This is a genomic window from Peribacillus sp. P4_C12, assembly GCF_056402095.1.
Map to the genome: position 1 here is coordinate 57,672 of NZ_JBFUIB010000002.1, position 57,671 is coordinate 115,342.

Below are 57,671 nucleotides of genomic sequence, written 5' to 3' on the forward strand. Positions count from 1 at the left end.
CAAAGTTTTTGCATATACTTTTAGAACATGTAAGCTATAAGCTTCAAACTTGTACAACAGCTTCTCGTGTAAATTTATTAGCATCTGTGGAAAACAAATTTGCGAGTTACCTTATGTCCACAATATCACCTGAACCTGATAATAACTTTGGAATAGAGCTAAAGACTTCCAATATTAAAGAGGTTGCTGATTTACTTGGCACTACATATCGCCATCTAAATCGAGTTATTCATTCTCTTTCCCAAAAGAAAATTATTGAAAGAGACAAAAATTCTATTCGTATATTAAATTGGACTAATTTAGAAGAAATGTCCAATGGAATCCGATATAAGTAAATTTCTCAGTGACGATGTAATGTATGTATCCAGTAGACGATCTTGCATTTTTCCCACCACTTATTTCTACATTAGAATACTCATTTAAACCAATCATAAAAATCTCTCGTTTTTTCACTTCAAGTTTCATTCGATAATCGCCTCTCTAGTATTCGAATACGGTGAAAAGTCGTGGAGTATGGGTGAAGTATTTCTTCTGTTGAATGTATTCTTTGAGTTAAAAGGTTTGCTAAAATTTGTTGAAGAAACTGCACGGTTGAAGCATTAAATCGTTGGTTAAGCCCTTCAGGACTCATAAGGACACCTGTAGATGCTTCGAGACGGCTACACAATTGTGTGAGTGGCGTACTTGCTACTTGTTGACTAAGCCATACACATAAGGCAACCAATTCTTGTGCTTGGTATTTGCTCGATCGTTTTACAAATCCAATTTTTTTGGCTAACTGTTGGAGAACGATTGGAGACAAGTAGTTTTGTAGTTCTTGAGAAAAGAGATTCATTTCTTCTGAAATAGAAAAAGCCATAGAAAACGCCATCCTTTCTGTATATTCTACAAAAAGAATAGCGTTTTTTTCCATTATGGTGATAACAATTCAACTTAGCTTGATGGGGATGTGGCGGTACCCCAGTTAAAACAAAATGCATTTTTATTATCTATTAATACAAAAGTGAATCATTTTCCTTTATTTTTGATTTATTTTTTGATTATGTTCACTTTTGTGTTTCAACTTTTATTTACTAAAGGCACATTTTCATAATCCTCTTGGTCTGAAGATTCCACATCTTTCTTTCCGCGTTTTTGCAAAAATAAAATATAGATTAAATGAAATGCAATGGCTACTGGCACACCGATATAAATAGTCAATTTAGTTCCTTCGTCAAACACCAAGCTAATTAATACAACCAGATTAAAGACAAATGCCAAGATAGGAACTAAAGGGTATAGTGGTGTGCGGAATTTTAAATCACTAACTTTTCCACCTTCAGCAACATATCGTCTACGGAAGAAATACTGGGATGCCGCAATACTCATCCAAGCTAACATGGACGCCATTCCTGCTACAGAAAGAATCCAGGTATAAATAGTTTCAGCTGCTACTTTTGAAGCAAGAATAGAAACACAGGAGACCCCCATACTGGCCGTTAAAGCAAGTAAAGGTACACCTTTTTTAGTTAATTTCTGAAAGGATTTTGGTGCCATCTTAGAACTAGAAAGCGAGTATAACATCCTAGTTGTGGTATAGAGACCAGAGTTAGCAACAGATAGTAATGAGGTAATAATTACAAAGTTCATAATATCAGCTGCATATGGTATACCAATGTTATCTAGAGCAGTAACAAATGGGCTAGAATCTGGCTGGATTTGTTGCCAAGGAACTATAGAAACAACAATAATTATTGATAAAACAAAGAATAGAATAATTCGGTATGCAGTTTGGTTTATAGCTTTTGGGATCGTCTTCTCTGGATTTTCACATTCACCAGAAGCGATTCCTACGAGTTCTGTACCACCTAACGAATAATTAACAGCCATCATAGCAATAACTACTGCCAATAATCCATTAGGGAAGTAGCCAAATTCTGTTAAGTGCGTAAAATAAGGAGCTGCCGTTTCACCCTCAATTGGTACAAGGCCAAAAATAACAGCTAATCCAATTAAAATAAACGAAATTATAGCGACTACCTTAATACTCGCGAACCAGAATTCTGTTTCTGCAAAACTACGTGCAGAGAGGGCATTAACAGAGAATAGTACAATTCCTGCAATTAATGACCAGATCCATGGAGAGATATCCGGGAACCATCTTTGCATCAGCGAACCTATAATGATAATCTCATAAGCTACGGTTGAGGACCATCCGATCCAATAAATCCACCCAACTGTAAAGCCTGTTGACGGATGAATATATTTAGTCGCATAAGTTTGGAATGATCCAGATACTGGCATTGCTACAGTCAATTCCCCTAAGCACAGCATTACTAAATACATAATAAGTCCGCCCATCATATAGGCTAATACAGCACCTATAGGGCCTGACTGACTAATCGTAAAACCTGAAGCGTTGAAAAATCCTGCACCGATTACGCCACCTAAAGCAATCATAAATAAATGGCGACTTTTCATTACCCTCTGCAGACCTTGTTCCTTATCTAATTCAGCCATAACACCCTCCTAATATAAATCAGCCGTTTTGTGAATATAAACTAATTATGGACATTTCCTTTAATTCAGATATTTCACTCGATACTACACCACTGAATCATCGTTAATGCAATAATTTCTGCAGATTTAAAAACTTTATCCAATTCAATATACTCATCTGGAAAATGCGCCATTTCTGTTGTCCCTGGTCCAAATACAACGGTTGGTATTTTCCCAACCTCTGTAAGTAATCCTCCATCAGTCCCCCAAGGAGAAGCCTCTATCATAGGTTCTCCACCAGTAGTTTCCCTATATTGATGAACTAACGTATTCATCAAATCATGTTCAAGATCTATTTCCCCTGGCAGCCATCGAGCACCAAACCATTCCAAGACAGGAGGGTTATCCTTAAACCACGGGTCTATCATTGATAGTTGCTGCAGATATTCCTCCATTTCACGTTGTGCATCATCTACCTTCTCATTAGGTGCTACACCCATTCTCCCCTCTATTTTTAGCAAGTCAGGTACTGAAGATGGCCAGTTTCCACCTGAAACAACTCCGATATTAATAGGAATTGGGATAGGGGTTTGCTCATATAGAGGATCATTAATACGTTGATTCCGGTTAGACTCTAAAGCCCTGATTTGCTCCACTAGAATCATTGCTTTATCAAGAGCACTAACACCTTCATATCGTGTTCCCCCGTGGGCTGATCGTCCTTTAACAAAAATCCGAAACCACATAGATCCTTGCTGTTTAGGGAAAATTCTCATATTAGTAGGTTCCGTGATTAGTGCAGCATCAGCTTTATAGCCTTTTAAAATAGTAGATAAAGTCCCTGTTCCACCACTCTCTTCTTCTATAACACTTTGAAAAATAACGTCACCTTTCAGCTTAATATTAAGTTGCTGGATGGCTTGTATGGCTAAAAGAAATGAGACTAGCCCACCTTTCATATCCGTAACGCCACGGCCATACATTTTCCCTTCCTTAATCGCTCCACTATAGGGATCATCTGTCCATTGTTCACGGTCACCTTCAGGCACAACATCAATATGACCGTTTAAGATTATAGATCGGCCTCCACCTGTTCCGGGCAGAACACCTACAACATTGGGACTTCCTGTAAAATCATCCCTTGAGGAGCAAAAGTAAGGGCTCTCTGTTAATTCTTTTCCATTCGGTTCCCAGGTATCCACCTTTAATCCCATTTCGGACAATACTTCACTGATTATTGATTGCGCTTCTAACTCATTTTTAGAAATACTCGGGGCTTGTACAAGTCGCTGTAATAGTTGTGTACCCTCACCATTATGCTCACTTAACCATGTTTGAATTTGCTCTTTGATTAAATTCACTAAAGTCCACCTCGCTTTAAATCTGGTTACAATGTTAAATTCTCATATATGACAGTAAGCCCCATGCCCCCGGCCATACATAGCGTCACCATTCCATACTTTGTTTTGGTACGTAACATTTCATTTATTAAGCTAACGGTTAGCTTAGCACCAGTTGCTCCAACAGGATGCCCTAATGCAATAGCTCCACCATTAACATTTACTTTTGCATAGTCTAACTCTAATTCTTTAATAACAGCTAATGCTTGGGCAGCAAAAGCTTCATTAAGCTCAATCAAACCAATATCATCTATAGTTAACCCTGCTAATTCTAGTGCCTTTTTTGTTGCTGGAACAGGGCCAATCCCCATAATACTTGGCTCTACCCCAGCACTAGAGAACGCTTTCACTTTTAGCAAAGGCTTTATACCTTTTTCTAAAGCTTTCTTCTTTGACATCATTAATACAGCTGCTGCACCATCGTTCATAGGGCAGGCATTACCAGCAGAGATTGATCCATCTGCTTTAAAAGCTGGTGGAAGATTTACTAACTTTTCTAGCTGAATATCCGTTCGTACAGACTCATCTGTTCTGAAATAGTAGGATTCCTTCCTACCCTGAACCTGAACAGGTAAGATTTCCTCTTCAAAATAATGATTCTCAAATGCCCGAGCTGCCTTTTTATGGCTATCGTAAGCAAATTTATCTTGTTCCTCGCGAGAAATATTATAAATTAGCGATAAACGCTCCGCAGTCATACCCATATGTTCATTTTCAAATGAGCAGATTAAGCCATCAGTTAATAGGGCATCTTCCATTTCAACGCTACCAAACTTTTTCCCCCATCTATTTTTAACTAAATAAGGGACCTGACTCATGTTCTCAACCCCGCCTGCAATTACCACCTCTTCTTGACCTACCTTAATCGTTAAGGCTGCGCTAGTAATTGCTTTTAAACTTGAACCACATGCCTTGATTACAACATGCCCTGGAACACTCTTTGGGAAGCCAGCTAATTGAGATGATATTCTGGCTGAATTTAGTCCTCCCCCATGTACATAACCATGACCAAATATTACTTCATTTACGTCCTCTTTTGTAAGAGTGGTCTTATTCATTAACCCTTCCAATATTTGTCTTCCCATTTCGGTGGCAGAAACACTTTTAAGGGACTTTCCAAATGCACCTACTCCAGTACGAACTCCTGCTACGATGACGGCATCTTCCATTTTATTCACTCCTAAACTTTTTCCGCAGTCTTAAGTATTTTCAATTGTGCATCCGTATGTTTAATTACATCTTCCACTGTATAAGGATCCATAACCTCTTTTAACTCTAATCCTTGTGGCGTTACCTTAATCACAGCCATTTCCGTAATGATCAAATTAACACACCCACTGGCAGTAAGGGGTAATGTACATTCCTTTAGGATTTTTGATTCACCTTGTTTATTTGTATGGTTCATCAGTACAATTACTTTTTTAGACTTTTGAGCCAACTCCATCGCTCCACCCATGCCCGGGACAAGTTTTCCAGGAACAATCCAATTGGCTAGGTCGCCTTTTTCACTTACTTCGAGGGCTCCTAAAATGGTTACATCTAATCGTCCTCGTCTGATTATGCCAAAGGCAGTCGCACTATCAAAAAAGGAAGCTCCTTGAACTACAGAACACGGATATCCACCGGCATTACATAAATTAGGATTAACCTTACTTCTTTGTGGTGTTGGACCAGTACCTAATATTCCATTCTCAGCATGGAATTGAACAGAAATATCTGATGAGATATAGTCAGCAACTAATGTAGGAATCCCTATTCCAAGATTAACAATCATTCCATTTTCTATTTCTTTGGCAGCGCGTTTAGCGATGCGGTAGCGATCTACTCCCAGACCCATTTCCAATTCACTCCTTCACTTGGAATTACCAAATCAACAAAGATACCAGGGGTTATAATCGATTCTGGATCAAGTTCACCCACTGGAACAATCTCATCTGCTTCAACTATTGTAAAATTCCCCGCCATAGCAACTAATGGGTTAAAATTACGTGCACTTTTATCAAATACGAGATTTCCAAGATGATCGGCCTTTGAAGCATAAACTATAGACACTTCAGCAGTTAAAGCTGTTTCGACCATATATTTCCGTCCATTTACAGTAATATGTGTCTTTTCTTCCTCTGCAATCGTGCCTAAACCCACATCGGATAAAATACCACCTAACCCCATACCACCAGCTCGAATACGCTCAATCAACGTTCCTTGTGGGGAAAATGTTACTTCCATTTCCCCCTTATTCATTAATTGACCAGCTACTGGGTTCGATCCAATATGAGAAGCAATTAGCTTCTTAACCCTTCCAGAACTAACCAATTTCCCAATCCCAACGTCTGGAAAGCCCGCATCATTACCTATTAAACTTAAACCTTTACATCCTTTATTTAATATCCCTTCTACAATAGTGGGAGGAGTACCGATACCACCAAATCCCCCGTACATCAAGGAGCAGCCGTCAGAAATTCTTTGAAGAGCTTCTTCTAAAGTACTTACTTTTCCTTGTTTAGACTTGGACAGCAGCATTATTTTTCCCCTCCATATTGAGTTCACATTGTACTTCAGAAATTGCCTCTTCTAAAATATCTACTAAACCATCAATTTCAGCTGTTGTGATAACTAACGGTGGCGAAATGATAATAGCATCCCCTGTGCCATTAATAGCTCCCGAAGCTGGGTAAACAAGTAATCCTTTTTCAAAAGCTTGTTTAATTACCCTATTCGTTACATTTAATTCAGTGGAATAAGGGGTTTTCTTTTCCCGGTCGGCTACAAATTCCATTCCAATTAAAAGACCTTTTCCACGTACGTCTCCAATCATTTCGTAAGAATCTAAAAGCGCTTTCAATTTGCTCATTAGATAATTACCCTGTTCTTCGGCTCTTTCTACCAACTGATGATTCTCAACGTATTCTATAACCTTTAGTGCAACTGCTGCAGATTGCGGATTAGCACTGTAAGTATGGCCTCCCATAATAGACTTAGATCCATTTAATATAGGCTCCATAACTTTATCACTGACTAGAGTAGCTGCCATTGGGGTATACCCTGAACTCATTCCTTTTCCTAGAGTAATAAGGTCCGGAGTAACATTCCAATGTTCTATTGCAAACATCTTCCCAGTACGGCCAATGCCGGTCATTACCTCATCTGCAATAAATAGGACGTTACAACGCTCACAAATCTCCTTGATTTTTTGATAGTAATTAGCTGGTGGAGTGATAGCCCCCCCAGAAGCACCTATAATTGGCTCGGCAATAAATGCAGCAACACGCTCTTCCCCAATACGCCTAATCTCCGTTTCAAGTTCTTGAGCACAAAGAAGACCCCATTCTTCTTCAGTTAAATTATCAGGTCGACGATAAGTGTATGGGGCAGACACTGAAGGATAATCAGCTAACATCGCTGCAAACCTCTGTCTTCTTAATACATGTCCTGACATGGATAATGCTCCCATTGTAATGCCATGATAACTAGTCCACCTAGATATAATGCGATCTTTTTGTGGTTGTCCTTTTTCTTGCCAATATTGTATAGCAATCTTCATCGCTGTCTCGGTCGCTTCTGAACCACTATTTACAAAGAATGACCAATTAAGATCTCCAGGAGCCAATTGACTCAATTTTTCTGCTAGCTTTTCAGCTGGTTCATTGGTAAATTGTGATCTATAAGAAAATGAAATTTTTTCTGCCTGTGCAAGGGTTTCGTTGATAACCTCCTGTACACCGTGTCCAATGCTTACCGTTACAGCTCCAGACGACCCATCAATATATTTCTTACCATCCTGATCATATATATATATACCTTTTGCAGATGCAGCTATTGGATATTGCTGTCCTAATACCGGTTTAATTAAATAATCTCGTTCCTTCATCCATTACATCTCCCTCGGAATTATAAGAGTATATTAAAACTTTATTAAAATTTCTGACAAATAACAATTTGACAAACGTATGAAAAAATAGATGTTCCATTATACACCGCGTATAATGGAGGATAGGATAATCTAAGTTTAATCACTAGGGGGCTATCTATGGCTATTCGGATTTATGAAGCTTTGCAACTACCTATTATGAAACAAACAAAATTAAAGGCTGGAAAAAAGGGGTTACAAAATTGGATCAAATGGGTAACTATTGTGGAGGTAATTGAAGATATCTATCGTTTACAAGATGGAGAGTTTTTGATCACAACAGGATTCGGATTAGGAGAAAATACGAAGGAACGTAAGGAATTTGAAAAGCTTTTATCCATCGGAAAACTATCTGGAGTAGCTATATATACAGGATTTTATTTAAAGGAAATTCCAAAATCATTTATTACCATCGCAGACGAATTTGCCTTACCTTTAATTGAAATTCCTGCAAACATAAACTTTTCTATGATTACAAAAGAACTACTGGTACAAATTGTTAACAAACAAAGCCAAACATTTGAATATTCACTACGAATCCATCAGGATTTTACACGGCTTGTATTAGAACAACACGGATTTGATCCTATTACAAAAACCCTTCATGAAATAATTGATGCAAGTGTAATCCTTATAGCAAAAGATGAAATAATAAGTTCCTACATAAAACATGACTTTATTGATATTAACAATTTAAAAAATCTATATGAAAAACAAATGGATAACTACAAAATTAATAGTCAACCTATTATAGCTAATAAAAATACCTACGGAAGTCTACTCATTATAAAGGAAAAAAGGTTATCGGAAGAATTGGATTCAATTGCAATTGAGCATGCCACTACTATATATGCGATTGAATTTTTGCGGAGGAAAGCAGTAGAGGAGACACAATTGAGGCTCACTAGTGACTTCCTAGAAGAAGTATTAAATCCTATAATCCCAAATAATAAAGATATGATCGAGAGAGGACGTAAACTAGGAGTAGACCTTTCAAATCCACAAAGTATCATATACATTTATTTTCCATTATTGAAAGAGGAGAAAATCAAGGAAAAATACAATGAGTTAACGGAAATTATTCAATACACCATGGGAAAGTCAAAAATCCCCTACATCATGAGGACAAAATCCGATAGTGTCATTATTTTGGTGGAAGCAAAACCTGGATTAAATATTTTAGAGTTAGCTGAGAACCTCTTAAATAGTTGGAATTCGACATTATCAAATGAACAAATAGCTATAGGTATTGGTAAAACAACTGCCGACATTTATCAATTACACAAAAGTGCTGCTGAATCTGAGCAAGCAGCACGATTTTCCCAAATTCTATTTAAACCAAAATCCATAGTCCATTATAACGATTTTGGCTTATATCAATTACTCATTGAAATGAAAGAATCAGGGGTAGATTTAGAAGAGTTTTACCAAAAATACCTTGGAAATCTACTTGATTCAAAAGGTATAGACCTCATTACTACACTTGAAGCTTATCTTTTTTTCAATCAAAGTATTAAAGAAACAGCAAGCGAGCTATATATTCATCGCCATACACTGAAATACAGGTTAGAACAGATACAGAAAAAAACTGGATTAGACCTAAACAATTATGATAATGGCATAAAGTTATACTTAGCTATTTTGGCATATAAATTATTAAAATACATTCAAATTCAGTAAGGTGAAACGGATTTAATAAACCTTTCACCTTTCTTTTCCCTTTTTCCCCACAAACCTTAATATCTTTCAAATATATAACCCTTCATAAACCCACTAGCCCCTGGACATAAAATAAAATTATTTTATTCCCACTAATGTAGTAAATAAATTTTAATCCTTTTTATTAAGCTCCCAGTAAAAACATAAACATTTAAAAGACAGGATACTATAGATATTTAATGAATAAATTTCTTCTTAAAGTACCCTTCTTCTTTAGTAAAAAAGCATCTCCATTTATTGTAGAAATCGCCCGTTTCTTGAATAAGAAAAGCATTTCTCACTATGGGGTAGCGTCACATATCCATTAAGCTAAAGCAAATCATTACCCCATGTCCATCAAGCCAAGAAAATAGGTCACCCCCAAAACGATAAAAACGAGTAAGATGCACAAAATTTTCGTTCTGGGGGTATTATGGTATCTTACCTTGATGGGCATGTGGCGGTACCCCTAATAGCTGAAATTGTGGAATAAGAAAAGCACATTTTTTTGTCTATCTCTTTCACATAATCGACATTATAGGAATACACAAAAAGTGAAATCCCTTGCAACCATAAGGAATTTCACCATCTCAAAATTTATCATTATTATTTTATATCTTAAACTGCACTATTAAGTTTGGGCGAATAAATTTACGCTTTTTCTAAACTTCTTTCTTTTTTGGGAGAATAACTGATTCCCACAAACACTAGAAATATTCCGAGAAGCTGGTAGACATCAGGACGATAGTTCAAAATAGTTACATCCAGTAAGATTGCGATCACCGGATCAACAAAGACTAAAATAGCAATGGTTTGTGCCTCTAACTCACGCAAACTACTGAAAAATAAATAAAAGACAAATCCTGTGTGAATAAATCCTGTAACAAGGATATAGAACCAGTTTTCCATGGTAAGATGCGTAAAGTTTGACCAATCCACTAATGGTATCAATAATAAAACACCCAGACTTGTTTGAATAACGGTTGTTAACAAAGGACTAAGCATTTGAATTCCTTTTCCCGTAATAGAAGTTAGAGCGTAGAAGAATGCTGCTGCAAACGCCCATAAAACACCCGTGGATAAAAATCCGGTCATCGTAGTATGTTGATGAATTCCCCCAACTAACAATGTTCCTAAAAAGCAAATAAAGAAAAAGACTAATCCCATTTTTGTTATTTTTTCTTTAAAAATAACAAAGCCTAAGAGAAGTACAATAACGGGTGCTAAATGATAAATGGATACCGCCACAGTGATAGGCATTACTTCTAAAGAACGGAAGAAAAACACCCAATTTACGATAAGGAATACACCGCATAATAAGGCAAGTAAATACTCCTTACGAGGAATAGAAACTTTCTTCGGTTGTTGTGTTTTTAATGTACTAACGCCCCATATTGTACCTAAAAGAATACTTGCACTGAGGCAACGCACAAAAACTAGTTCAATCGAGTGTAGACCTGTTTTTTCTGAAAATAGACCGACTGAACCAAATATGGCCATCGAGATGGCAAACTTTAATTTGGCATACATTCAACACCCTCCTAAGTCGTTATTATTATAACTACTATCAATTTGGTGGTAAAAAAACAGCTTTATGCAAAGCTGTTTTTTCCTGTCATTACATGAATTAAATCTTCTCGCGCTTTCCATAGCTCATCTAGCCTTTCAGGACCGAATGCATTTGTAATTTCTTCTACCATAATGTCGTGCCTAATGTATTCAGTAGCAATAAGAACGAGAGCAGGATCTGTTGACTTCACAGCCCACTCAGAACCTCTATCACTAAACTTAGCAATAAGGGCTTCTTCTTCATCTCGAACAAGAATAGTCAAATATCCGCCCATTCGTTTACTCACAATGTCTGGGGCCATGTAGTTGTGATGATAGGTATGTCCCAATGTCTCATTTTCAGCTCCAAATAAAACCGTGAAAATCGGTATAGAACCTTCTTTCTCCCGCACAGCCTTTTCAATATCTTTTACCGCAGGAGCCCAGATTGATAACCAAATCTCTTTTTCTGCGGATCGAATCATCGAAAGCATTTCTTGAACAATATGCTCGTACTGGACAATTCTCGTCACGACGTCAACTTTTTGATCACTTTCTAATACTGTAAGAGATGACTCTAACAATTCAAATGACGTATTCATCTCTTCTTTAAGACGAGAAAGTAACTGTTTTGGATCAACAGGTTTATAGACAATAGGATCAGAGGGGACCGTTTGAATGGCTCCTTTATCAAGTAATTTGCCCAATACCTCATAAATCATTGACCTTGGGACGCCAGAACGCTTACTTAATTCATAGCCAGTAATCGCAGGTGATTTCAATAAACCTATATAGGCCTTACACTCGTATTTTGAAAATCCATGCTTTTGCAATTCAATAATGGCCTTGTCTTCCATAAATTCACCTTCTTAGTAGTTAATATACTAACTACTATAAATCATTCATACTAAAAAATCTACAATCTCAGCCAAATACTTAATGTTTTCCAAAACGGTACAACCTCTTTATAAACATTTCCACTTTATTTGTCACTTTAGGAGGTAATTTGCGCTTATTTTAAGTGCTATTTTGCACATCCAACTTTTGTAGCTTTGGAATAATGATTGATCAAATCAATTCTAATAACCTTGATAAACGAACAAAAAGAAAGAGCGTGTTCTGAAAAAAAGATTGATCAAAACATGCTCTTAATATATTCAATTGAATTATTCTATTATAAAAATTTTGATCATTTTCTATCTGTGTTGCTCAACAATTGCGCCCTTTAGCAGAATAACAAAATAATCCTCAATTCAGGTTTGTTTGAGTAAATATTTACTTAATTCCCATTTGTTAAGATTGCAAGCTCATCTATTGCGTATTTTATTTCATCTTTAATGTTATAGAAATGAGGGGCAATTCTTATTACATCTTTTCTTGCAGAAACAATGATTTTTTTGTCTCTTAACATCCCTTCTACTTTTGATGCATTTTCAACATGAAAAGACATTAGACTTGTTCTATTATCAGTAGATAATGGTCCAATGAGATGCAATCCTTTTTCTTTTCCATAATGTATGGTGAATTGGGTTAGATCTTTTAAATAGAATTCAATATTACCTATCCCAACCTCAAGTAGTAATTTTAGTGCATCATAAGCTGCATAAATACTTATAAAAGAAGGCGTACCCGTTTCAAATCGACGCGCCCCCATTGCAAAAACAGGATTATAAATGTCAAATGAAGATACTTGGTCTTGTCCCAGCCATCCCGTAACTCTTGGTTTTAATTGCTCTGCCAGTTCTTTTTTTATATACAAAAATGCTACACCGGGAATTCCTAACATGTATTTACGAGTTCCCGTTGCTAATATATCAATCTTCATCTCCTTCACATCAATCGGAATATGTCCTGCTGATTGATAAGCATCGACGAATAAAAGCGATCCTTTTCTATGCACAATATCAGCAATCTCTCTAACGTTTTGCTTATATCCGTTGTAATAATTCACATGGGGAATACATGTAATAAGCGTATCAGTTGTTATTTCTTTTTCATATTGTTCCAGAGGTATTTCCCCATTGGAAGAACGAATTACGGAAATATTATCCTTAAACGGTTCTTGTGCAAACCATATATGACCTACAGTTGGAAAATCTATATCCGTAAACACGACTTTATTTTTCTCTTGCTGATAAGGGAGGGAAGTTGCAATAGCAGAAATAGCATCAGAAACAGAACATAATACAGCAACCTCATCTGTTTCGGCTCCAATAAGTTCAGCAAATTTCCCCCTAGTCTCATCCACTTTACTTATCGCTTCATTCCAATTACTCCCCGACAGAAGTAGGCTATTATGATATTCCTCAATAGCTTTTGAAACAGACTTTGCCAATGCACCTTGGGAGCAACTAGCTAGATGTGTATGAGTAGCTAATATAGGAAATAATGCGCGATAAAAATCATGGTTCATTCCTTTACCCCCTTTTCTTCACATCAAATAATTCTGTATGTGAATTTTAAAATCCTTCTTCCACTATTTGGCCCGATTGCTGAACAAAGTAAAAGAGCACTTATTGGCTATCGTTATTTCAGTTCATAAATAAGATTCCATAACAGACATTTATGCTGCTAAAAACAACTTTATCAAAAAACAACCTTTTGATAATCATAGATGCTATTATTTGTTCCAAAACTCGTCCTTTTCTGAACACACTCAAATTCCCATTGAAATGAATGTTTTTTATGATTCTGGTGCAAGAACTTGAAGACAATTGCAATTAATCTCTAAATCTTGGACATACTGATACTATTACTCTAAAAAAAGGTGTCTGATTGGTATGAAAAAAGAAGATTTGTTCAAWTGGAAGCAATATCAGCCTGACATTATTTTATTAMCAGTACGATGGTACCTACGGTACAACTTAAGTTTTCGTAAWTTGGTGGAAATGATGGAGGAGCGTRGCTTATCCATGGCTCATACAACGATTATGCGTTTGGGTTCATCAATATGGACCWCAATTAGATAAAAGAGTACGTCGTCATCTTAAGCCAACAAATGACTCTTGGAGAGTCGATGAAACGTATATCAAAGTAAAAGGTCAATGGATGTATTTATATCGTGCAGTCGATTCAGAAGGGAATACCATTGATTTTTATCTAAGTGAATCAAGAGATAAACAAGCAGCCAAGCGCTTTTTCAAGAAAGCCTTGGCTACTCATGTTTGTAAACCTCGTGTCATAACAGTGGATAAAAATCCAGCCTATCCTKTAGCGATTCAAGAGTTAAAAGAARAGAAACGCATGCCTGAAGGCATACAAATAAGGCAAGTTAAATATCTCAATAATATAGTAGAACAAGATCATCGTTTTATAAAGAAGCGAGTTCGTTCGATGTTAGGGTTGAAATCATTTCGTACAGCTACTTACATACTTAGTGGCATAGAAGCCATGCATATGATTAAAAAGAAACAGGTTCATCAAGGGGTGAAGTCTGCCCAAAATCAAAAAGAATTTATCCATAAATTGTTTGGAGTGGCATCATAATTCATAGATGAAAAGGATATTGAGGTTCTATGTTTCTTACTAATCATATTTGCACCAGAACCCATTATACGAATTCCTAATTTTAACCAATCTAATTGACTTGGCTAAAGAGATGCCATTAATCGATTTATGGGGACGACTTATAGATGAATGGACGCCTAACATAAGAAGCCCTTTTTCTCCTACTAATGGAGAATTAAACTTTGGTCTAGACCAGACTATTGAGCTTCTTCGATTTAATGCATTAACTATTGATTGGTTTGTGGAGGTTTTCACATTATCGCGACCTCGTGCAGCTGAATTATTTCCAACGTTCGAATCGCGCCTTCAGCCTTCGTAGTTCGGGACTTGCACCCTATAGACTACGCCCATGCTGGGCGCACAATGAAGGGGGATCTTTCTTTTGAAAGAGCCCCCTTGAATCGCTATATCAACTATTGTTTCACACAATCTTATGCCAGATTCCCTCCATCAACGACATAATGGCTTCCAGTGATAAAAGAAGCATGATCTGAAGCTAAAAACAAAACAAGTTCTGCAATTTCTTCCGGCTGGGCATAGCGCTTCATTGGTACCTTCGCTAACGCTCTATCTCTCATCTGATTCACATGCTCTGGTCCTTTTCCGCCCTCAATAGCCTGCATCATTCGGGTGTCGACATATCCGGGGCAGATTGCGTTCACCCGAATCCCCATTTCTGCCGATTCTAAGGATGCTGTTTTGGTCAATCCAAGCACGGCATGTTTAGAGGCAGAATAGGGAGCCAAGCCAACGGAGCCCTTTAACCCCGTAATAGATGACGAATTGATGATACTTCCTGACCTTTGCTCCATCATGATAGCCATCACGTGCTTTAAACCAAAAAAGACACCCTTGATATTGACATTCAAAACCTTATCTAAATCCTCTGAAGATGTTTCTGTAATCGGAGCAACCTTTCCTTCTATTCCCGCATTATTGAAGAAAACGTCAATTTTTCCGTATTTCTTCTTTGTCTGCTGAACAAAATTCTTTACTTGCTCTTCACTTGTCACATCAGCAGTTTGCAGCAAATAATCCTCTAGCTCCAGTTCCTTGGCAAGCCATTCTAGTGCTTTATGATCCAAATCGACTAACGCTAGTTTCGCTCCTTGTTTGGCAAATAAACGAGCCGTTTCCTTACCAATTCCACCGGTCGCCCCTGTGATTAATACAACTTTTTCTTCAAAACCCATTGCTCTTCCCCCTACCTTATTTTTTTGCGTATAGCAAGTCCATATTTCTTAAGAACTGGACACCGCCTTCTCCATATCAACCAATTTGACTTTTTTCTCTTTCCGATCAGGATGAACAAAGCCTATAAATAGTATTGCAACAACTACCATGATCGATGAAATCATTAGAAATGAATACTGAAATCCTTGAACTATATTATCACTCCCAGCGGATTGGATAATAAATCCAGTGACCAATGAACATAAAGCTGCTGCGACGTTCTGAAAGGCAACAATCGTTCCAGAAATAGTGGATGTGCGTTCAGGAAGCTGATTGCACATAATGATATGGGATGTTGAAACAATAAGGTAGCTAAATCCATACGCCAATGTAATTCCGATGATAGCCCACGCCACCGATTGGGTAAAATAAAGTGATCCAAAAAACAAGCCACCAAGAAGCATTCCAATTCCTGTTACCTTCACCCGTCCCGCACGTACATTTTGTGTATTTTTAAATATGCGGTCAGAGATAGTTGCCATGGATAGCGACACAATCAGCGATGTTCCTCCGACTGTCAATGTGGCATACGCCATTCCCATTTCCGATACTTGAATCACTTTTAGAAAGTATAAAGGCATCCAAATCTGCATCCAACTCGATAGACAGAAGAATCCAAATGTAACAAACAAAGTAAATATACTAGTTCGTGACAACAAAACCGGGTATAATTCCGACCAAGTAACTTTCCTTTTTGGAGCAAAGTCGGACTTAACTGCCAGTTCTGCTAGTTCTGGAGTTTTTTTAGGAACTACAGTAACCCACACGACTAATAGAACCAAACTGACTAATCCCATAATAGCAAACGAATGTCTCCAACCTACCATATGGAGTAAGAGTACAACCAAAGGAGCGACCGCATAAGCTCCAACCGTTGAACCTGAGATAAAAATGGTGGTCACCCGTGCCCGCATGGCTGGGGGGAAATAAGCAAACAATTGTCTAAGGGATGCCGGAGCATATCCACCTTCAGCGAGGCCAAGAAAAATGCGATACAGGAGGAGTGTTGCAAAACCGCCGATTATATAGCCTCCAAACTGGAGAAGTGACCATGCTAAAAGCATGAAGGCTATAATTTTCTTGGGAGAGACTTTATCGGTAAGAACCCCTACGAAAACCGCAGCTACGGGAAATATCCAGAAAAAGCTACTTCCAATAATTCCCCATTGTGCATAATTCAAACTTAAGTCTTCCATTAAAGAACCAGCAGCAAGTCCGACAACACTCTTGTCAGCAAAGTTAATCAAAAAACCGAAAAATAGAATAATCAGAACAACCCAACGCATAAACATCCCCCTATCTATGGATTACAAACCTTGATTCCCATTATTATAACGAAACGCAAAACACGTGGGAAAAGCGATGACAGACAGAAACGCACAATCAATTTCACCTCGGCGTACTTAGGGGTTTCCTTCCTTACTTCGTTCACCCGGTGTTTGGACTCCTGCTGAACGAAGTAAGGAAGGAAACCGCACTCATCTCACCTACCTATTGAGGTGGGCGTTTTCTGCTGAATGAAGATAAACAAAGTTCAAAAGTGGGTATATGCGGAACCTCTTCACATATACCTAACCTGATACTGTTTCAAAACAAACTATATAGCTGTATCAACATCTATTAAATCTGTACGGAAATCATTTTTGTGTCTAGATAGTCATCCAATCCATACTTTCCGCCTTCGCGACCCATGCCGCTCTCTTTTACGCCGCCAAATGGCGCTTGAACTGCAAAGGGAATAGCATCATTCACTCCTACCATACCGTATTCCAGTTGTTCAGAAACACGGTACTTGCGGGAAAGATCTTTTGTATAGAAGTAAGAGGCAAGTCCATATTCAATAGCATTTGCTCTTTCAATAACTTCTTCCTCGCTACTGAACCTTAAAAGTGGAATGACGGGTCCAAATGTTTCTTCCCTAGTAATCAGCATATTATCCGTTACATTAGACAAAACAGTGGGTTCGTAAAAATTTCCATTGGAATAGCTTCCGTCCGACAGCCTTTTCCCACCGTTAAGGATACACGCTCCGAGTTGAACCGCATCGTCAACTTGCTCTTGGACCTTTTCAATGGCTTCTGCATTTACCAAAGGCCCCATTTCATTTTGCTCATCCAATCCATTACCTACTTTGATAGTTTGAACTTTTTCTTTCAGCTTCTCAGCAAATTCCTCATAAACTTTATCCTGCACATAAATCCGGTTTGGACAGATGCATTGTTGTCCATTGGAGCCAAATTTACTTTTTACCAAACCCTCAACAGCCAAGTCGATATCCGCATCATCAAATACGATAAAAGGGGCATGCCCTCCTAATTCCATCGACACCCGCTTGACAGTTTTTGCAGACTGCCCAATGAGAATTTTCCCCACTTCCGTTGAACCAGTAAAGGAAACTTTCTTCACAATACTGCTGTTCATAATCGTGTTGACAATAGGGCCTGATTGTCCGATGACGAGATTAGCCACGCCTTTCGGCAGACCTATTTCATCAAAGATTTTAAATAACGCAACTGAAGACAACGGAGCTTCTCTCGAAGGCCTTAGGATCACTGTACACCCAGTCGCTAGAGCCGGTCCCAACTTTCTAGCGGCCATGGACAACGGAAAATTCCAGGGAGTAATGGCTCCTACAACACCAACAGGTTGTCGAATCACCTGGATACGTTTGTTAGCTATGGAGGGGGAAATGATATCTCCATAAATTCTGCGTGCCTCTTCTGCATACCATTGAAAAAAGGCGATGGCCGAACCTACTTCTTGCCGGGCATGATGAATTGTTTTCCCCATTTCTTTTGTTATGATTTGAGCTATTTCTTCCCTTTTTTCTCCAACTTTCTCCACAATTCGCCATAAATACGAACTGCGCTGCTCTGCCGTGAGTCCAGCCCATTGGGGAAACGCCTTCTCTGCGGCTTGAATGGCCAAGTTCGTCTCTTCTTCACCAGCAAAATAAACGGTACCCGCCTTTTCCCCTGTTGCTGGATTATTTACTTCAAATACCTGATCCGTTTCCAACCATTCCCCATTGATATACATCATCAACGCTCCCTCCGTGATTTTAATCTATAGGAAAAGTCGAACTAGGTATAGCCGACTTTTCCAGAGTAATGAAACTTATTAGGACGCTATCATGAATGTTTCCTCTTCCTCTGTTCTCCGCGATTCAGCTGTTTCTTTTTTTCGTCCTCTATCAATACATGGAGAAGGATCTTGCCGTTAATCGATTCAAATTTTTCTGAAATTGTTCACGCGAGGTACCTTGTAATACGCTGGGTTCTAGTTGTACCATTCGATTATCTTCGCTTCAGTCACCATTAGGATTTTTCGGAACGATGATAACCTTAATTCACTGTTTCTTTGCGATTGGAATCTGTTTTTCCGAATACAATAGACACCTTACATATCCCCTCATTCGCGCAATACCATTTTTCAGGAAACCGGTTCTTTAGAGTGCGAAGGTGTTAAAGTAAACCCTTCGTAGCCTTTAGCTGTTACGTCGTCGCATATCTTACGGTACTTCCCAACTCCCCCAACATAAATGAGGAATCCACGTGGCTTATCTTTAATATTTGCACCCGTGTACCAAGAGTCGACCTTAGTAAGAAGCGAAGCTTCAGCTAATTCCTGACAATGCTTACTCCATGCCTCTTCCGCCTCCCTATTAGCCTCAATCGTTTCCACCTCATGCTCGCGAAGATATTCGATACAATCACCAATCCATTCAACATGCTGCTCAATAGATACGGGAACGTTGGACAGTACGGAAGGACTCTCAGGACCAGTAATCATAAACATGTTCGGGAAACCAGCATTTGCGATACCGAGGTATGTTCTCGTTTGTGTTCCATCAGCCCATTTCTCTTTTAGTGACACTCCGTCTTTTCCACGGATATCGATCTTAAACAAAGGCCCTGTCATCGCATCGTAACCAGTAGCAAAAACAATGACATCCAGTTCATACTCCGCTTCCGAAGTTCTTATTCCCTTAGGCGTAATTTCAACAATCGGCGTATCCTTTACATCTACCAAGGTGACATTATCACGATTAAACGTCTCATAATAATTGGTGTCTATGACTGGTCGTTTTGCAGAATAGTAGTAGCTTGGTTTTAATTTCTCGGCTACCTCTGGGTCTTTTACAACGTCACCTATCTTAGAACGAATAAATTCACTAGCCGTTTCATTGGATTCTTCGTTTACCAACAGGTCATTATACGTTTGGCTAAACCCTAATCCCCCTCTTTCCCAGACCTTTTTGTATTGCTCCTGACGTTCTTCTGGTGTATCTTCCAATGCCGATTTATCGTTGATCACCGTATGAAGATAACCCATTGAGGACCAACGTATTTGTTGCCTAATCTCTTCATAGTTTTCTTTAGTTTGACGTATAAATTCTGGGTCATATCGATAGTTTCTCGCAGGAGTACTATACGCCGGCGTTCTCTGAAAAACGTTGAGATGACCCGCTTCTTCCGCAATGACCGGGATAGATTGGATACCGCTTGAACCCGTACCAATCAAACCGACACGCTTCCCACTGAAGTCTACCTTTTCATGCGGCCAGTGTCCGGTGTGATATGCTTCCCCCTCAAAACTAGCTAAGTCCTTAAAGTTAGGTGTGTTCGATGCAGAGAGACAGCCTACTCCCGTGATGAAATACTTAGCAGTCAAATTGGTACCGTCATCCAGTTGGATACTCCAATTTTTATTAACATCATCGTAATGAGCAGCTGTAATGCGTGTATTGAACTGGATATCACGACGTAAGTCAAGCCTATCTGCCACGAAATTAAGGTACTTTAATATTTCCGCCTGTTCCGGGAACCTAGAAGTCCATGTCCATTCCTGAAGAAGCTCATCAGAAAAAGTATAATTATAAATAATACTCTCTGAGTCGCATCGCGCTCCAGGATAACGATTTGCATACCATACACCACCGACATCAGGCGCCGCCTCAAAAGCACTGACGGAAAATCCAGCCTCACGTAAGCGATATAGCATGTATAACCCCGAAAAACCGGCTCCTACAACAACTGCATCTAGGTTAATGATTTGATTCTTATTTGTCATTTTTATTCCTCCCTTTAATCACAATCTAGTTGTACTCAAGAACTTATCAATCTTCGAAACAATCGATTAAATCCACTCAGAGCGTCCCGTAGTATTGCTCGCAATGTTCTAGCCTTGCCCCCCTGATGGGCATATCGTCAAGGAAACCGGCAATATATTTTCTATCCGTTAGAACATCTGCATGGCCAGGATTTCTTCAACCACCTAAATTGGCGGATTATAGAAAGTTAAGTTATTTCAACAATCAAATTCGTTAAGCTTCCTAAATTAACTGGTATTTATTCATGAAAGGATGAATGCAAGTGGTGGGCTACTTGCTCAATCGCCCGCTTGCCTTTATCCATAATTCCCGCCATCCAGAAGAATCCGTGAATCATGCCTTCGTAGCAAGTGTATTCTACCGAAACGCCTACTTCACGCAACCTGTTGGCATAGGCCAATCCCTCATCATGAAGTGGATCATATTCCGCCGTAATGACTAGTGCCGGTGGAAGTCCACTCAGATCTTTGGCCAGTAGCGGTGCTGCGTAGGCGTTGAACATGTCTTCTTCTTTATCCAGATACTGTCGCGCAAACCACGCCATGCTATCAAGTGTAAGGAAATACCCCTCGCCATTCGCTTTGTACGATGGCGTATCGAAAGAGAGGCTCGTTACCGGATAAATCAAAATTTGTGACACAAAAGTGGGCCCTTCCTGATTTCTTGCCTTCAATGTGACTGAGGCAGCCAGGTTTCCACCGGCACTGTCCCCACCTATAGCAATTCTTGTTGGGTCTCCCTTCCATTCTCTGGCATGATTGGCCACCCATATTGCTGCTTTATAACAATCTTCAAGAGGAGTAGGGAACTTATATTCAGGAGCCCGGCGATAATCGACGGACACCACAATGCACTCTGCCTGAGTGGCAATGCTGCGGCAAGGTACATCGACCGTTTCAAGATCTCCCAAAACCCATCCTCCTCCATGAAGGTAGATAAAAACCGGGAAAATCCCTTCTCCTTCCGGGGTATACACCCTCACCTTAATTTCGCCATTTTCCACAGGAATCCAGTACTCTTCTACTTTGGCTACCGGCTCTGCTGGACCTGCCAATTTTTGTAGTGCCACCCCTTTGGCACGGTTTACTTCAGGTGTCAGAGCGGAGGTTGGTTCTCTTTCCCTCAACAAATGCAGGAAGTCCTTCGCTTGAGGATCTAACATGAATTGATTCCTCCTTTGAATATGTTACGAGTTCACCTTGCTTGAAGTTAGTCCAGAAACTTCTTCAGTCACTTTGGTGATTACATCAGCTGGAATGAGGAACCTGGCTGAGGCAGAATCACTTTGCACTTCATCGACAATACATTGAAGCATATTAGAATCAAGGTTAAATTCAGCAAAGGTATCCGGCAATCCGATTTGCTGCCGCAGATTACGAATGAATTCGATTACCCTCGTCAAGCATTCTTGAGGATCAGACGACAGGTTTTCAATTCCCAACGCTTCAGCAAACCGCTTAATTTTCGGTAAATATAAAGAAGGCAGGGCAACCATCATGTTAGGCAAGAGCACCGCATTGGCCAGGCCGTGCGGAATTCTAAACTTGGCTCCAAATACATGTGCCATGTTATGCACCGGCACTCCATTGTTACCAAAACCGAATGCCGTTATCGCCATTGCGCTTGCCATCAGCATATTGCATCTGGCTTCAAGGTTAGATCCCTCCTTGACTGCGATGGGCAGATTCTCTGCAATTAAATGGGTAGAATACAAGGCGTAAGAATCCGTAAATGGAGTAGCTGTTGTTGAAAAATAGCCTTCTATCGCATGTGTCAAGGCATCCATTCCCGTAAAGGCCGTTATCTTCGGGGGCAATCCCACTGTCAGCTCAGGATCCAAGATGGCCATGTCCGCATTGAGATATGGAGTTCTAATCACAAGTTTCATGCCTAGTTTTTCATTATAAATGACTGCCATTGGCGACACTTCCGCACCAGTTCCTGCTGTAGTAGGAATTGCCACATGCGGGATGCCCGTCGGTTGGGCTTCTGGCGGAAATTCTCTGATGCTGGTATGGAGAATTTTCTCCGTATCGTCATACCCTTTGTGCAGCATCCACTTGATGCCCTTTACAGCATCGAGAACGCTTCCACCTCCAAGAGCAATCAAAGCGTCCGCCTGATGCTCTCGGAAAAACCGGACAGCCTTGGTGACGTTTTCCGCTTTGGCATCCTGTTCGATCTCATCAAAGACACCAACAAGCTCTACGTGCTCCTCTATGCCTTTAAACAGATCAATGATTTGGGCAGCAACGCCTGCCTGGACTAATCCCTTATCCGTAAACAGGATGACCCGCTTTCCGCCTAATCCCTGAATCATTTGCGGGAGTAAACTTCTTGCCCCCGCTCCGCTAGATATGGATGTTCTTAAATGAAATTCAGAAAAAGAATTATTCATTTCCATCGCCTGCTTTCTGAAATTAAGGTTCATTCGAATAGAAATGACTTTTATCATTCCTACACTTCGTGGCTATTTTTCTAGTTGTAACCGCTTGCAACACTAATAATAGTTCAACTTTTCTGATTAACATATCCCCTAAAATTAAGGGGGACTTCTCCATGAAAAGTTATCTCCTCCTCCTAAATGATCCATAGATTAGTCAGCCCTAGAGTTTTATTCGATCGTTCACGACATTTGTAATCAGAATACCTTTTGGTATAATAGGAATATTTAAACTTGCATATGGAGGGGACATTCATGCTAGATACAGCCATAAAAAAGCAAATTCAATCCATTTCATCAGTTCCTTCTCATCACGAAAAGCAAATCCTTGCCGTTCGTGGATTTATGGATCTTTTTCAATTTTCCCGTGTGGGTCTCTATTTCTATTCGACGTTAAGCAAAATCGGTGAAGGCATATTACGAATCGATAAACAAGGAGTATCTTCCTTGCAGGAGTGGAGAGACGATGTTCGAAACATGCCACCCATCTATTCGGCCATTCAAGAAAGGAAGCCCAAACATGTCGATTCGCAATCGATTCACCAACTACCTATAAAATATACCAATGGCATCACTACTGAAATTCTAGTAGTTCCCATTAGCTATAGCTCACACGTAGTTGGCTATGCCTGTATGGGGAGTACAGATTCCTTTACCGTTAGAGATAGCCTTCTTCACYCTTTAGGTGTATATGGGCAACATTTAGGGCAAATATTTGGGGAAGACGACTACCCTGGAAACTCCAAAAGACTTAGCAGGAGGGAAATTGAAGTATTGCAGAAAATGTCTTGGGGTGAAAGCACGAAGGTAATGGCTGTATCACTTGGTATTAGCGAATTTACCGTTCAAGATTATGTACGATCCGCCATTCGAAAACTCGAGGTGTTCAATCGAGTGCAAGGAGTAGCCGAAGCCTTGCGCAGAGGAATCATCCAATAAAAACACCTACATTTTCTACAAGCTTCCGAATTTTCATCTATTTTTTATTTAATTAAATCGATTTCKTAATACTTGAAACCCGGCTCTTCCATACATCATTCGTTTGATTGTTTTCAGACGGTTCACATGACCTTCTACTGGATCATTGCTTCATTCTTCCCGTATCGTAAAACCACTTATGGACAAGGATTTATAATCGAACGGATAGACCGGTGAGAAGGTTTCTGGCAGTTGGGTCATATCGCCGAACTCGATTTTACTTCAATCAAGAGCTATAAATCCTTTCCTGTCAGCTCCTGGTGGATCAATTCTATTTTGCTGTCCGATTGATCGGTGAGATTATCGATATTATCCATTACTACAATCATCAACGAATCAAGGTAAAATTAAAAGGCATGAGCCCGGTAGATTACCGGGTTCATGCCCTCAAGGCTGCCTAATTAAATAAAGTGTCTAACTTTTTGGGTTCACTTCAAAGCAACTCTCTTATTGAAGTAAAGCACCTGTTAGTGAAAAACGCTAATCCTTTTTACTTTCTTTATTATATAATTGTGCGACATAAACATAAGTAATACAACCTTCATACCAACCATAGCCGCAAACCCTTTGGATTTGAGTCAATATTTTGGACACTAAWAAGTTAAATCTTAAGCTGTATTCCTAATTCGATTTTCAATTGCTTGTAGGGTTTGATAGCCCAAGCTGCTGTGAATACTTTTTCGGTTATACCAACCTTCAATGAATTGGAACATTGCTAATTATGCTGTTTGATAGTCTAGATATTGTACGTGGTTGACTTCTTCCTTTTTTAATAGAGCATGAAAGGATTCAATACAGGCATTATCGTACGGACAACCTTTCTGACAATAGGATTTTTTAATATGATGGTATTGGATATGTTGAGTAAACTCGCTGCTTGTTCTCCGACATTTGGACATAACCCTACGCTAAGACATAAATCGGAAATCAAATTAAAATCAATTTTTAGGTCATCTAATAGGTTAATATGCTCTCATCCTAATGGTCAAAAATAATACCCCCCTTGAATTTCCATTTATTGATGTGCATCTTTTCGAGCTGCAAGCAGGTTTCCGATCTGGTTGAAGATAATGGGCCTTATTCTTACCCTACTTTCTTAACCGCCATTGTACAAAGAGTGAACAATCAAAACGTCTCTGGCTATATGACTCAGATTTCTATCTTCACCAAAAACATACAGTTTCGTACATAATCATTGGACCCACAAGTTGTAGCTTCCAAATCGTTAGAGGACCCTCCAAAGTGATTCAAGTTAGTGGACCCAGCTGCTTCTCAAATATTTTTCAAATAATCATCTGCTTCATTGTTCATCTACGAAAAAGGTTAAGATAGCAAGCCTAGGACAAGAACGCTAGAATGTGTTCGACATCCATTAAATAACCCCAATACTAGCGTTCCATTCCCTTTTGTCTTTTCCTCTTGTTTTTATTCTTCTGTTCAAGTTCATCTTCTCTCCATTTTCGATCAGCTTCACGGATGGCATTCTCAAGAATAGAAAAGAAATCAGAACCATCATAAGACAAGAAACTTGAATAATGATTAGTTTTCGGACCGAAAGTGGTGGAACGCTCAAGTTCGGAGTCCTCTTCTTTACCAACCGACTGGACATCAAATGCACGTTGAAGTTGATTCATTCGTCCTTGGCCAATTTCGTCAGTATATCGCATACACTCATAATAGAACAAATGTTTATACGATTGATTATCCGTTTGGAAATCTGGATACTTCTTATTTAAGAGCTCAATAGATTGATTTCGTTTATATGAGTCAATATGACCGTTAATAATTTGATGAAAAAAGGAAATAATTTCAATTTGTTCATCTTTAGAGTATTTTCTTGGTGGGTTTAAAAAATCCTCAGGCATAATATTTTTCCCATAATACTCTTCTGCCATGACAAAGAATTCCTTTTGTTCAATCGATAAATAATTACGTCCAACCCAATTAGGATACATAGCTTGAAGTCGGTGGTCATAAAGTAGTCCCAACAGGCTTAATGATTTGTTCAAATTCTCTTTTTGTTTTAATAAAAACTGCATTTGACTTAACTCTTTTTCAGAAGCATTTTTGATTGTTGATTCATCAACAAAATTAACCCCATTTTTCAAACGCAAATTCTCGAACTGCTTTTCTGCACGTTGTATTTCTTTTTGTATGGAAAGAACAAACTGTGGCCTATTGTTCAGTAAAACATATAAGTCCTTTTCGATTTGCTTTTTCTCTAAATAGGTAATAACTTTTTCAATTTCATGTCTACTTAACCTTTTATTCTGCGTGACCGTCGTTTCAACAACCTCAATTTTTTGTTCTTTAGAATGATCCTCAATATTAAAATCCGGATAATACTTTTCTAAAAACCTATTTGCCTCATTTTCCAAAATATTTTCAGCTTGATCTAACATTTCTGTTTCTCTTTCTATCCGGCTCATTTTTTTAAATGAATCAACGGAATCCTGATTAAACTCTAGTCGGGCATGCCATTTGTTTAACTGGATCCTTCTAGTGTTGATGTTTTCGTAATTGACAAAAAGTCGTAAGGATTTGGCTGACTCACGTAGTTGTTTTTTCTCTAAAGGAGTGAAGCGGCGAACAAACTTCTCTGTTCTTTCTTTTATCTGTTTTTCTTTCTTCACTTCTGACAGTTCGATGATGATTTTGTTGTACTCTTTACACTCCATATTTATTCGAATTCTTTCAGATTCTTTCCCTTCATTTTGCAGCTGCCTTGCAACAACTCCTTCATGAATGGTCGGGAGTGTTTCAAGCCCTTGATCTTTATTCGATAAATGGGTGATCCTTTCAGGAAAACCATTTTTCTCTAAGAATTGATTGGCATAAGTCGCCCACTGCTCTCTCCAGTAAACAAGCTTTTCTTTGGTATTCCAATCAGTTGTATGTATGGCTTTTATTTGTTGTTTTCCATTAATGATTTCTTTCATCTTCACTTGTTTATTTCCCCATGTTCCCTCTTCATTAAAAGGTCGAATGGTTAACATGATATGAAAGTGTGGATTTTCTTCATCATCTCTATGGATAGCTAAATCTGCAACCATGCCATCTTTCACAAAAACCTCATTACAAAATTCAATGGCTAATTGTTCTTGCTCTTCATGAGATAGTTCCTTTGGTAAGGCTACATTCATTTCACGGGCAAGTTGTGCATTCCATTGTCTTTCTACTTTCTCCACTTCATTCCATAATTGCTGACGATCATATACCCATTTAGGTGCATGACTAGGCGCAAGAATATGAGTAATCGGTTCCACTTGTCTTTTATAAAACTTGGACTCATCGGTTCTTTCATCTACCAATCTCTCACCAGAACGATATGCAGCTGCAGCAATGGTATTTTGTTGCTTTTTTCTTGAAATAATCTGATTGGAGAAATGATAGATGGCCACGGTTCAAGCACCCCACTTTTTTTTCATAACATGAGCGAAGCGAATTTTTCAGACGCTTCACGAAATTGGTTTCTTCGAAGAAGGAGCCAATGCACAATACCACGATAGTGGTATATAAGTGCGCCCTTGATCTTATCTTCGGGATCATTCTATCACTTTCCATAATATAGGACAAGTGCTATAATTATGGAAAACTATCCGTGAGGTGTTAAAGTTGGTAAAACAGAATACTAAAGAACAAATTCTAAGTATTGAAGAGCAGATCAAAAGATTGAAAGAAAAACAGAAAAGGATATTGAACAACACCCACAGGGAGATTGGGAAGTATCTAATGGATTCATGGGAAGTGGAAGATGTGAACGAAGCAAAGGGATTAATAGATTCATTTAATATTCAAGTGAAATCATTAAGTGAAGCCTCTTCTTCAAAAGAGGATAATGAGGAAGAGAAGAATTTTTCTCTAAATCCACCTAAAGGGTAATTCATATGCCTAACGAAGAATTACAAAAAATGAAGGACAGAATAAAAGTTCTGGAGCAAAAGAAAAGAGTTCTAGAACATAAAGTTTCAAACGAAGCTAGAAGAGAACGAACGCGAAGACTGATTCAAAAAGGAGCACTTCTGGAAAAGTACTTAGAAGAAGAAACCTTGTCCCTAAAGGACACTGAAAATTTACTAAAAGTATTAGCAGATTTTAAAAATAAAAATAAAGAATATGTAATTCGACAGATAAAAAATTTAGATGAAGAAGTCCATTAAAAATAATAAGATAAAGCCATTCTGGAAAGCCCCATAAATTAACCACACAAAACTGTTTCGCTACATAAATATTCTTCAGTAATTAATTATCATGAATGAGCAAACAATATTAAATCGAGTAAGAAATGCAATTGATGAATTAACTAGGCTGTCACTCAAGGTAAAAAATGGCAAAATTTCACGTTGAAATTGTTATCAATCGTTTCACTTCAATAAAAAGGCAAATACATATTAATCATTATTAATATGTATTTGCCTTTTTAAATGGATTTTTAGATAGTAATTCTTGATATGAATATGCAGCTCTCCTTGAGCCTTTGATTCTCTTTGTCCTTTAATATCTTCTGTTTTTCGGAACGTTCTATGATGCCGATATACCGGAAATGAGACTAAATTACAGAGTGTTTGGCGTTAGCGTAAGGCCGTGGTTTTCAAGCGACATTAATGCCAAAACACACGTACTTTTGATTTAATGAAAGCTAGACTTGACCTTATCTTCCTCTGTTTCAGGTAGGACATGCCTCCCTCTTACTTCTTGATCTAAAAGTAGTAAAACAAACCAACGATTTTTTATTTTTTTACTATGCCTCTTTATTATTACAAGGAAAGATCCATGGCTTCAAATAACAATAAGACAGAGAATAAACTAAACTAGTCTAATCTAGTTTAGTTTTGTTTTTTAAAAACCAGACCAGACTAAACTAGTTTAGTCATTTCGTGATCAAACTCAGAATCTTGCACATAACGATATTTGACCAAATGGCATTTTAACCAGCTGACGTCCATATACTATTTTAAAAGGAGGAAGGAAAATGGTGTATAGACCTACCGTAAGATACCCGGACGTTTATAAAAATTATATAGAGAATGTGTATAAAGCGACCGATCTAGATCGTAATCAAATTATCCGTTTGGCCTTATTTGTCGCCGCACATTCAAAAGAGTATAAAAGTATCCTCCAAAAACATAAAATTGCTGACGTCCCTCTCCCCTGCCCAGACTGGGGGCTGGATGAAGAAGGGTACTGGACAGATCAAAACTATATTAAAAAACAGAATCTAGCCCCATTCAAAATTACTGATCAGGGTGGTATTAAGGTCATTTTGGGCTAATTACTTCTTTTTAGATTCATTTGTGCTCTTTACGTAATGTAGCGTGGATGCCTTATTAGCAAGCTTTTCAGCCAGTTCTTTTGAAATATCTTTACTCATTTCGTATCACCTCACTTAAAAAAAAGCCTTGCCACAATCCCTAGCAAATATACCTCCCTCCACTCTTGGCATAGCGTAACGATGTAACCAACTGACCAACCAACCCAAAGAAAAAGACGATTTTGAAAGGGGAAAAGCAAATGGGAAAGGTTAACCATTTGAATCCAGTTCTCTCTTCTTCTAATAAAAAAATGATTGAACCGCAAAAAAGAAAAGTTCGTTCAGATAAGCTGCATGACATAAAAATCCCCGTGGACGAACCCATGGACATGATATTAAGACGGGAATCCCGGCGATACTGGAATGGCTCTAAAACAGCCTTGGGCACGGAAATACTGTTATTTGGACTTGAACAGGTGCTCGTATACCCTGACGTCACCTATACAGACCAGCCTTACACGGTTCATTGCAAAGTAGATCATGAAACTTATCAAAAGATAGGCGATTATGCGGCCGTTTGGAAATGTAGCGTTCGAAAAGCAGCTCATCGAATATTTGTAGAAGCATACAAAAAAAGACAACTAGGGGGCGTAACCGATGGGGAAATATAGCCAAGCCAATCTTATAGATGAAGAACTATCTTTGATCGGATCATCAAACTTTATCGGAAAGCTTCTCCATAAAGTAAATAAATCTTCAACCGTCTTACTGAGTATAGACGTCCCCTTGAACCTATTTCTAAGAGCAGAAGTTTTCTGTGAAGATATTCAAGACCTATCAGACCTGCATTTCGAACAAAACGACTTGATGAATCTTTTATATAATGACTTCTTACTTTTTGCGAAAAAGAATCCAGACTCAAAGGCCATATTCCGATTGCTCACATCATTGGATCAGTATGCTGATAAAGATTCAAGACTTGAAAAGTATGGGGAATCTGCGTTTAAATTAATCCATAAAGAAAAGAACCAAGAAATAAAAACTTTGAATTTACGCATGAGAAGGAAATTCGCCTTACGTGGAGAGGTGTTGCTTGCCGATATGGAGGAAGTTCAGCCTGAACATGGCTACACACTAGAAAAAGTATTTGAGCTTCTATATATAGACTTTATTGATAAATTTCGAAAAGGTAACCATGCGGGTGTCGTAGAAAATATCCTGCGCCTGCTTGATGATGAAATCGAATAGAATATACGAAAGGCTAAGGAACATATTTGAAGGGGAAAGTCCATTAATCTCAGGCTAAATCTCAAAATATGAACCTATGCATTCACAATATTATTTGCATAAATAATGAGCTTGTAGAGGTTTCTCCAAGCTCATTACCTATACTTTTCGTTGTACAACTATCGCTACCCTTCGTTAACCAACAACTTCTCTTCTATTGCATACCATCCACGGACTATTCATCCAACAATATTTTCATCAATAATTACTACAAAATAATCGGATATCGAATTGGCTTACTAAACTGCGGGACAAGTCCTATCTATTTTTATTTTTTGTAGCAACATTTGACCTGGCCGGTGGATAGTTACTTTTTTTCGGACTGTAACACTCACAGTTTTTGTCTGATGTGTAACATAAGCCCTTTGAGGGAATATTATATTTCGAGCAAGGTAACTTAGTCACCAATAGCATATCACCAGCGATCCTTGCTCTCTGCTTCATTTCAATCACAAAAATTTTAATGTCCTCAATCATTTTTTCTATAAACGTTCTTTTACTTCTCGAAAAACTGTACATTCATACACCCTACAATATTTATGTCAGTGCAACTAGGATGCATTTATCTTTAATTATTTAGATGATGCTCCCGCATGATTTGTTTGTTTGGAATATCTTCAAAAAAAACAAGCACCGTTTAGATGCTTATTTTGCATTTAACCACTCTTTCATTTTTTCTAAGCTGACTGTATACGGGCGTTTAATTAGATTCCTTTCATACCTGGATAAGGTACTATGGGAAATTCCCATTTCCTTAGCTGCCTCTAAAATGCTTAATCCCCGATCCGTTCTTTCCTTATTTATCGTTTCAGGAGAAACCTGCTTTTCTTCAACCATCTCCCTGGTTGCACCAGTCTCCCTGTCCGTCATACCCTTCAACATAGTTAGAAAATTCTCTGTGTCATAGTCTTGTTCCTCAATCAATAATAAGTCCTGGTCATCTCCCATACCCGTGATTTCAGTAGGTGGGATGATTTGGACACGTGCCTTCAACCAGGTGTTTGCGAACCAATTTCTCTCCTGCTCAATTTGCTTCTCAAGGTTTTTTTCCTTATAGCTCCACCCTTTAATGATTCCATCCTGCTGCAGGGTGTCCAATATTTCTTCAAATTGTTCTCTAATCCTTGAACCATATCGCCGATTCACGTCCAAATCCATGACTTTTAAAAGCCCTTTGTCTCCCCCAATATGATAAGCCCTGAGATAGTCTGCACTCTTCTGGCGAATCCTCCACTGCCAGGACAAGTACCTGGATAACCGTTTATGGTACTTTTGCTTAATTGGATGGTATTCTAGAGTCTTTAATGCAAGCATCCCACTGCTCCTTTGGGAACCGTACAAGAAGTTGGCAAGCAATTCCCCTGGACGAATGCTGCATTCATAAATACCAATCGGATTATCCCCCCTATAGGCTACCGTTACGCCATCCACCAAAAACAAGGGATTAAACTGCACTTGTCCAATTTCTTCAAAATCTCCCTGATCCTCATTGATGAACCTCAAATTCTCTTTTTCAATTCTAATCCATATCGTTGTGAGAGCAGCCAACCTTTTCATGATATCATCACGTTCTTTTTTTCGATAAGACATTTGATAGCCGTCTAAATCTTCTTTCCGACCTTGCAATCTCCTTAGATTCAAAGCATCATCCGTATGGAAATGAATCATTTGGTCCTTATGAGTAGCCTGTTGCATCCAAAGAATAGAGACAATATCAAAGATATCTGCGGTTAAGTCATCCATCGACGTGATGGCTTGAGAGGTGAGATTTTTCCATTGTTCGATGGCTACATTCGATTTCATCATCAGATAATCATTTTCTGCCCTCACTTGAGCCGTCGCCTCTATCGCCCTTTCCGCAATCCTTGCAGTAGGAATCTCAGTCGCAATGTCGAATTCATTTTTACTGATGGTCTCCCTTAATTTATGAAATAATAAGGCCGAACCGGACTCGGCAAAATTTTGATTCAACAAAGCATTTATCACTTCCCTGTTGTTAGACTTTGGGGAATAGGATGAATTCTCTTCTCCTGCAGTCTGTATGTATGGAAGGACAAAATTTCTAATTTCTTCTATGTAATCATCAACCCATTGTTCCATATCCTCAAATTTCAATCTATAATCTTTCACCAAGCTATCCAAAATCACAAAAAATGCTTTTAATGTTTGGCTAGGCTGGTAATCTTCTTGACCTGACAAAAGATGGTTGATATCCATATTCCATTCGACAAAGAGTTGAGGATAATCTGGAAAAATCGTTTTCATGACATTCAAAAATTTCGTTTGCAGGGGTTGTAACATTATTCTTTAACCCGCCCTTCTTTTGTCGACTCTATGTCTTCAAATGAGTACTGTTGGATGTAATCTTGAAAAACAACGGTTTCCAATATACCCAAATCGTGCAGAAAGCTAACGGACTCAAAAGAAAGGAACTGAACGATCGGATTTTTTTCTAGGATGGCATTTTTCAACTGTTGGATGTCTTTTTCCTGATAAAGTATGTAATTTCCCATCTGTTCTTTGATGTCCTTAGGGGAATAGATGGTATCTTTGAATGGTTGATTATGCGTACATTCATAGACCATCTCACCTTTTATATAATAAGTCCTGACACCAAAATCTTTCCCAGCCTTATAAAATTCGATTTGTTTTCGATACCATATGGGACCACTGTATAATTGGACCACTGGTTTAGGAAGCACGCCACGCAGTTGATAGGTGGAAACCTTTCTCCGATCCCATCCGAGAATTTCCCCCACCTCTTTAACTCCTACTAAAAAATCCATATGTGTTCCCCTTCTAATCTAGTAATATGGTAATTATGATTGAGTATTGTTGCTTTTGTCAACACACGGTTTAAGCGTGCAACTTTTTTTATTTTGACGTTTGCTTTCACAATGTGCACATAGCACTTCTTCTCTGTTCACTTGCGATATACTCTCCTTTTGTTCTTTAACTCTTTTATTTACTCATCTCCGGATTCCTTCGATTTTCACCTCACGATGGGACTTGTTCTATAGCCGTAGGTAAAACCTAGGGTGCCTTTTCATGATCTAATGACTTTCTTGAATAATCATTCAAACTGTTAAAAAGGTTGCATCAGCAACCACCATGCAGGCTCGATGCCTGCTTTAATCAAGAAAAACGGATGTTTTTTCTTCCTTGCGCAAGCCATTACCGGTCAACCATTTAACCGGTAATAGCTTTATAATGCTCCCTATCAAGCAAAGGGGACAATCCCCTTTGCTTGTCCTCTTTTATAAATAGCCTTTTTCTTTTAAGCTGACATGATTTCCGGTGTGGGTCACAATCACATGATCAAGGACTTCAATTCCTATAATTTTCCCGGCCTCAGCCAATCGTTTGGTCACCTCCACATCTTCCCTGCTCGGCGTCGGGTCCCCAGAAGGATGCTGATGGCTGACAATGATGGAAGCCGCATTGTTCAGAATGGCGCATTTCAATACTTCCCTCGGATGGACGATGCTTGCGTTCAAGCTTCCCGTATGCGCCCGATGAAGTCCGACCACCTGGTTCTTGGTGTTGAGCATCATAACGAGGAAAACCTCCCTGTCCTCATTGGCGATATGCGAAGCGGCTAATTCCTGGGCATCATAGGGCGAAGCGATTTGGTAGGTAGTGAACGGGTCTGAAATTCCCTTGATTTCCTGCCTGATGCGGACCACTTCGAAAATTGGGGTCAATTCCATTTTTCCAACACTCCTTCAAGTTTTTTAGTTTAATGGTTTTGGGGTTCTTGGTTGTTATTTTCCCTTTTGACTTGCGAAGCGCATCTGTTCCCCAAAGGGGGATTATTTTTCCCCTTTTGCAAGTAGAACGAAAAACACGCATAGACAATCGGTCCAGGGCGATCTGAGCACTAAGTTTTTTATGTTGCGCTAGCTTCCGTAATAAAAAAGTTTTGTGCCCCTTGACCGATTGRCTGCCTCCTTGGCTTCCTGCCGGAAAGGTTCGGGTGTCCTGCCGGCTGGAAGGTTAGAAGGCTTGCGCTGTTTTACGATTCGGAAGGCAAATGGGAAAAATAAATCAAAAAAGCAGCCGGCTGGCTGCTCTCCTTTTGATTAATTAATGTTAAGTCTTTTAATCTTAAAATTTTTACGGCCTCCGGCTCGTTCGGTATGGCGGCGGTAGCCGAAATGGAAATGGAACAGTCACTTACGGATTGTTGGCGGTAGCCCTGCAGACTGTGGTTATCAGGCATTTAGTGCCGAAGCGACACGTAAGGAATGTCAGAAAGGCGGCTTTTTCCTTTTTGATTATTCCTTAATTGCTGCAGTTCAAGGTAATTCAGAAAATGTTGGATGTCATTGTTTTTGAAAATRCCTGAAACCTGCTCCTTAAACATCGTTGCATTTAGATTCCAGAATAGATCTTGACAGCTAATTATTTTTACAATGTGACGTTAAAGAAGTTTGACGCTTCCTTTCACTACCAATCAATAAAATTGCAACTTATCTTTTATTTGACGTTTGCTCTCACAATATGCACAAGCCTCATCGTATAAAACTTCTTTTAAAATGTAGGTTCTTTAGCAAAAGACTTGCATACAGTAATCTCCATCTGGTCAAATAAGAAGTAAAATGACGTTTCCTTTCACACGTTTTTGTGCAAGTTTTACGATTTTTGTTCGATTATAGACGGCTTTTTTCATTAGAATGTTGATATATCAGTGATTCTCTCAACCTCTTAATTATTAAAGAATGACGTTTCCTTTCACAATATGCACACCATTATATGGGATTGCAACTTTTCCTTCATTGGACGTTTGCTCTCACAATGTGCACAATGATAAGGGAATGCAGGTTTTATCTCCCATTAACAACATCCCATAAGCTCGACGCCTTCTTGCACATCTCACTCATAAGCTGTGCAACTTTTTCTTGTTTGACGTTTCCTTTCACAATGTGCACAATTCCCTACATTTTGATTTGAGATTTTTTAAAACTTTTTGATTAACCAACCTTTTACACCCCTAAATCTCCAACAAAATTTCAGCAAAAATTAGGAGTCCACACAAAATAGTGCCTAAATTTATCTCTTTTTGTTCTAAAATGAAGAAAAATGACGTTTGCTCTCACACAAACTTGCACACATTTCTGTGCAAGTTTTTTTATTCTTGCCCATTTATGGATGGACTATTTTATGAAAACATTGATATATCAACGTTTATCCTAATTTGCTTATCTATCAATTCATGACGTTTCCTTTCACAATATGCACAAACCGTGTGAAAAAATGACGTTTCCTTTCACACAAAAATATTTAGAGTTTTTTTCAATCCCTTGCCCCCCAAGGGATGAGCACACGTTGTGCAACTTTGAAAATCCCTTAATAAAGGACACCATTTCCTGTTTTTCCATTCTGCTATAATTCAAACTAGAAAAATAGACGAGAGGAGGGCCTAAAATGAAAGAATCCAGAATAAGAATCGATGGTTTTAGAATGCATCACGCGATCTTAAAAGAATTCCATTTTCTTCGTGATCAGTCATTTGAGCGCCCTCCTGCCTCTGCCTATGTCGTATATATGACCATGTTAAACCAATTACAAGTAGAACAAAACCAACGAGGCATGCTTAAGGAATATAATCTTTCTTACTGGGCAAAGAAACTTGGAATCTCTTATTCTACCCTTTGGGGAGGAAAAAAATTTTTAGAAGATCATCATTTTGTGAAAGAGGAAATCCACGAGGGGTTACCTGTTATCGTGTTAAAAGATGTTGATAAGTATAATACACCTGAACTTAATGGTGTATCTCTTAACTACCTAATCATACCGCACGCCCTTTTTGAAACGAATATTTTAGCAGAATTCGTACGTACCTCGAACCCGGAGGGTATCGAACTTCTCTTATCCTTACTTAACCAGTTCCGGACTGGTCTGTCTTTCAGCAAGACAGGTGAAATGGAGAAAATAACACAAGAACGGACAATGAAGACACTTAAACTTCAACTAAACAAAAATGCAAAAGGGGTTCGTAAAACTTTAAGCGTTTTAGAAGCTCTTTTTTCCATCGAATTCACAGGGATAGAGATTCGTGGCAAGCAAATATGGATTAAAAAAGCCTCCTTTTCCTTGAAGCCGGAATGTGTGGAAGAAAACACGGATGAATTCAACGTCAACTCACTCATGGCGAAACTATCAAAAGAGCTCACCTACTTCTTTGATGGACATCAAATTAAATTTAAACCAAGAGACCAAATCGATGTCATGATTTCCTTTAAGCAGGAAGTAATGAATAAACTGAACTATCTTATGGATGAGGACTATGAAAGCTTCACCATACGTGATCGATTCATGAAAAACTTCTTTTTACAAACAATGGATCAGATAGGAATTCATATACATACAGAAAAACAACGAAAAGGTTCTTTCCATTTCTACTCGATTGGCGCCTTTTTCAGAATGGCCTTTAGAAAGTATCTTCCTGGGGCCTTAAAAAAGATTCCTTATGAATTAATCCATGAAGCCAAAATCAGAGAATACACCAAAACCGGCCAAGCACCAGAGCTACACGGTGTAATTTAATAGCTTAACCCAGCCTTGTGGAAAAATAAGACATTCACAGGGCTATTCGAATATACTCAAAAAAAATATTGAAGTATTCCCTTCTAACAAAAGTCTTTCCTTCACTCTTCTGTCACGGTTTCTGGCAGATTTTCTGAGAAGGATTTTTTTTTTACGTCTAATAGTTTCCGAATGTAGCCTTGTGTAATAGTGGATATTAAAAATACCATCCTGTGAATATGTAAATAGTTAAAAAAAAGCCCTGTGTATATGTGACTTCTTTTACATTCTATATGTGGGAAAGTGGAAACTCTGTTAAAACGACTCTTATAAATGGCTAGAACCCTTGTCCCTCAAGGGATATACCTAACAATTGAAAAATGCCTATTACTTCTGTTTCTTTTATTAAATCTGTTTTCTCTTATTAAATATGCCTTTTTATTAAATTTGTTTATTTACGAAATAAATCACTTCAAACAGAATTAAAAATATTAGATTATTAAGAACTCGCTATAAAACAATGTGACTTTCAAAAATTACATATTGAAAACTAATGAAAAGATTAATCAACCATATTAGTTAGATTAAGGTTCATTTATTATAAATTTTATACAATCACCAGAAGAAACCTCCAATTAGTTGGGGCGAGCTTAAAACGGCAACTATGAAAATTCAGCACAAGTGAAATGAGCAGCATTCAATAACACCTTTCACGAAATCGCTTTTCACCAAAAATACTGCAAGTAATACCTTAAAAAAGAAAATACTTTGTAAAAAAATTAGACCACCCAAGACGGTGGCCTAAACTTATATCCTTTTCCTGCATTCAACGTATTTAATTAAGGGGCAAGGCCTCTTTCCCCTTTTACTTGCTATAAAGCTCTAGAGAGCTCATAGAGAAGCTATAGTCCAACTTTGAACTTCATAAAACTAAAGGACACCCTTATTCCTTATTTAATCTAGAAAATGAAATGTCCATCTTCCAGAAAGCGCACTACATATAAGAGTTTGGGAGAATGCAATTTTTCCTCTTACACCCTAGACCAAAAACAAATGAAAAAGAACTATTAATCTTCCATAGTTTGTTCTAATACTTCCCTTTCATTTGTTAAAAGTGCTGTTTCAGATTTTAACCTTTTTTCTAAAGCAAGTGATTCTTCTTCCATTTGATTAATCTTCTTCCTTATTGTATTAATTTCTTCAATGAACTCCACTTCTATATGGTCAGCTTTGATATCCCTTTCATCCACTAGTATGTCAGATTCTAAATTCAGAGTATCTTCTGTATTTTTTTTTGCAAAGAAAGAGAAAAATCCTGTATTTTTCTTTTGCTCCAAACTTTTTCGTAATACATTCGCTGCTTGTCGATCCATTTTTCGATTTAACCGATGATTTTTAATCTTTTCTTCTATAACTTCAATTTGTCTTTGTTTATCAGCTATTCCAGTTCTCCTTCTCAGCAACTCCACTTCAAGTAGATTGATCGTGTTTTGTAGCGTGAAGGTTCTCATCATTACATTCTGCCTTCTATCAAATTCCGAGAATAATTGATCTAAGGTATCCTCATTATATTTACTTCCTTTTGCTTTTCCGCCATTTTGTTGAGGAATCGATTTTAGCGATAACTTAACTTGAATATCGGAGATTGTTTCTCCCCTCTCAATCGCCAGTAAAGTCATATAGATTTTAAAAACTGTGAGAAATGGCAATCGCTTCTTTCTACCTTCTACATAAATCTCTAAGTATCCCTCTAGCATCCTAACGTAATACCTTAACGTCGAATTAGCGATATTAAAGATTTTATCGGAACAATCGGTGGTTGAATACATGGCATTCGGATCCAACTCTAGTATATCTTCATTAAATAGTTTGGCACTGTATTCCTTATCAAGTACCAACGAAGTGAATAAAGCATCGTCACGAAGTGCTTCTGTAATGAAATCCTTATTGGCCTGGACTCTGTTTGTCACGATAACCCTCCTCTTAACGCTAGTTTAACTATAGCTTATTTTTATCTACCTATCGCTAAGCGTCAATTTATCTGTATCTATAGTTTACCTACTAGATAAAGACTAATCAACTAGGTTTGTTTGCTTTAATAGAAATAATGAACGAATTCGATCTATTTTAATCTAGTCTAGATTAAACTGAAAGTACAATAATAAACAATCTAGTCTAATCTAGTCTAGTTTTTCAGTGAGTTTCTTCTACATTTCTTGCGTTAAATAACCGATAACGCTAATCTAGCGGTCGGTAGATAGCAACAATATGAAATTATTAGCGGTAATTTACGGATGATTATTTTAATACTAAACTAGATTAGACTAGATTAGTATGGTTTACATGAAGGGATTTTTCCCTATACCTCCAACGTTAAAAAACCGATAACGTTAATTTGACGATAAATAGCAATAACGTGGAACAGTTTAGCGGTAACTTGTTGATAATTATCTCGTGATAAAAGAAGTCAAAAAACCGATAACGTCAAATTACCGTCAAATATATAGTTGAAATAAAACAACTGTTCATAAATGCAGGTGTTAAGCGTTGAGATAGCGCTAATTTAACGATATTATGTTAGCGCTGGAATGTCGATAACGTCAATTTAGCGCTAGTTTTTCGTTGACTTTAACAGATATTCTCTATATATTGGATAGTAAGTAGACTAAACTAGATTAGTCCGAAGGAGGAAGACCATGACAAAACTTGATTTTTTATTTAAAGAGGATTATTTAATTGCAGGAGTGGATAGTGGGAACATTTCTAATAAAATTACGTATATCGATCAAAAAGGAAATGTTGTTTCATTAAATATCGCGAGTATTATCGGAGAAAACGCGGAAACGACTGCCGAAGATATGCCAGATGAAAGCGCAGATAAATCTTTTCCTGATGATATGATCCTTCATTTACATATTAAAAGTAAAGCCTTACCAAAGAATCGAACAAATGCTTATTATACAGTAGGGGAATATGCTCAAATTTCAACAAATGACAAAAATAATTTAAGAGAAACCAGCAGTGATGCAAGAGATAAATTAGGGAATGAAATCCATGTTGTAACAACTTTAGCGGGATTAGCCTTAGCTGCTTGGAAATCGGGTAAGACCAATAAGGTAGACGTTCCATTGAGTTTTGGGCTTCCAATAGAAGAGGCCAAACAGGCGTCTTCCGAAAAAATCAACTTATATATGGGTGAGCATGAAATTACTGCAATAAAAGGGCCTTATAAAGGCAAAACCATAACCATTAACATTACGGATGTTCAGCTTAATGTGGAAGGCGTAACGAGCTACTTAGCATTGGCCTTTGATTTAGTGGATGGGGAAGTGGTGGAAACTGAATTTTCATCACAAATCCATGATGAGTTTGCCATAGCTGATTTAGGAGCTGGAACATTGGATTTAGCTCTTTATGATGAAAATGGTTTAAATTCAACTAAATCTACAAACCATCTGATAGGTACAAATAAATATATTGATTTAATCATGAAAGAAGCAGCGGAACTAAAGGAATTCGACAGCATACGGGCCCGTTTTGAAAGGGTGAATAAAACTCCTAAGATTTCGTTTACACGTGAAGAATTCATGAGGAAGTTCATCAAGCCGGAAATCAATAAAATGGTTTTAAAACCTAAATATTCACCTGTCTTTAAAGCGACCTGGCAGTCCAAAACAGCGGATATCACAAAGATTGTAGATAAATATACGAAAGAATATGCCGAAGAAGTGAAAGATAAAGTCATCCGGTATTTTGTTGATACCAACGTTGGGCAAATGATTATCGTCGGGGGAGGGCTTCTCTTCGCCTATCAATACCTAGAGGAACTCAAAGATGAAGATTGCCTATTTCCTCCGAGTATCGATCAAGCCAGTTTCTTTACTAGTAAGGCATATCTCCTGAAAAATATTATTGCTGAAATTGAAAAGCAATCAATTGAAGCATAAAAATTCAAGAGTAGGAGCAGCATCTTCTTTTAGTTGTGATACAAGGTGGTGGTAACGTTGTCCAATAGAAAAATCACTCCAGGTCGGGGAATTCAATATACCCCAAAAACCTCGATAAAATGGGCTAATGAATTTAATGAGTTGGTAGACGGCTTTAAAAGCAGAAATGAACTTATTAGCGCGCTTATTGAAGATGGTTTAAAGGTTCGGAATGGATCTTATAAAGAACAAGGTATTTACCTTCCACTAGACACCTTTTCGAATGATCAATTAGCACTTTTGAAAACGGAGGAAGGGCAAAGGATTCTTTATAATATCGTGTCTTTAATTGTAGGGAATCCCGAAGGGGCGGCGCTTGCCCAGCAAATGGTGCAGCCGGTATCCCAGAAAAGTCAGCTAGCTTCCTCACCAATCGTTCCATCTGAAGCGCCATTGAATCATGAAGAGGATACTAAGGAAGGTAAGGGTCAATCAAACGAAGCCCTTTCTAAACTATTGAAGTTGGGGAAGATGACCAATTTAAAGGGATAAAACATTTTTAAAAATAGAGCTCAGATATATGTAAGAGGCTGATTCAAAAGGTCGTTGAATAACGACTAATTTGATCAGTTTCTTTTTTTGTTAATCTTACACCCAAATCAAAAGAGCCCTTTTAATCTGGAAATTTATATATAGGGGGTACCATAGAGCGGCTGGATCTTTATACAAAGTTCTCAACGCAGGGCGTACATTTTATATTCGGAGGTTTTGTCAAAATTTGTATTACAGTAACATTGGAAAATGTAAGCGTTTTCTTTTATAATGAAAACAGGCAAATGGTGTGTGGCCATCCTGGTATCTTGGCGTAGGCGGAGCCAATGCTATATTTCTAAAAATGATGACTGATTAAAAAATTACTATTTCTAAACAGAAATGTAATGAACTTTAAAAACGTGAGTGCTTAAATTGATGATATAAAAGATAAAGTAAAGGGGAGGAAAAGATGGAAGAAGAAAACAAAACCTTATTTGTCAATTTTATCCAGGAAGATCGATTTGAACTAAACTCCTACCTTAATTATTTATTTAACCAATTTAATGAATATGTTCCAAAGCATATGGACGACATTATGATGATAGAATAATAACGATAATATAACAACAAAAATACGCAGCTGTATTATTCCTTGAGAATAATACAAGCTGCGTATTTTTGTTTTCTTTCTTCTCAAAAGAATGTCTTTACCGGTATGAGCTTATTGAAATGAAAGCTCCATGTAGATCGAAATCAGAATCTAACTCGTTATTCTAGCCAGAAAAGAATAGACCGAGGAGTAGAAAAAAGGATAATAACAAGACTAAAGTCTCTAGAATACTAACCAGAAAAGTTAGGGTTATATGACTACGAATCCCATCAAAAGGTTCATTTTTTGTAATTTTTTGGCTAATTTAATCAATAAAAGGAATATCGCTGGTAAAATACAAGCAAGAGAAACGTCAAAGGTATTGCAATAGCATCCTTTTTAGTGGGAAGGGAAAATTGTTTGTGTATGAGATACAGATGAACAAATATCACGTGAGTTTCTTGCAATATCATATTACCTTTTTCACAAAACACTTCAGGTCCCTACAAGATGAGGAAAAGACTTTTATTAAAAAATATTTTCAATCCGTATCGACCCATCATGAATTTGAAATATTGGAAATGGATATCAGGGAGTGCAGAGTGAATTTAATCATCCATTGTAAGACCACTCATTATATACCCAATATCATGAAGGCTCTTAAAGGGGGTTCAGCACGGTTCTTGTATAAGGAGTTTCTAGAAAATTACAAATGTAGCCTATGGGAGCAAAAGTATTTTATAGCAACCGAGGATACGCAACTGAATAAAATGGTTCAGCGGTATAGGGATGTAAACAAGCCCATTCAGAATTAAAGTGGGGAGATTGATTTTTACAATTTTTCATATGTTTTGGGTGAATTAATGTTATTGAAAGTCCTTTTTCCTAAGCTAAGTTGTTTCATTCTGAAAAATCATTTCGATCCAGGAAGGAGATGATCTTGTTATGAGAAATGATTCGATTGAAAGATCTGTCAACGATTCCATGCTTACGATTGCTGACTCTATTCTACAAATGATTGAACAGTCTAAACAAAAAAGTTTAGATAGGAAAAGTCAAAGTCCCATGAACCAGGAAAAGAAGAGTATGAAACATGATTCCACTTCTTGGTCAACCAAAGAGAAGACAGAGGCTGAATATGAGCTATATTACGCCATGATAAAGGAACGTCACCCTCAGTTATTTGAAATAAAAGGGGATTCTATTGAAACATTCCCAGTCGATAAGGAAAAAAGTGTTTTTTTCATCCTGAAGGATAAAGAGACATACTTCGGGGTCTATAAACAAGAATCTAAGGAAGCGCACATCGTCACACCAGTATTTCCAACCAAAGAGGACCTGCTTCAAAAAACACTCGGAACCTCCCAATTCGAAAAGTTTAGAATGCACTCATTCTTCCTTGTGGAAGATGGAAAAGCATTTTCCCTCCATGACAATAAACAACTTCGGCTAAATTTAGCAAAATCTTATAAAACCCTAACAACTTATGAAAATATCGAACAAGCACGCTCTTCTGTTGTAAAAGAGGAACTTAAAAATGATCCTAAACTTAGAAAACAATCTCTACGCAGGGCTTTAGAAGAGCATTTTATTCCTTCAGATCTTTTAGGTAAGACCGTTACAATCCAAAATATTTCAAATGATGATCAAGGGACAAGGCTATCATTAGTAGAGAATCAAAAAGAACGAGACGTATGGTTGCCTGACATTGCAGAAAAATGGATCGAAAGAGTAAGAGATAACCCCGGAATGAAAGTAATGTTTGATGAAGTTATCATGGATAGTCGTTCTATTGCAGAAGGTTTCCTTGCCTTTTATGGTATGGAAATAAATAAAGAAAGCCAAGCGAGACAACATGATTTTGAAGTGATTTCAAATCAAGATGGCTCGTATATTGGGAAATTGAGTGGCAATGGCAAAGTGAAAAAAGTTTCCCCTTATTTCTCAGAGAAAGAGGCCGAGAAACAGTTGGGAAATTTAAATACCCATATTCAACTAGAAAAGCAGAAAGAAAGACAGGAAAAAGAGGTGGAAACCGATATTCAATTCAAAGAAATTAGGGAAAAAGACTAAGGAGGAAACATAGTGAAATCGTTAAAAAAATTACAACTCTTACTGATGTTTGCTGCAATTCTTTTACTTTTACATATCGCCCCAGATCAAGCATCTGCAGCAGCTAATGTATCAGCAAAAATCAAAGAGGGACTGAAACAAGTTCAAACATTGTTAACGGGGCTTGTTGTTACAGTTGGCATCTGCGTATCCATCTGGATCATCATTAAAAAATTACCAGGCGTGGATGATCCTCATACCAAAAACGAAATGTTTCGTGGAGTAGGAATGGCTTTGGCAGGGGTAGGGTTAGCAGCCGCAATCGTATGGCTTGTTCCTTGGATGTACGCGTTATTCGCTTAATAGAGGTGAACTAGATGACGGCAAAAGAAGAGCTTAGAGAGGCTCTCAAAGAGTTACTTGGAGAAGAAGACAGTCGCAAGGGGAAAACGTTCGTTTTCCCTGATAATGTCGATCGTTCGTATAACTTTGTTAAAGGCTTATCATTAATGAATTTCTTTAGATTTATATTACCTGCCGTCGTTATTTCCACCATTATCTTGCTCATTCCCCCTTATTCATTGGGATTTATGATGATTAAATTATTCTTTATGGCCCTTTTGCTGTTAGGCTCTTTTACCTTTGCTGTTTTACGGCCCATATCTTCTCGGCCGAATATCACCTATAGTAGCTATTTAAAACGAATTTTTCATTACAACAATAGACAGAAGATGTTCTTTATTAAATCGAATAAAAGGGATGATTTCCGTGGCTAATCATAATAAGAAAATAGATAGGGAAGGATTTGACTATGAAGTAGAAACCCTTATAAAAAAAGGAGAATCGACAATTCAAGACATAAGTATTATAGAAGGGATATACAAAGACTATGTCCTTTTGAAAAATGGTTATCTGACGTCCATTCTGCAAGTGAGTGGTATCAACCTAGATTTGTTGGCGGAGTATGAACAGAATCGTTTATTTGAAGATTACGGTTCCTTCTTAATGAGTCAAGTCCATGATCAATTACAAACCATATCGATGACGGTTCCAGTGGATTTCCGTTCCTATAACTTAGGTTGGAAAAAACGCTATTTGTATGAACTAGAGGATAAGGAAAACACAGGTAATGAATACAAGCGAACCCTAATCACATCTTACATCGATCACTTCCAAAGGATAAGGATGAAAGATGAAATGTCGACGAAACAACATTTTATAGTCATTAGGGAGAAAATGAATAAACGTACGTTCCAAGATTTAGAACGTGCTGAAATTATTTTAACAAAAAAGGTGGAGGAAATGACAAACTCCCTGCGTTCCACTTTTGAATCCTACGATATAACGATTAGAAAATTGTCTGAGAAGGATACGTTAACGTTGCTATACAGATCCTTTGATTTTGAAATGTCAAAACTATACGGATAACCGGTTCGGAAAGGAGTAAGTCAAATGCCTTTTTCTTTAGCTACTTTATTTTCTTTAATAAAGCGTGAAAATAAGCAGGACGAACAGGTGAAACAAAGTCCCGAAGACATTTTACATGGGATGTTAGAGACCGAAGAACTTAATTCCATTTATCCTTTTGTCTGGAAGGAAAATAAGAATTATATCGAAAGTGGTGGCAACTTTATTAAGGTGCTGGCTGTCGTTGCTTATCCTAAAGAACAAAAAGGGAACTGGCTATCGGATCTGAAGCGGTTAAAAGGAAACATATCCTTTGTCCAGTACCTAGAACCGTCCAATTCAGAAGGCATGATTAGCTATTACAATGACTCTATTAAAAATAAAGATGCGGAACTATTAAAAACAAGAGATCCAGCCACTCGCATCAGGTTGCAATCCGAACTGGAAAGCGCAAAATATCAGCTAAATCAGGTATTATCAAACCGCTCTACCTTTATGTATCTGTATACATACATCTTCATTCAAGCTGCATCCTTAGAAGATTTGAAGACCTTAGAAGACAATGTTCAGAGGATTCTAACGAAACTAAGGATGAAAGCTCTAAACCCTCATTACGCAACACCGATGGCTTTCTGGTCGGCTCTGCCCTTAGGGGATAATCAATTAAAGGATTATACCTATCAGATGTGCAATAGTGAAGCGGCCTCTTCTTTCTTTCCGTTCGATGATTCAGAGATTTGCTATTTATCCCCGACGGCACAGGTGGAAGGGATCAATAAGACAACCAATTCATTGGTTGCGATAGACTATTTGGATACACAACGTACATTAAATCAAAATATGGTGGTCATTGGGACATCAGGTGTTGGGAAATCTACCTTTATGGTCCAAAAGATTCTTCGCTGCTACGCCATGGGAATCAAGATATATATCATTGATCCAGAAAATGAGTACTCCCATATTGTGAAAATCCTTGGAGGTGAAGTTGTTCATCTCAGTAGTAATAGTTCAACGAAAATCAACCCTTTGGAGATATTCTCCACAGAAATTACGGACACCGAAGATTTTAATGATGATTCGGAATTCATAAGGGACCTTGTTAAACAAAAGGTTCAACGTCTTAAGGCCTTTTTCAAAGTTTTAAAAGCAGACTTATCCCAAGTTGAATCTAGTATTTTAGATAAGGCATTGATCAACCTTTATAATCGTTTTTCCATTAATGAAAACAGCAATTTTACAAGTTTAATGGCAACGGACTTCCCTATTCTAGAGGACTTTTATGAGGATTTAGGTACATTGAAGGAAAATGATTTAGAACGTTATGAAAAGATCCAGAATTTTTATTTTATCCTGGAAAGTTATGTTCATGGATCTAACTCGTTATTTAATGGGCATACGAACGTGAATATCAATAACTCGCTATTCTCTTTTAATCTAAAATCCCTACAAAATGAGGTGGATGTGCAGGCTGCTTGTTACTTTAATATCTTTGGTTTCCTATGGGATGAAGTGACGAAAACAAAAGAGGAATTGGTGTACCTATTTATTGATGAATTCCACTTCTTATCAAAGAACCCGGATTCGATGAGATTCTTTTATCAAGCTTATAAACGATTTAGGAAGTATAATGCCGGCGCTATCGCAGGCACACAACAAATTATCGATGTACTCGATACCGAGGATAACCTAGGGGCAGCTATGATTGAAAATAGTCACACAAAAATATTTTTTGGACTGGACAATAAGGGTGTTGATGATGTGGTTAAAAAAATTAATCTATCATTCTCCGATGAAGAGATTTCCTTATTACGAGCGAAACGTCAGGGAGAGGCATTAATTGTTTACGGGTCTCAACGTGCATTTATTCGGGTTGAGCTCACACAAGAAGAGCTACGTCTTTGGAATAAAAAACGGTACTTTGAAAAATATGGTTTAGATCCTGATGAAATCCCTGATTATGAGGCAAGGAATGAAATGACTCCCATTGAAAAAGAAGAAGTTCGAAATTTTGTTCTGTAAAGGGGGAGACAACAGTGAAAATCCAATTATTTGAACTCGGAACGTTATTCATCCTTAAAAATAGGCACTATCGTTTAGAAATTGCGACAAATCAGGTGTTGGCTGAACGGGTAGAGGACCTTGCAGAACTTCAGGAAGAACATCCGTTTTTCTTTACACTGAAAGATATAAAAAAAGAAAACGATCGCTTGATTCTTGGTTATGTATTGGATGAAGGGTACCAACCTCTACAAATAGCAAAATCATATTCAACCGTATTACGGCTTGCTTTATTAAATCAGTTGCTAGAATTGGATCCTTTACACAATTTTAATGGGAAAGTGCTGATCCACCCAAGAAACATTTTCTTTAAAGATATGAAAAAACTAAAGTTTCTATACAGAAGCAATCAATGGTTGCCCTTTGAAGGCCATATTGAAAAACTAGAACAATACAAAATTCTAACCCTATCTATGTTTTCCCGTTTTTCCTATGAAAAGTATAAACGGGAAAAAGAAAATCTGCTTAAAAAGGAAAAAGATGAATTTTTCTTCCGGATTGAAAATGCTGGCTCCGTTGAGGATTTGAAAGAGCTGATTGCGAGTAAACTTCAGGAGGAGGAAACGCTGCATTTTTTCGGATTAGAAGCGGAAAAACAAAAAATCAAAAAGCAAAAGAGGGTTCTGACAGGAATTTCTATTGGGATCTCTGCTGCAGTCTTTACTTTGGCTCTTTTTCTTCAACAAATAGCAGTCAAGGAAGCTGAAACGGTTTATGCAACAGAACTTGAAAAAGCTGAACAAAAATCAACATTTTATAAACTAGTAAGTGAAGACAAATATGATGATGCCCTTTCCTTGTTGAAAAAAACGGGTGGTTCAAAAAAAGAGTTTGCGAATCTTTACTTTGAAAAAGGTGAATACCAAAAGGCAATAGAGGCAGACGATAACTTGATAAAGCCTAGTGTGGAAGCCTTATATAAAGCGAATAAAAAGGAAGAAATACTAGGATTGGAAGCAGAAAGTGACTATCTGGATATCGAAAAGAAGATAGTAAGCTATGATTACAGTGTTTTGCTATCGATGCAGGCTTTTACAAAGGATAAGGACCAACAACTTCGAATCGGACAAGCCTTTGCTGAACATGGGGATTTAACAGATGCCAATGATCTCAATAATAGGTTAAAAAACAAAGAATTAAAGGTTACGATCAGAAAAAAGGAATTGCAAAACCAAGTGGCTCATTTAGAACAACAAATAAAGAATCTCAAGAAAAAGAAAGACGTGAAATCAAAAGATATTAAGGAACAGCTTGATCCAAAGAATAAGGAGCTCACAACATATAAAACGGAACTTGATAAACTTGATAAGAAATTGGGGTTTAATTAAGTGTCCGCAACAGTTGCTGTGAAGGGAACCATTTTTGTCGTTCGGTACTGGAAGGAAATTACGATAGGCGTCGTATTTTCCTTAATATTAATGGCTGGCTTATTACTTGGAACCCACTCTCAAGAGGAACCAAAGGGATATATTAATTCGCCATTTGGAACGGCTAATGTTCCACCTCACATTGAACAATGGAAGGGTCTGGTTCAAGAATATACGACGAAGTACGGAATACCGGAATACACAGATTTCCTACTGGCCCTCATGTATCAAGAATTAGGAAACTCACAAACCTTGGATATTATGCAGAGCTCCGAATCTGTCGGGTTACCGCCTAATGCCATTCAAAATCCGGTAATGTCCGTGAATTTAGGGGTTCAACATTTTAAATCGGTGTTAGAGGATGGACAAAAGAACGGGGTGGATTTTCCAGCTATTGTTCAGTCATACAATTTCGGTTCTGGTTACCTGAGTTTTGTTTCTTCAAATGGAAAAAAACATTCAGTTGAATTAGCCCAACAATTCTCATTGACCCAAACTGAAAAACAAGGATGGAGTTGTTCGGATTGGAGGACTCCTTACTGCTATGGAGACTATACGTATGTGGAGAAAGTGATGGGAAATCTAATGCCGACGGGAATTGCTGTAGGTGGTGAAGATGTTTCTCCATTAGGGGAACAAGCATTTAATGCGATTATCTCAGAAGCGAATAAATATGTAGGCTGGCCATATGTATGGGGAGGTTCAGATCCCAATATAGGATTTGATTGTTCAGGATTTACACAATGGATATTTGCTAAAGCGGGGGTAAAGTTACCACGAACTGCTCAAGAACAATATGATGTGTCGTCGAAAATTCCGCCTTCTGAAGCAAAACCAGGTGATTTTATCTATTTTACTGGAACTTATGAGACCGATAAATATATCACACATGTCGGGATTTACATAGGAGATGGAAAAATGTTTGATTCTAACGGTTCGGGTATTGGAATCCATGACATTCATTCGTCTTACTGGAAATCTCATTTAGCTGGCTTTGGTAGAGTGTCCCTTTAGGAGGAAAACACCTTGAATAAATTTTTCGCTACGTTGTTAGGAATATCCATCCTGGCTAATATGATTTTAGGATTTATGTATGTTGGTCAAAAGACCATGATGACTCAAGCAGAAGATCAAAATAATGAAACCAAAAAACAGATGGTTCAGTTGAAAAGTAAAGTGAATGAAAAAGACAAGGACCTGAATACCTTTCAAAGGAATGCAACCTATTATGAAATTGAACATAGTGAAGAGGTTAAAAGCTTTGTAGATGAAACTTTTAGAGGACTATTTAATTACGATAACAAAAATTATGCTGCACGTTTTGATCAGGTCAAAGACCGGCTAGCAGAGTCCGTTATTTCAAAAATAAAAGCTTCAGGAGAAATGGGAAGTATGGGAATTGAATTCAAAAATGAAGTGAAGTCTTTACATGTTTATTTAAGTGCTGTTGAAAAAGACCAAGCAAAAGCGCTTGTAATGATGGAAACACAATACTCGGTAGGTGGCAGTGCATTCCCAAGGAGAAATCAACTGTATGAGGTCACGATAGCTTTGGATGGAGAGAAAAGGCTAGTTGATAAATTAGAGTTAATGGGGTCCTTCGAACCTTTTGAAGAGAACTGAGTGTATCGAATGTTCTGCCTGATTTACAGAGATTGAAAATAATCAAAAAGGAGTGGATCCTTTTGAAAGTGATGGGAATACGCCTGTTGTTAATGGCCTTTTTATTAGCCATATTTGAACTGATTGTGATCAACATAGCGGGGATCCTTCCGTTTCTTGCGGTACATAAAGCCAACATATCTGGTGCCCCGTTTATGGCCTTTGTAACGGAAAACCTCATGAATCCTATTGGAACATCTACAAGCATGATTGAAAAGAAGAATCCACTTTTCTTCATTGGTAGTGCAGCTGTAATCGTATTAGCCGTCTTTATGGTCTTTTTTGCGAAGGGTGGAAAGGGTAAATATGAATTAGCAGATAAATACGGTGTTCATGGTTCAAGTAGATTTGCTCAAAAGCACGAAATATTTACGCATGGTGAGACGGTTGAGGTTCCAGCAAAACAGCTTATGCAGGATCTTGATACGAGTATGCTAGATTCGAAAGGGGAGAAATGACGTGGCTTCCGATTATATGAAAAATAATGGGATCATAGCAGGCGTTTTAAACCATTCAGTGATTGTGCAGCCAACGGATTCAAATCTTCCAAACCGAAACCACTTTGTAGTCGGGGGCCCTGGTTCATCCAAAACTCAAGGGTATGTTGTGCCCAATGTGTTACATGAAAAAGAATGTTCCTTAGTGGTAACGGATCCCAAAGGCGAGGTCTATGAACTAACTTCCGAAGTCAAACGTAGACAAGGCTATGAAGTCCATGTGGTGAATTTTTCAGAAATGGGATACTCAGATCGATATAATCCCTTCGATTACGTTAGAGAGGAAATACAGGCTTCCACGGTAGCGAATGCCATTATAGCTTCTAAAAATGACCCGAAACGAAAAGATTTTTGGTACAATGCTCAATTTAGTTTATTAAAAGCTCTTATTTTATACGCCGTTCATGAATTACCGCCCGAACAACGAAACATGACGGGGTTGTTAGATTTCTTACAGGAATTTGACCCAGAAGCAAGTAAAGACGGAGCAAGTGAGCTAGATGGACAGTTTTTAAGAATGGACAAATCACATCCAGCTAGAAGAGCATATGAGTTAGGATTTAAAAAATCCCAAGAAAAAACGCGAGCGAATATTATTATTTCTTTACTTACGACGATAGGTGACTTTACTTCAAGTTCGGTTTCTCGATTTACAAGCTTTTCCGACTTCTTTTTAGGCGATGTGGGAAAAAGGAAAATGGCTTTATATGTAATTATTCCCGTCATGGATTCTACATGGGAAGGGTTAATTAATTTATTTTTTAACCAAATGTTTCAGGAGTTATATAAAGTAGGTGCTCAAAACAGAGCAAAACTGCCTCAACCAGTGATTTTTATTTTAGATGAATTTCCGAACTTAGGGAAGTTTCCCGACTATGAAAAATTCTTGGCAACCTGCCGGGGCTACGGAATTGGAGTACTTACCATCGTTCAAAGCATCACTCAATTACAAGAGAAGTATGGCCGGGAACAAGCAGAATCTATTTTAGGGAACTGTGGAACAAAAATCTGTTTAGGGAATGTCAATGAAACAACCGCTAAATACTTTTCAGAGTTAATGGGGAAAACCACCGCAAAAATGGAAACTGGCTCAATTTCAAAATCAAAAGGACAATCATCCAGTTCGTCTTCTTCCTCAAGCTTTTCTTATTCAGCACGAAACTTGATGAATGTTGATGAAATTTTAACGATGCATAAAGATGACGCTATCATAATCATCACTGGAAAACACCCAATAAGGGTTAAAAAAGCCTACCAATATGTCTTGTTTCCAAATGTAACGAGCTCATTACGTGTAAGCCAATTAAGTTATCAGAATAAACCATCACAAGAAGTGTTGACTTGGCTAAAAGGGAAAAGAGAGGAATATGACGAGTATTTCAGATCAACAGAACGGCAAGAAACACTAGAAAAAGCGGACGTTGAAATGCATGAGAAACAGATCGAAAAAGCCGAAAAAGAGGCTGAAAGACAAGAAGAACTGGCCATGAGCTTCTTTTCTCAAATGAATACTACTTCTAGTACCAATCCATCAAAAGAAGGGGGATCTTAAGTTGAAAAAGATAACTTTGTTTATACCAATATTCATTTTACTACTATTACTGGCTGCTTGTAATGGAGGTGGTGAAAGCTTTGATCCGAAGGTTGAGCAAGAAAAGGCGACATCAGTGATAAACAGTGTGTTAACTTCATTTGAGGATCAAGAGAAGGTGGCTGAAGCAAAAACAAGGGATGAAGCAAATATAATCGCTTGGAAGAAGTTAAAAGAAAAAAATATTGCTGCTATCTCAAAAGATTTAGCTAAAGAAGATCAAAAGAGGTTACTTTATGTTTTGACTGTTAATAAAGCTGAGGATCTTAGTAATGGAGAAACAAAATCAAACTTGCTATTTAGCCAAGAAGCGAAAATTAAAAATGTAAGTTTTAATGAAACTGAAAAGAAATTCGTTTTTGATATGGAGCGTTTAGAAATTGATCATACACTGATTACCTTGAAAAAGGGGGAAGGCGTTTGGAAAATCGTAACCGTTCAAGATCCTGAATAAGAGGTGATTAACTTTGTTTGATTTTAAGGAAAAGATTGTAGAAGCCATTCAGGGGATGCTAGAGGATTTTATTGAATGGGCTCTGTTAATGTGTAATGATCTGTTACTAAAGGAAAATGCAGAAATTCAGTTCTTTTCATCAGTCAATAATTTTTTGCTTGCTCTAACCTCGACAATTGCGGTAACAATCATTTTATATAAGATCATTGAGGTTATGTCAAGGAATGCGGCAGGTGATGCCGTTGCCTACGGACCAGTTATTGTAAATACGTTAAAAAGTGCTTTACTGATTCCAGCTATGCCTTTCATTCAGAAGGTTTTATTAGAAGAAGTCGCTTATAATATGGGAAACTGGATGATCAAAAGTGGGAGTAGGGTTAGTAAAGGGAAAATAGAAACCATGTTAGATCCGAACAACTTTTCAACACTTCATTTCCAGGGGGCTGCACTCCTTATCTTGCTGGCTGTATTAGCATTAGCGTTTATTGCATTCTTATTTTCAGTAGCGATATTTCATGCGGACGTGATGTTCCTATATTTATTAAGTCCGCTTGCTTGTGTGTCGGTTATTGCGGATGATAATGAATATTTAGGAGTTTGGTGGCGTGAATTACTAAGTCAAATCGTTACGATTCTTTCCAAAATCTTTTTATTCGTAATAGCTTTAAGTATATTAATCAATGAAAATCTTACATTTCTTAATTTTTTATTACTCATGGGATGCTGTATTCTCTTGATTAAGAGTCCTTCGGTCCTTAGAAACATGTGGTATTCATCTGGGTCGGGCAGAGGCATGATGGGGGCTATGGGTGGGACAACAAAACTAGCAGCTAGAAGATTTTTATTAAAAAGGTAGAGAAAAGGCGACTTAATTGTCGTTTTTATTTTGCACTCAGAATAAAGGTGTTGAATTACATATTCTCTTATTCAACGTGGCATCGTTCTAGTTTTGGAATACATAAGTAATTTGAACAAAAAAACTACTCGGTATGAGCGTCAAAAAGAACAATCATCATAGATTCTAGTAGACAAATTTATCAGTTGCTCTAGTGAGGTTTACCTCTTAATTATTTTAGAAACAACCTTGTTAGAATATATATATTAATCTAATCTAACCTAATCTAAAAGTATACAAGGTGACCTAATATAAATGTTTCAAAATGATTTGATTGTGATTCGATTTGTATACAGAATGAGTTGAAGGAGGTAGGGTGATGTGTACCGAATAAATCAATTAAGAGGATTTAGGAGGGAATTGGATGACATACTTGGAACAATTCGCACGTAATCGGAGAAGAAGAGAAAAGACCGAGGTATTAACTGCACGCATTCCAGAAAGCTTGTACGGTGATTTCAAAGGTTACTGTGACGAACTGAATTTATCTATCAGTGAAGCGGTTTGTCTGCTGGTAGAACGTGAAATGACAGGGAATGAAAGTGTATCCGGTGAACTAGCAATCACAGACGAATACAAAATGAATGATGATGTAGTCGATACGAATACAAAGGTAGTCAATAAGGTTGCGAAAAGAAGTAATTCAAATACAAATAGATTCGTAACGACACAATGGCAAGTAGACGCACAGCTTCCGTGTCCTTATTGTGGTCAGTGGTTGGCAGCAACTAATTTCTCTAGACATGCCAAGCGACACATAACAACCACACAGGATATTTTCACGAATGAGAAGTTTAGAGAAAAAATCAAAGAAATGATCCAGGCGAAAAAAGAAGAACTAAATTAGAGATTATTGTCATTACTAGGGTAATCAAGCATTCTCCCTGTAAGGGAGGGGGTTAATACCATTTCATAATCTGAAATATGTTAGGGCACTCCTATCACCACTAGATAATTAAACGGGATTCTGTAAGTTCAACTATTAGTTTAGCAAGCCATACTGCAACATCAGTTTTATCAGACTGCTTCATATGTTGGGCAAAAACTCAATATCTTCAGCATCTAGTAAATTCACACATGGTTTCCAGTAGACAATATGGGTACATTGATAATGCTTAATCCAGTCAACCAACTGCATTAGAAATACAGTTTTAGTTGAAAACGTGAATCTCTTTTCCTTCTTGTTTTATAATATTGAATCCGTTTATCAACCGGGAGTTAAATCTTACAAGAAGAATATGTGTTTATCTACCTGGCCGGAATGGGCTACACTTTTACGAACTTTTTTGATTGTTACTTCTTTAAAATAGACTCTCTAAAACAATGCTTTTGATTTTTCTTCTTCAACTAACGAAAAAACGCTAGTTCACATAATCAGATATTATAGCTATTTGAAAAGGATCTTCGACTGGAAGATCCTTTTAGCTGTTTTTTGAATTAAAAAACAAGTTATTTAAATACTTAAAAAGGGTGTCCAAAAAGTCTGATCTTGGGACACCCTTTTTAAGCTTTTATTAATCTGGCACTCACTATTTCTCAAGGGTAGTCATCTGAATTGATGGAACTCCTTTGTATTGGATTACATTATAAATTCTTACTGTCTGATCAAATTGGTGAGCAATTAATTCTCCATGAGAAGGAAGTAAATCTAATGTAAAGCTGAGCCCAAACCTAACTGAAAGTGAAAACATACCTTTTACCAGTCAAAAACACCTGTTTTTTAAATAATTTAATGCTGAGAAACGCTCTACAACGAAATTAACTACATTTAGACTTATAATTACCTACTCGATTCAAATAAATAGGGTCATACATTCCATAATTGACGTCCGGAAAGTGGGGATTTCCAACGTTAAGAAGGTTTCAACCCAAAAAAAAGATCAATCTCCTGTAGAAATCGACCTTTTTTCTAATAATTATACAAAAATATTAGTTTCTTGGATCTACATAATCTGGATAATCCGTAATAATTGCGTCAACTCCCATATCTAATAGGAAATCTGCTGCCTCTTGACTACGTACTGTCCATGATCCAATTTTCATATCAAGAGAGTGAACTTGATTCACTAATTCTTCAGTAACAATTCCATAGCTTGGATTAAAATAGTCGGCATATGTTGAAAATTCCTGTAAGGCTTGTTCTGTTGTGTCAGCTCTTGAAGATGTTAACACACCGATTGGAACTTTAGGAACGAGATCATTCATTTTTTCCATTGATTTATGGTTAAATGATTGGATAATGATTTTTTCATTTTGTGGTTTATCAAGATTTCGTTCTTTTAATTCTTCAGCTACACTTTCTTCAATCCCAGGATAAAGCTCTGAAGCCTTTAATTCTATTAATATTCCAATTTTCCCGTGGTAACGATCAAGAATCTCATCAAATGTTGGGATTTGTTCACCAGCAAATTGCTCACCTTTCCAGCTGCCTGCATCAAGGCTTCTTAGTTCTTCAAACGTGAAATCACCAACTTTTCCAGATCCATCCGTTGTACGATCAACTGTCGTATCATGGATAAGTACTAATTCTCCATCCTTGCTTCTTTGAACATCAATTTCAATATAATCTGCCTTCATTTTTACTGCTTTATCATAAGCAGCAATCGTATTTTCAGGTGCATATGCCGATGCACCACGATGGGCAACATTATCAACCTTTCTTAAGTCTCCTATTGTTATTGTTTCTGATGCAAAAGCTTGACTTAGTGGACTGAATAACAACGTAAACGCTACCCCGGCACCTGCTAATAATTTTTTGTTCATGTTCTCCATCTCCAATCTAAAATATGTATACAGCTATAATTATAGAAAAGAAATGTTGAAGCAATATGTTTATAATGTATTGGTTTTATATGTCTAATATCCTCTTTAATCAATTGTAGATTTACGGTTAAGATTCCCTATCAAGTATACTGTGAAATTAGGATTTCATAATGTTCATAAGACGTGTATCAAAATGCTAATCTTGTAAAACGGATTTTCCTGACGTCACCCCATAATGCAGAGGTATGTTAACCCACTATCTACTGGTTAAGCAAAGGACACAAACAAAAAAACGCCTATCGGATAGATAGACGTCTAGGATATATATTCTATAAAAGACGGAATTCGCAAAAGTCCAGCCGATGTATAATTTCTAAACTTAACTTTGCACTTGATGATATTTAACCTTAATTGGGGACATTTTCGCTACCATCGGAGGTTCATTAACAAAGCGTAGTTAGAGGAGGTTAAAATGGAGAAGCAGGCTGTTTTATTTCATTCATTA

The 57,671-nt window shown here is 37.7% G+C and carries 51 protein-coding genes and 3 pseudogenes (2 of these 54 cut by a window edge); 30 read left to right on the forward strand and 24 right to left on the reverse strand.

Annotated features, from left to right (window positions below):
* A protein-coding gene (locus AC1DUW_RS01340) for a Crp/Fnr family transcriptional regulator (RefSeq protein ID WP_477641840.1) crosses the window boundary here: on the forward strand, positions 1-335 show its end. The gene continues 364 nt to the left of window position 1, outside the view; the window shows 335 of its 699 coding nt (coding positions 365-699); its start codon lies off the left edge, out of view; its stop codon occupies positions 333-335.
* A 143-nt stretch (positions 336-478) separates the two neighbouring features.
* On the opposite strand, the pseudogene AC1DUW_RS01345 reads toward AC1DUW_RS01340, so the two are convergent.
* The 7 genes and pseudogenes from AC1DUW_RS01345 to AC1DUW_RS01375 all read right to left on the reverse strand — a co-directional run.
* A pseudogene (locus AC1DUW_RS01345) lies at positions 479-859 on the reverse strand (IS4 family transposase); the annotation flags it as partial.
* A gap of 200 nt (positions 860-1,059) precedes the next feature.
* On the reverse strand, positions 1,060-2,499 hold the full coding sequence (locus AC1DUW_RS01350) for an amino acid permease (RefSeq protein WP_477641841.1): 1,440 nt from the start codon (positions 2,497-2,499) through the stop codon (positions 1,060-1,062).
* Positions 2,500-2,573: 74 nt separating this feature from the next.
* Positions 2,574-3,839 (reverse strand): peptidase, encoded by a 1,266-nt coding sequence (locus AC1DUW_RS01355; protein WP_477641842.1) that lies wholly within the window; start codon positions 3,837-3,839, stop codon positions 2,574-2,576.
* Between the two features lie 26 nt (positions 3,840-3,865).
* The gene (locus AC1DUW_RS01360; protein ID WP_477641843.1) at positions 3,866-5,047 is read right to left on the reverse strand and encodes a thiolase family protein; all 1,182 of its coding nucleotides are present in this window, start codon (positions 5,045-5,047) and stop codon (positions 3,866-3,868) included.
* An 11-nt stretch (positions 5,048-5,058) separates the two neighbouring features.
* The gene (locus tag AC1DUW_RS01365; RefSeq protein ID WP_477641844.1) at positions 5,059-5,715 is read right to left on the reverse strand and encodes a 3-oxoacid CoA-transferase subunit B; all 657 of its coding nucleotides are present in this window, start codon (positions 5,713-5,715) and stop codon (positions 5,059-5,061) included.
* Positions 5,700-6,398 (reverse strand): CoA transferase subunit A, encoded by a 699-nt coding sequence (locus tag AC1DUW_RS01370; protein ID WP_477641845.1) that lies wholly within the window; start codon positions 6,396-6,398, stop codon positions 5,700-5,702. The genes AC1DUW_RS01365 and AC1DUW_RS01370 overlap by 16 nt, the downstream gene beginning before the upstream one ends.
* Positions 6,379-7,746, reverse strand: coding sequence for an aspartate aminotransferase family protein (locus AC1DUW_RS01375; RefSeq protein WP_477641846.1), 1,368 nt, complete (start codon positions 7,744-7,746; stop codon positions 6,379-6,381). The genes AC1DUW_RS01370 and AC1DUW_RS01375 overlap by 20 nt, the downstream gene beginning before the upstream one ends.
* Before the next feature lie 159 nt (positions 7,747-7,905).
* Here AC1DUW_RS01375 and AC1DUW_RS01380 point away from each other — a divergent pair, with 159 nt between their 5' ends.
* Positions 7,906-9,465 (forward strand): PucR family transcriptional regulator, encoded by a 1,560-nt coding sequence (locus AC1DUW_RS01380; protein WP_477641847.1) that lies wholly within the window; start codon positions 7,906-7,908, stop codon positions 9,463-9,465.
* A gap of 669 nt (positions 9,466-10,134) precedes the next feature.
* On the opposite strand, the gene AC1DUW_RS01385 is transcribed toward AC1DUW_RS01380, so the two are convergent.
* From AC1DUW_RS01385 to AC1DUW_RS01395, 3 genes are all read right to left on the reverse strand, one after another.
* Positions 10,135-11,013 carry a DMT family transporter gene (locus AC1DUW_RS01385; protein ID WP_477641848.1) on the reverse strand — a complete coding sequence of 293 codons (879 nt, stop codon included), beginning with the start codon at positions 11,011-11,013 and terminating at the stop codon, positions 10,135-10,137.
* A 62-nt stretch (positions 11,014-11,075) separates the two neighbouring features.
* The gene (locus AC1DUW_RS01390; RefSeq protein ID WP_477641849.1) at positions 11,076-11,888 is read right to left on the reverse strand and encodes a TrmB family transcriptional regulator; all 813 of its coding nucleotides are present in this window, start codon (positions 11,886-11,888) and stop codon (positions 11,076-11,078) included.
* Positions 11,889-12,310: 422 nt separating this feature from the next.
* Positions 12,311-13,444, reverse strand: coding sequence for an aminotransferase class V-fold PLP-dependent enzyme (locus tag AC1DUW_RS01395; RefSeq protein WP_477641850.1), 1,134 nt, complete (start codon positions 13,442-13,444; stop codon positions 12,311-12,313).
* Between the two features lie 367 nt (positions 13,445-13,811).
* Between AC1DUW_RS01395 and AC1DUW_RS01400 the strand changes: the two genes are divergently transcribed.
* Positions 13,812-14,517 (forward strand): IS6 family transposase gene (locus tag AC1DUW_RS01400; RefSeq protein ID WP_477641851.1). Its coding sequence is split into 2 segments (ribosomal slippage): positions 13,812-13,967 and positions 13,969-14,517, totalling 705 coding nucleotides; the frame shifts between segments, so codons are not numbered across the junction.
* 49 nt (positions 14,518-14,566) lie between these two features.
* Positions 14,567-14,857, forward strand: a complete 291-nt coding sequence (locus AC1DUW_RS01405) for a hypothetical protein (protein WP_477641852.1) — start codon at positions 14,567-14,569, stop codon at positions 14,855-14,857.
* Between the two features lie 112 nt (positions 14,858-14,969).
* Here the strand turns inward: AC1DUW_RS01405 and AC1DUW_RS01410 are convergent, their stop codons facing one another.
* The 6 genes from AC1DUW_RS01410 to AC1DUW_RS01435 all read right to left on the reverse strand — a co-directional run bounded on the left by AC1DUW_RS01410 (position 14,970) and on the right by AC1DUW_RS01435 (position 23,339).
* On the reverse strand, positions 14,970-15,731 hold the full coding sequence (locus AC1DUW_RS01410) for an SDR family NAD(P)-dependent oxidoreductase (RefSeq protein ID WP_477641853.1): 762 nt from the start codon (positions 15,729-15,731) through the stop codon (positions 14,970-14,972).
* A 48-nt stretch (positions 15,732-15,779) separates the two neighbouring features.
* Positions 15,780-17,057: an MFS transporter gene (locus AC1DUW_RS01415; RefSeq protein ID WP_477641854.1), complete on the reverse strand. Its 1,278-nt coding sequence runs from the start codon at positions 17,055-17,057 to the stop codon at positions 15,780-15,782.
* Positions 17,058-17,391: 334 nt separating this feature from the next.
* Positions 17,392-18,810 (reverse strand): NAD-dependent succinate-semialdehyde dehydrogenase, encoded by a 1,419-nt coding sequence (locus AC1DUW_RS01420; protein WP_477641882.1) that lies wholly within the window; start codon positions 18,808-18,810, stop codon positions 17,392-17,394.
* A gap of 393 nt (positions 18,811-19,203) precedes the next feature.
* Entirely contained in the window at positions 19,204-20,844 is a 1,641-nt protein-coding gene (locus AC1DUW_RS01425) for a flavin-containing monooxygenase (protein WP_477641855.1), read from the reverse strand.
* 278 nt (positions 20,845-21,122) lie between these two features.
* Complete coding sequence (locus AC1DUW_RS01430; RefSeq protein ID WP_477641856.1) at positions 21,123-22,046, reverse strand: alpha/beta hydrolase; 924 nt, start codon at positions 22,044-22,046, stop codon at positions 21,123-21,125.
* Positions 22,047-22,070: 24 nt separating this feature from the next.
* Positions 22,071-23,339, reverse strand: coding sequence for an iron-containing alcohol dehydrogenase (locus AC1DUW_RS01435; RefSeq protein ID WP_477641857.1), 1,269 nt, complete (start codon positions 23,337-23,339; stop codon positions 22,071-22,073).
* Positions 23,340-23,582: 243 nt separating this feature from the next.
* Here AC1DUW_RS01435 and AC1DUW_RS01440 point away from each other — a divergent pair, with 243 nt between their 5' ends.
* Together AC1DUW_RS01440 and AC1DUW_RS01445 are read left to right on the forward strand one after the other, a co-directional pair.
* The gene (locus AC1DUW_RS01440) at positions 23,583-24,266 is read left to right on the forward strand and encodes a LuxR C-terminal-related transcriptional regulator (RefSeq protein WP_477641858.1); all 684 of its coding nucleotides are present in this window, start codon (positions 23,583-23,585) and stop codon (positions 24,264-24,266) included.
* Positions 24,267-24,613: 347 nt separating this feature from the next.
* A pseudogene (locus AC1DUW_RS01445) lies at positions 24,614-24,706 on the forward strand (IS3 family transposase); the annotation flags it as partial.
* Between the two features lie 207 nt (positions 24,707-24,913).
* On the opposite strand, the pseudogene AC1DUW_RS01450 reads toward AC1DUW_RS01445, so the two are convergent.
* Positions 24,914-25,186 (reverse strand): annotated as a pseudogene (locus AC1DUW_RS01450) (integrase core domain-containing protein); the annotation flags it as partial.
* 507 nt (positions 25,187-25,693) lie between these two features.
* The gene (mobQ, locus tag AC1DUW_RS01455) at positions 25,694-27,706 is read right to left on the reverse strand and encodes a MobQ family relaxase (RefSeq protein ID WP_477641859.1); all 2,013 of its coding nucleotides are present in this window, start codon (positions 27,704-27,706) and stop codon (positions 25,694-25,696) included.
* A gap of 214 nt (positions 27,707-27,920) precedes the next feature.
* Here mobQ and AC1DUW_RS01460 point away from each other — a divergent pair, with 214 nt between their 5' ends.
* From AC1DUW_RS01460 to AC1DUW_RS01480, 5 genes are all read left to right on the forward strand, one after another.
* A complete protein-coding gene (locus AC1DUW_RS01460) occupies positions 27,921-28,187 on the forward strand; it encodes a hypothetical protein (protein ID WP_430090764.1) in 267 nt (88 codons plus the stop codon).
* A gap of 5 nt (positions 28,188-28,192) precedes the next feature.
* The gene (locus AC1DUW_RS01465) at positions 28,193-28,465 is read left to right on the forward strand and encodes a DUF3847 domain-containing protein (protein ID WP_477641860.1); all 273 of its coding nucleotides are present in this window, start codon (positions 28,193-28,195) and stop codon (positions 28,463-28,465) included.
* 812 nt (positions 28,466-29,277) lie between these two features.
* Positions 29,278-29,577 carry a hypothetical protein gene (locus AC1DUW_RS01470; RefSeq protein ID WP_477641861.1) on the forward strand — a complete coding sequence of 100 codons (300 nt, stop codon included), beginning with the start codon at positions 29,278-29,280 and terminating at the stop codon, positions 29,575-29,577.
* A 239-nt stretch (positions 29,578-29,816) separates the two neighbouring features.
* Positions 29,817-30,227 (forward strand): hypothetical protein, encoded by a 411-nt coding sequence (locus AC1DUW_RS01475; protein ID WP_377377603.1) that lies wholly within the window; start codon positions 29,817-29,819, stop codon positions 30,225-30,227.
* On the forward strand, positions 30,214-30,804 hold the full coding sequence (locus AC1DUW_RS01480; RefSeq protein WP_056520335.1) for a hypothetical protein: 591 nt from the start codon (positions 30,214-30,216) through the stop codon (positions 30,802-30,804). Before AC1DUW_RS01475 ends, AC1DUW_RS01480 begins: the two co-directional genes overlap by 14 nt.
* 684 nt (positions 30,805-31,488) lie before the next feature.
* Here the strand turns inward: AC1DUW_RS01480 and AC1DUW_RS01485 are convergent.
* The 4 genes from AC1DUW_RS01485 to AC1DUW_RS01500 form a co-directional block, all read right to left on the reverse strand.
* Positions 31,489-33,144 carry a helix-turn-helix domain-containing protein gene (locus AC1DUW_RS01485; RefSeq protein ID WP_477641862.1) on the reverse strand — a complete coding sequence of 552 codons (1,656 nt, stop codon included), beginning with the start codon at positions 33,142-33,144 and terminating at the stop codon, positions 31,489-31,491.
* Positions 33,144-33,629, reverse strand: coding sequence for a hypothetical protein (locus AC1DUW_RS01490; RefSeq protein WP_477641863.1), 486 nt, complete (start codon positions 33,627-33,629; stop codon positions 33,144-33,146). The genes AC1DUW_RS01485 and AC1DUW_RS01490 overlap by 1 nt, the downstream gene beginning before the upstream one ends.
* Before the next feature lie 471 nt (positions 33,630-34,100).
* The gene (locus AC1DUW_RS01495; RefSeq protein ID WP_477641864.1) at positions 34,101-34,553 is read right to left on the reverse strand and encodes a JAB domain-containing protein; all 453 of its coding nucleotides are present in this window, start codon (positions 34,551-34,553) and stop codon (positions 34,101-34,103) included.
* A gap of 305 nt (positions 34,554-34,858) precedes the next feature.
* Positions 34,859-35,065, reverse strand: coding sequence for a hypothetical protein (locus AC1DUW_RS01500; protein WP_477641865.1), 207 nt, complete (start codon positions 35,063-35,065; stop codon positions 34,859-34,861).
* A gap of 1,205 nt (positions 35,066-36,270) precedes the next feature.
* Here AC1DUW_RS01500 and AC1DUW_RS01505 point away from each other — a divergent pair.
* The gene (locus tag AC1DUW_RS01505; RefSeq protein ID WP_056520351.1) at positions 36,271-37,392 is read left to right on the forward strand and encodes a hypothetical protein; all 1,122 of its coding nucleotides are present in this window, start codon (positions 36,271-36,273) and stop codon (positions 37,390-37,392) included.
* A gap of 1,046 nt (positions 37,393-38,438) precedes the next feature.
* On the opposite strand, the gene AC1DUW_RS01510 is transcribed toward AC1DUW_RS01505, so the two are convergent.
* Entirely contained in the window at positions 38,439-39,341 is a 903-nt protein-coding gene (locus tag AC1DUW_RS01510; RefSeq protein WP_056520352.1) for a hypothetical protein, read from the reverse strand.
* Positions 39,342-40,067: 726 nt separating this feature from the next.
* Here AC1DUW_RS01510 and AC1DUW_RS01515 point away from each other — a divergent pair.
* From AC1DUW_RS01515 to AC1DUW_RS01595, 17 genes are all read left to right on the forward strand, one after another.
* Positions 40,068-41,318, forward strand: a complete 1,251-nt coding sequence (locus AC1DUW_RS01515; RefSeq protein WP_252432653.1) for a ParM/StbA family protein — start codon at positions 40,068-40,070, stop codon at positions 41,316-41,318.
* A 57-nt stretch (positions 41,319-41,375) separates the two neighbouring features.
* Positions 41,376-41,849 (forward strand): hypothetical protein, encoded by a 474-nt coding sequence (locus AC1DUW_RS01520; protein ID WP_340455459.1) that lies wholly within the window; start codon positions 41,376-41,378, stop codon positions 41,847-41,849.
* A 451-nt stretch (positions 41,850-42,300) separates the two neighbouring features.
* Positions 42,301-42,441, forward strand: a complete 141-nt coding sequence (locus AC1DUW_RS01525; protein ID WP_200964763.1) for a hypothetical protein — start codon at positions 42,301-42,303, stop codon at positions 42,439-42,441.
* 416 nt (positions 42,442-42,857) lie between these two features.
* Positions 42,858-43,235, forward strand: a complete 378-nt coding sequence (gene tnpA / locus AC1DUW_RS01530) for an IS200/IS605 family transposase (RefSeq protein WP_477641866.1) — start codon at positions 42,858-42,860, stop codon at positions 43,233-43,235.
* 130 nt (positions 43,236-43,365) lie between these two features.
* On the forward strand, positions 43,366-44,493 hold the full coding sequence (locus AC1DUW_RS01535; protein WP_477641867.1) for a hypothetical protein: 1,128 nt from the start codon (positions 43,366-43,368) through the stop codon (positions 44,491-44,493).
* A gap of 12 nt (positions 44,494-44,505) precedes the next feature.
* A complete protein-coding gene (locus AC1DUW_RS01540) occupies positions 44,506-44,835 on the forward strand; it encodes a CagC family type IV secretion system protein (protein ID WP_235565972.1) in 330 nt (109 codons plus the stop codon).
* 14 nt (positions 44,836-44,849) lie between these two features.
* Positions 44,850-45,248: a hypothetical protein gene (locus tag AC1DUW_RS01545; RefSeq protein WP_477641868.1), complete on the forward strand. Its 399-nt coding sequence runs from the start codon at positions 44,850-44,852 to the stop codon at positions 45,246-45,248.
* The gene (trsD, locus tag AC1DUW_RS01550) at positions 45,241-45,900 is read left to right on the forward strand and encodes a TrsD/TraD family conjugative transfer protein (RefSeq protein WP_477641869.1); all 660 of its coding nucleotides are present in this window, start codon (positions 45,241-45,243) and stop codon (positions 45,898-45,900) included. Before AC1DUW_RS01545 ends, trsD begins: the two co-directional genes overlap by 8 nt.
* A gap of 24 nt (positions 45,901-45,924) precedes the next feature.
* Complete coding sequence (locus tag AC1DUW_RS01555) at positions 45,925-47,898, forward strand: VirB4 family type IV secretion system protein (protein ID WP_477641870.1); 1,974 nt, start codon at positions 45,925-45,927, stop codon at positions 47,896-47,898.
* 14 nt (positions 47,899-47,912) lie between these two features.
* Positions 47,913-49,265: a type VII secretion protein EssB/YukC gene (locus tag AC1DUW_RS01560; protein WP_477641871.1), complete on the forward strand. Its 1,353-nt coding sequence runs from the start codon at positions 47,913-47,915 to the stop codon at positions 49,263-49,265.
* The gene (locus AC1DUW_RS01565; RefSeq protein ID WP_477641872.1) at positions 49,266-50,318 is read left to right on the forward strand and encodes a bifunctional lytic transglycosylase/C40 family peptidase; all 1,053 of its coding nucleotides are present in this window, start codon (positions 49,266-49,268) and stop codon (positions 50,316-50,318) included.
* 12 nt (positions 50,319-50,330) lie between these two features.
* Positions 50,331-50,927 carry a hypothetical protein gene (locus AC1DUW_RS01570; protein WP_477641873.1) on the forward strand — a complete coding sequence of 199 codons (597 nt, stop codon included), beginning with the start codon at positions 50,331-50,333 and terminating at the stop codon, positions 50,925-50,927.
* 62 nt (positions 50,928-50,989) lie between these two features.
* Positions 50,990-51,424, forward strand: coding sequence for a hypothetical protein (locus tag AC1DUW_RS01575; RefSeq protein WP_477641874.1), 435 nt, complete (start codon positions 50,990-50,992; stop codon positions 51,422-51,424).
* Between the two features lies 1 nt (position 51,425).
* Positions 51,426-53,015 (forward strand): VirD4-like conjugal transfer protein, CD1115 family, encoded by a 1,590-nt coding sequence (locus AC1DUW_RS01580; RefSeq protein WP_477641875.1) that lies wholly within the window; start codon positions 51,426-51,428, stop codon positions 53,013-53,015.
* 1 nt (position 53,016) lies between these two features.
* Positions 53,017-53,508, forward strand: coding sequence for a hypothetical protein (locus tag AC1DUW_RS01585; protein WP_477641876.1), 492 nt, complete (start codon positions 53,017-53,019; stop codon positions 53,506-53,508).
* Positions 53,509-53,521: 13 nt separating this feature from the next.
* Entirely contained in the window at positions 53,522-54,364 is an 843-nt protein-coding gene (locus tag AC1DUW_RS01590) for a conjugal transfer protein TrbL family protein (RefSeq protein ID WP_477641877.1), read from the forward strand.
* A gap of 403 nt (positions 54,365-54,767) precedes the next feature.
* The gene (locus AC1DUW_RS01595; RefSeq protein WP_098177445.1) at positions 54,768-55,250 is read left to right on the forward strand and encodes a hypothetical protein; all 483 of its coding nucleotides are present in this window, start codon (positions 54,768-54,770) and stop codon (positions 55,248-55,250) included.
* Positions 55,251-56,332: 1,082 nt separating this feature from the next.
* Here AC1DUW_RS01595 and AC1DUW_RS01600 read toward each other — a convergent pair.
* Complete coding sequence (locus AC1DUW_RS01600; RefSeq protein WP_477641878.1) at positions 56,333-57,166, reverse strand: glycerophosphodiester phosphodiesterase; 834 nt, start codon at positions 57,164-57,166, stop codon at positions 56,333-56,335.
* Between the two features lie 472 nt (positions 57,167-57,638).
* On the opposite strand from AC1DUW_RS01600, the gene AC1DUW_RS01605 reads away from it, so the two are divergent.
* On the forward strand, positions 57,639-57,671 hold the start of the coding sequence (locus tag AC1DUW_RS01605; protein ID WP_063236547.1) for a GNAT family N-acetyltransferase. 522 nt of this gene lie beyond the right edge of the window; only the first 33 of its 555 coding nucleotides appear in the window; its start codon is at positions 57,639-57,641; its stop codon lies beyond the right edge, outside the window.

Bases quoted from the DNA above. Each gene is read 5' to 3' on its own strand.
- AC1DUW_RS01415 (WP_477641854.1), bottom strand. From the start codon at position 17,057: ATGCGTTGGGTTGTTCTGATTATTCTATTTTTCGGTTTTTTGATTAAC.
- AC1DUW_RS01515 (WP_252432653.1), top strand. From the start codon at position 40,068: ATGACAAAACTTGATTTTTTATTTAAAGAGGATTATTTAATTGCAGGA.
- AC1DUW_RS01500 (WP_477641865.1), bottom strand. From the start codon at position 35,065: ATGCCTGATAACCACAGTCTGCAGGGCTACCGCCAACAATCCGTAAGT.
- AC1DUW_RS01545 (WP_477641868.1), top strand. From the start codon at position 44,850: ATGACGGCAAAAGAAGAGCTTAGAGAGGCTCTCAAAGAGTTACTTGGA.
- AC1DUW_RS01360 (WP_477641843.1), bottom strand. From the start codon at position 5,047: ATGGAAGATGCCGTCATCGTAGCAGGAGTTCGTACTGGAGTAGGTGCA.
- AC1DUW_RS01410 (WP_477641853.1), bottom strand. From the start codon at position 15,731: ATGGGTTTTGAAGAAAAAGTTGTATTAATCACAGGGGCGACCGGTGGA.
- AC1DUW_RS01365 (WP_477641844.1), bottom strand. From the start codon at position 5,715: ATGGGTCTGGGAGTAGATCGCTACCGCATCGCTAAACGCGCTGCCAAA.
- AC1DUW_RS01525 (WP_200964763.1), top strand. From the start codon at position 42,301: ATGGAAGAAGAAAACAAAACCTTATTTGTCAATTTTATCCAGGAAGAT.
- AC1DUW_RS01430 (WP_477641856.1), bottom strand. From the start codon at position 22,046: ATGTTAGATCCTCAAGCGAAGGACTTCCTGCATTTGTTGAGGGAAAGA.
- AC1DUW_RS01595 (WP_098177445.1), top strand. From the start codon at position 54,768: ATGACATACTTGGAACAATTCGCACGTAATCGGAGAAGAAGAGAAAAG.
- AC1DUW_RS01375 (WP_477641846.1), bottom strand. From the start codon at position 7,746: ATGAAGGAACGAGATTATTTAATTAAACCGGTATTAGGACAGCAATAT.
- AC1DUW_RS01465 (WP_477641860.1), top strand. From the start codon at position 28,193: ATGCCTAACGAAGAATTACAAAAAATGAAGGACAGAATAAAAGTTCTG.
- AC1DUW_RS01395 (WP_477641850.1), bottom strand. From the start codon at position 13,444: ATGAACCATGATTTTTATCGCGCATTATTTCCTATATTAGCTACTCAT.
- AC1DUW_RS01380 (WP_477641847.1), top strand. From the start codon at position 7,906: ATGGCTATTCGGATTTATGAAGCTTTGCAACTACCTATTATGAAACAA.
- AC1DUW_RS01555 (WP_477641870.1), top strand. From the start codon at position 45,925: ATGCCTTTTTCTTTAGCTACTTTATTTTCTTTAATAAAGCGTGAAAAT.
- AC1DUW_RS01350 (WP_477641841.1), bottom strand. From the start codon at position 2,499: ATGGCTGAATTAGATAAGGAACAAGGTCTGCAGAGGGTAATGAAAAGT.
- AC1DUW_RS01385 (WP_477641848.1), bottom strand. From the start codon at position 11,013: ATGTATGCCAAATTAAAGTTTGCCATCTCGATGGCCATATTTGGTTCA.
- AC1DUW_RS01495 (WP_477641864.1), bottom strand. From the start codon at position 34,553: ATGGAATTGACCCCAATTTTCGAAGTGGTCCGCATCAGGCAGGAAATC.
- AC1DUW_RS01435 (WP_477641857.1), bottom strand. From the start codon at position 23,339: ATGATAAAAGTCATTTCTATTCGAATGAACCTTAATTTCAGAAAGCAG.
- AC1DUW_RS01420 (WP_477641882.1), bottom strand. From the start codon at position 18,810: ATGTATATCAATGGGGAATGGTTGGAAACGGATCAGGTATTTGAAGTA.
- AC1DUW_RS01390 (WP_477641849.1), bottom strand. From the start codon at position 11,888: ATGGAAGACAAGGCCATTATTGAATTGCAAAAGCATGGATTTTCAAAA.
- AC1DUW_RS01370 (WP_477641845.1), bottom strand. From the start codon at position 6,398: ATGCTGCTGTCCAAGTCTAAACAAGGAAAAGTAAGTACTTTAGAAGAA.
- AC1DUW_RS01490 (WP_477641863.1), bottom strand. From the start codon at position 33,629: ATGGATTTTTTAGTAGGAGTTAAAGAGGTGGGGGAAATTCTCGGATGG.
- AC1DUW_RS01470 (WP_477641861.1), top strand. From the start codon at position 29,278: ATGGTGTATAGACCTACCGTAAGATACCCGGACGTTTATAAAAATTAT.
- AC1DUW_RS01480 (WP_056520335.1), top strand. From the start codon at position 30,214: ATGGGGAAATATAGCCAAGCCAATCTTATAGATGAAGAACTATCTTTG.
- AC1DUW_RS01505 (WP_056520351.1), top strand. From the start codon at position 36,271: ATGAAAGAATCCAGAATAAGAATCGATGGTTTTAGAATGCATCACGCG.
- AC1DUW_RS01600 (WP_477641878.1), bottom strand. From the start codon at position 57,166: ATGAACAAAAAATTATTAGCAGGTGCCGGGGTAGCGTTTACGTTGTTA.
- AC1DUW_RS01485 (WP_477641862.1), bottom strand. From the start codon at position 33,144: ATGTTACAACCCCTGCAAACGAAATTTTTGAATGTCATGAAAACGATT.
- AC1DUW_RS01475 (WP_377377603.1), top strand. From the start codon at position 29,817: ATGGGAAAGGTTAACCATTTGAATCCAGTTCTCTCTTCTTCTAATAAA.
- tnpA (WP_477641866.1), top strand. From the start codon at position 42,858: ATGAACAAATATCACGTGAGTTTCTTGCAATATCATATTACCTTTTTC.
- AC1DUW_RS01425 (WP_477641855.1), bottom strand. From the start codon at position 20,844: ATGACAAATAAGAATCAAATCATTAACCTAGATGCAGTTGTTGTAGGA.
- AC1DUW_RS01535 (WP_477641867.1), top strand. From the start codon at position 43,366: ATGAGAAATGATTCGATTGAAAGATCTGTCAACGATTCCATGCTTACG.